We start from the raw sequence: 44,774 nt of genomic DNA on the forward strand, positions 1-44,774 counted from the left end.
GGGGGGGCGGCGGGGGGGCGCCGGGGGGGGGGGGGGGCGGGGCGGGCGCCCGGCCGGGCCCGGCTGCGCCGGGCCGGGGGTAGGCGAGCGGCGGGGGCGATTCGCCTGCGGCGAATCCGGCTTTCCCGGGACGGCCTCTGACGGGGCCTCAACTCGGTGGGTGTCGGGCGTCGAATGCGACACGGGCCTGCGGCCCGCCATCGGCCCGTTCCGGCCTGCGGCCGGGAGCGTTAACGATGTGGCGTGAATCGCCGGTAGAGAGGCCGCCCCTGACGGGGCGCCCGACCGGGCGTTGACGATATCGCGCGAATTGCCGGTAGGAGAGCCATCCCTGACGGGATGGCGGAATCTGGGGGCTTTTCGTTAACGATATCCCGTGAATTGCCGGTAGCAGCCCATCCCCCGATATCGGGCCCCGGGCGCAGCCGGGGCGCAGGGGGCCCTGCCGCCCCTGTGACTGCTCTGTCGATCGGCCTGCGGCCTTCGAGGAAGAGAGGCGAGCCCTGGCGGGATCCACAGCGTGCCCTGGACGGCAGTGGGGGAACGGGGCGACGGGAGAGCAGGGCTGCTGCCCCGGGCCGGCAGGGGCGCAGCAGGTGGTGGCTGGGTGCCGGTGCGCGTCGGGCGCAGGCCGGCGCCGGTGCATTGCAGCACCGGCCGAGGCGGCGGGCCACATGAAGAAAGCACTGTTCGATGCCCTGGCGGACTCCCTAGACTCACGCACAGCCCTGCGTCGACCGGCGCCCACACCCCTAAGAAGTCATCTCATTTGGGCGAGTGAGTAGACTTCGGATGTGCTGATCGTGGAGCGGCTGGTGCCGGATGAGTTGTGGGAGCTGTTCCAGTTGGTCGTGCCGGATGCACCGACGCGCCCTCAGGGCGGTGGTCGGCGTCGGCACGGGGATCGTGAGGTGTTGGCGGCGATCATGTTCGTCGCCACCTCCGGGTGCACGTGGGCCCAACTGCCGCCGTGTTTCGGACCGTCGGGGCCAACCGCCCATCGGCGCTTCACCGAGTGGAGCAAGGCCAGGGTATGGGCCAAGCTCCATCGCGTTGTCCTGGACGAGCTCGGGGCGCGGGGAGAGCTGGACTGGTCGAGATGCGCGGTCGACTCGGTGAACATGAGGGCCCTGAAAAGGGGGAACTGACGGGTCCGAATCCTGTCGATCGGGGCAAGTACGGGTCGAAGATCCACCTGCTTACCGAACGTACCGGTTTACCCCTGTCGCTCGCGATCTCCGGCGCCAACGTCCACGACAGCCAGGCCCTGATCCCTCTGACCGACGCGATCCCGCCGATCCGCTCGCGGCGCGGACCCCGACGTCGCAGGCCCGGCAAGCTTCACGGCGACAAGGCCTACGACCACCGCTTCATCTGCGCTTACCTGCGACGACGTCAGATCCCGGCTCGCATCGCCCGCCGAGGCATCGAATCCTCTGCCCGCCTCGGCCGGCACCGCTGGGTGATTGAGCGCACCGTCGCCTGGCTCGGCGGCTTCCGCCGACTCCACCGCCGCTACGAACGCAAGGCCGACCACTTCGCCGCCTTCGCCAGCATCGCCGCAGCCATCATCTGTCACCGCCGACTCTCCAAATGAGATGACTTCAAGCGCCGGTCCGTTGTGGAGGGGACCAGCCGTGTTCGAGCCGGGCCAGGGCGGGGACGAACCAGCAGCACAGCACCACAGCAAGAGCCCACACCTGCCGACCTCGGCAGTGCCGTGACGGGCTTCCGCTCGGCCTCGGCCGGGGCCCAGCGGAAGCCTCCGTCCCGAGCCGGGAAACGGCACCGGGCAGGTGCGGCACGGCCACGGACACAGCGCCGGGAACACAAGAGCAGCGCTCACGCGGTAGCCGTCCAGGCCTCGCCCGAGAGCACCACAGGCACTCCCGGACACGGGCCCGAAGCCATCGGCGAAGCCCACGCCGCCACCCCCTCCACGAACCGCACCCGCAGCCCTCCCACCTCGGCGAACGAAGATGCTAGAGGTGTCGACGACCCCGGAGTGCCGAGATGCAAGAGTTGTTGCGCACCTCGCCCCCACACCGACCGCCCGGACCCGGAACCGCACCGACGGCCAGGGCCCGGGTGCGAGATGCAAGAGCTGTCCCTCACTCCACCCCCGCCGCTCGGGCGCCGAGGTGGCAACCGCACCACCCCGGTCAAGGACAAGAGCCCTCACCACCCGGAGCCCGACCCCGGAAGCGGCACCAGCCCGACCCGGGACAGGATGCTCCCCACCGACGCGGGCCAAGGTCCTCCCGCCGATCCGGGGCGCAGCACGGGGAAGCACCACCCGGTCCAGAGGTCAGGTCCCCTCCAAGGCACGGGGCGCAGCGCGGGGAGCGCCATCCCGTCCTCCAGGCCCTCCCGGTCCCCTCGTGCGGGCGGCCTGCGGCCGCGGGGGGGTGCCGGCCTGGCGGCCGGGCCGGGGGTGGCTGGGGGTGCGGGCCTGGCGGCCCGGCACAGGGGCGGGGTGCGGGGGCCGGGCCTGCCGGCACCGGCCGGTGGTGGCGGGCGGGTGGTGGTGGCCTGCGGCCCCCAGGAGCAGCCGAAGCGAGACCGGGGGCGGGGCGGGGCGGGGGCAGGGCGGGGTGGTGGCCGGAGGCGGGGGCCGGGACGGGACGGGTGGCCTGCAGCCCCCAGGGAGCAGCGGCACACCGGGAGGCGGTGAGACGCGGGCGGGACCGGGAGCGGCAGGAGCGGGGGCGCGCGGGTGCCGGACACGGGCTGGCAGAGGGCTGGCGGTCGCCGCCCGGGGCAGGGTGACAGGAGAACTCAGCGACCGGTACGACGGCGAATCCGGGCGGTGTCGGGAAGGCGCCGGGCAGGGGAAAACGGCATCGCTCCGGAGGTGAAAGCGTCGGTGATCCCCGCGTCGAATCCCGGCAGTCGGGGTGCTTCGGTGACCGTTGCAGGAGACCGTTAATTGGATTCCCCGCCGGGGCTATCGAGCGCGCCGCAATAGATGCTTCCCCGACCGGGATCTTCCTCTATTCCGCTGGCCCTCTTCATGACGTCGATCTCCATCGTGCCACCAGGAATCATGAAGCCGTTGAAGTGCCTCATGTCGTCTGTCGCCAGGCGGCAGACACCGTTCTTCACGCAGATCAGGGTTGCTTCACGGTCCACGCAAATATAGGCAGTGCACACGGTCGAATACGTCTCGTGGTATCCGGAGCTGCCACTGCCGTACATGCCGACATCGCCTCGGACGTATTCCCCCTGACGGATTTCCACGTGCTCGTACGAGAGGATCTCCCACAGGTCCGGTCCCCGCTCGTACTCCACCGGAGGCACCGGAGGGCGGCGCTGCCACCACCGGCGCGGCTCGGGAGCGGGACGGGGCAGCGCCCTGCGCGGGCTCCAGAGGCCAGCCCTGCCGGCGGGGAAGGTCGGCGCGATCCCGGCCTCGAGATAGCGCCCGAGCGCCCAACTCCCCAACGCCTTCATCAGCTCGTGCCTCGCCTCCTCCGCGGTCAGCGGAACCACCGGCTCCGGCTCCGGCCCCCGCGCCTCGGCCTCCCTGCGCTGCGCCCGCACCCTCTCGAACAGGCCGTCGAAGTCCGACACCACCACACCCCTCCCCACACCCCGCACCCCTTGGCCACCCAACTACAGGCCTGACGACACCACTCCCACCCCACCCACAGCCCAAACCACCAACCCCCGCACCAACCTCGGTGCGGCCCCGACCGCGCAACGGCGAGCCGGCCAGCAACCCCGGGCGGCGACCAGGCCGGCGACCGGGGCGAGACGGGATGGCGCAGCGGCAGGCCGGCGACCCAGGGCGGCGAGCAGGCCGGACCGGGAGCAGCCGGGCCGGGAGCAGCAGCGGGGCGGGCCGGGAGCAGCCGGGCACCACCACCTGGTCCTCCAACTCCTCTTCCTCCTGGTCCTCTTGGTCGCGGGCGGCCCCGGGGGCCCCGGGGGGCCGCGTGGGGTGCCGGCCTGGCGGCCGCACGGTGGGTGGCCGGGGGCCGGGGCCTGACGGCCCGGCAGCGGGCCGGTGACCGGCACGGTGGCCGGGGCGGTGACGGTGGCCTGCGGCCCCCGGGGACGGCAGCGGGCGGCGGGCGGTGCCGGAGCGGTGGTGGCAGAGCGGTGACAGGGCGCTGGCGCACCCATTGGCAGGCCCGTGGCAAGGGCGAAGGGCAGGGGCGGCAGGCGGAGGCCTGCTGCCCCCGGGCGGCGAACAGCGACCCCCGGGGCGGTGACGGGGCCGGGCGGGGCCTGACGGCCCGCCAGCGAGCAGCACACCAGAGCGGCCTGACAGACCGGCAGCACGGGTACGCCCAGCCCGACCTGACGGACCGGCAGCCACCCGGCACCGGGCGGCGGCGGAATGTCCTCTGACAGGCGACCTTGACCGGCCTGGAAGCGTCGGTCCCTGGCCAGACCGCGCAGGTTGCCTGCCAGGGGCGCGGGCGCCATCATCGCCGGATGGCTGAGGAGACGACGGTGGAGAAGACCTGGCGGCTGATGCTGGCGGACGACCCCACCGTGCGGCGGGGGATCCGGCGGTGATGGAGGCGGCCTACGCCGAACCGCGCCTGCGGGTCCTGTTCCCGTTCCCGAGCCACGGGTGCCTCACCTTCCACCGCAACTCGCTCTTCCCGTGGAGCACGACCTGCCGTTCATCGCGGGCAGCGGCACGTCGTGCTCGGTGTACGGGCCGCTGTACTCATCGACCCTGGGCAAGGGCCTCACACCGAAGGAGGCGGCCGCGTTGGTGGTCGCCAACCTGCCCGCCGACTGCGGGCCCGCCTACGAGGGCCCCTGGCCCCCGCCGGACAGCCTCACGGCCTGAGCCCCCAGGCCATCTCCCAGAAGCCGGAACCGGTCAAGGTCACTTGGCAATCGGTCAAGATCACCTGTCAAAGGACAAAAGCGCTGCTGTCCCGTCCCGTCGAAGTTTGACGCGTCTCGAATTTTGACCGCGCTGCACGGCTGCCCCGCCCCGCCGGTGGAACACGATGATCAATAGGCTCTCTCACATGAAGCAACCGTCTGAGATGAGCGAGCGCGAGTTCTTCGCCTTCATGGGTCGGCGCCCCGGCCTTGTCGTGGGCAAGCCCTCGTTCGACAAGGTCACCGTCTTCCTCGCCGGCTACGCAACACACGCCGACCGCCACGGCGGCCCAGATCCCCTCGGCGGCTTCCACGAGTGGCTGGTCGCCCGCCGAGGCCGAAACTGCAACCACGGCTGGCCGGGCCAGGTCCTGCACATCGCTCTTCCCCACGGATGGGAGAACATCCAGGACCTGCCGCCCGAGGACGAACTGCGGGCCATCGAGGTCCTGTTCGAGCTCCTTGACGCCTTCCTCGCCGAACGCGAGGCGACAGCGAACGCCCAGGCACCAGCTTGACCACGCCGCCAACGCTGGCGGCGATCAAACTCCGATGAGACAAGCTCTCGCGGTCAAACTTCCTTGAGATTCGTCAAACTTCGATGAGACGGGTCAGCTGCGAGGCCGTGTCCCAGGCCCGTCCCAGGCCAGAGCCGAAAACGCTCCCACCAGGGCAAACAGCCTGGGACCGTCCCAGCAAAACGGACATCGCGGGCCTGCTGAGACACCGGTGGGACACCAGCTGGGACACCCCCGGGCGGCACCGTCCCAACCCCGGGAGGAAGCCGACCTCCGCACCCAGGACGACGACCAGGCGCAGCAGCACCCCCACGGCTGCCTTCCCCCGACCCCGCACAGCCCCGCCGGCAGGCGGGCCCGACCAGGAGCAGCACAGCACCTGGGGCGGCAGGCGGGAGCAGCAGGAACATGAGCTGCGCGGGTCGACCAGGGGTCGGAAGCAGCCGGGTTGGGCCGGGTCGCTCGAGGGCCGGGCGTCAGCTCCCTGCCGGCGTGCCGGTCAGCTCGACGAACAGCGAGCCCAGCCGCTCCGCCTCCGCGCGCACCGCCAGGTCGGCGGGAGCGTCCACGAACGCCAGCAAGGCCTCGTGCAGGGAGGCCAGCAGCGCGAACGCCTCCGTGCCGGTGCGGCCCTTCTGGCGGTACTGCGCCAGCAAGCGCTCCACCGACCCCGCGAACGCGCCCGCCTGAGCGACCTCCTCGGCGAGCTGGCCAACAGGAAACTGACCGGCGGGGAACTGACGGACGGTCATGCGGGGCCTCCAGAAGCGCTGCCCGTGCCACACCAGCCTCCCCCACACCCACCCTCCCCCCGACCCCGCTGCTGCCCAGGCCAGAGCCGGGGGAGCAGCACGGGCCGGAGAGCGGCACGGCGGGAGCGGAACCGGCCCGGGCGGGCGCACCGCGGCGTCGGGCATCGGGGCCTGACGCCCCGGCAGCGGGCAGCGGGTGGAGCCGGGCGGGACGGGGCGAGCCGGGAGCCGGGAGCCTGGTGCGTTCAGGTACCGCTCGACCGGCCGATACGGCGGTAGTCGCGGTAGTGGTAGCCGGTGTCCGGGCCACCGGTGAAGACCACCGCGTCCTCGTCCAGGCCAAGGGCCTCCAGCAGCACCCGCAGCGCCGCCTCGTCGTCCTCGTGGGAGCGGTGCAGCCACACCCAGGTCTCGTCCTGGCCGTAGGTCGTGAGGCTGAGCGCGAAGCTGCGCCGGTCGATCGTGAACACCGCCGCGTCCACTCCGCCGAGCTCCTCCCAGCTGCGCTCCACCGTCAGGCGCAGCCGTGCGGCCAGGGCGTCCAGCGGGGGCTTCAGGCCGGCGATCAACCGGAAGCCGCTCGCGGCGGCCTCCCACAGGCTCGACTGTGCGGCCGGGTTCCCCCGACGTGGTACGGCGGGACGGTGGCCGGCTGCCAGTCGGGATCCGGTCCGGGTACGGCGATCTCCGCCATGTTCTCCCCCACGGTGCGTCTGTGCATGGACACGGCGCAGCGTAACCCGCACCCGAAGACGCGCCGAAGCCCCCGGACGGCCTCGGCGCCCGGGAGCAGCTGGCCGGGCCGCCGAGCAGCGGGCGAGCGGACCGGGGCTGGCTACTCCTGGCGGGGCAAGACGCCCGACGGCAGCACGGCGACCAGGACGACGCCCAGGCGCAGTCCGGCCGGACGGCACGGAGCCCGAGCCCGGCACCACTCGACGGGCCGGGCGGAGGGCGGAGGCCTGCGGCCCCCGAGAAGTCGGCGAGGGCTGACGGCCCGCCAACGAGCAGCGCACCAACCCGGCCTGACAGGGTGCTAGTGCACTTGACCACCGCTCTACTTCCTGCGCGCCCTTGTCACCACGAACGCCACTCCAACGATGACGACCAGCACAATGGCAACAATCCAGAAAGGCGGGGAGCCCTGACCCGCCCCCTTGGCCAAGAACTGCATGTACGACATGTCGACTCCATCCCATCCGTGAAAGCTGATCGCGACTGCACTTCCGGATGCCCCACCCACACGCACCTACCCGCTCGACCTGTTCAGCTTCCAAGGCCAGCGGCCCAAGCCCACCACCATCGGACAGAGACAACCCCTGGCCCGAGGCAGGGCAGGACCGCCCGGGGCCCGGGGCCCGGGCTGAGCAGCAGCGCGGGCCGGGCCAGAGCTGGGGAGCAGCGCGGGCCGGGGCGGGCCAACCGGACCTCCTGGTCCTCCTGCCCCGGACCCGCGCCACACCCTCAACACGGAGCACCCGAAGGGGCCGCGTGGGTGCCGGCCTGGCGGCCGGGCGGTGGGTGGCCGGGGGCCGGGCCTGACGGCCCGACAGCGGGCCGGGAGCGGACCGGGAGCGGCGGGGCGGGCGAGCAGGTGGGGGCGGGCGGTGGCAGCCCTGTGGCGGGGCGAGTGCGGGGCCGGGCGCTGACGGAAGCCTGCGGCCCCCGAGCAGTCGGCGAGGCCTGACGGCCCGCCAGCGAGCAGCGCACCAGCCCCGCCTGACAGACCAGCAGCCAGGCCGGCGGGGTTGACGGCCCCGGGATGCTCGGAGCATGAGGACCGACCCGCACCTGATGGCCGCGGTCCGCTGGAGCGTCAACGTCGGCGCGGTCCTCACCGCGCCCCTGCTGCTCGCCGCCGGCGGATTCGCCTACGACGCCCTGCGCGACCACCTCTACGGCGAGAGCGGCCCCGGAGGACTCGACAAGCGGGCCGGATGGGTCCACCCCGGCTACCTCGTCCTGACCAACCCCCTCGTCCGCGCCCTCACCCGGCCCACCCGCCAAGGCGGCCCCATCCGCACATGGCCCTACCAGAAACACGACCACAGAAACCCGTGACACTCCCGGGCTCCCATTTCCGGTGACCGATTCCAGCAGCCTTTCCGGCAGGCTTTCCAGCAAGCCCTGCGGCGGCCTTTCCAGCGACCGGCCCGGCAGCCCATTCCGACAGACCGTCAATTCGCGAAGACACCCCGAGGAACCCCCGCCGCCCCGACCCGCAACCCGGCCCCCGGCCGGACCGGCCCAACCGGCCTGGCGGCCACCACCAGTCACCAGAGCCCACCCACCCCGCCGGACTTCGGACCGACCGGTCGAGGCCCGGACACCCCGCCGAATTGGTCTACCAGATCGCGATTCAAGCGCTCGAAACACAACGAGGTCACAGGCCGGAACCGGGCCCGTAGCCCGCCCCCAGTTCCGTCACACACCAGGTGTGACGCAACCACCCGGCCAAGCACCCGACCAACCCACCATCAGAACCACGCCGACACCGGCCGGGGCCGACGCCACTGCCACGGCGGCATCGGGCCCGGCCGGGCACCACGGCCCCCAGCACCAAGGGGAGGCGATCCGGTGCCAGCGCCAAGGCGAGCCGGACCAGGGTGCCGAGCACCCGCAGCCCACCTCGCTCCGGCCTCGGGCGGTGGCAGGGCCGGAGTGGATGCACTGGCCGACGGCGACGGCGACGGCGACAGGGGCCGAAGTGGCGCCTTGGGAAGCCGGCGGCGGGCTCGTGGCGGAAGGGCGGCGGGGCCGCCGGCGGAGGTGCACTCGGCGGCGAGAGTACCGAAAGCGCCTGGCGTGGTCGGACCGCCTTGGTGGTCAGCTTGACCCAGGTGTTCCAGCCGACGGACCAGGGGGCTCCACAGCGTCATGCCCGCCGAGGGGTTGTACGTCAAACGCATGGCCATACGCATACCTGTAGGCATACTCAAGCGCATACCCATCCGAGCGCCTGGAGGCGTTCGGATGTGGTGGTGGGTCAGGTGTGGTGGATGCCCGCCTCGTTGAGGTAGCGCAGGCGTCGGATGCAGGCCCGGGCGCCGTGGCAGTCGAAGTAGAGGTTGAGTTCCCCGTCCGGGCCGGAGGCCACCCAGAGGTCGGTGTGGCGGTCCCAGACCGCCCACGGCCGGCGGCCCAGGTCGTCGTTGGGCAGTTGCACCGCGATCCACCGCACCGCGCCCTGCTCCCCTGATCCCACAGGGTCGACCCTACGCGCGTCGCCGGGCGCGCACGCCGACAACTCGCAGATGGCCGCAGAGCCCTGTGTCAGCCCGCCGCAGGCGCCGCGACCGATCCGCTGCCCCACCGACCGCCATCACGGCACGCATGACGACCGTACCGGCGCCCCGATTCTCGATGGCCGCCGCAACCGGCCGACGTCTACCGCTCCGGCGACACGACAGGCTCGGGCAGGTCGAGGACCCGGGCGAGAGCGGCGGTGACGGGAGCCCGGTGGCCGGGCGGCAGGTGCTGGTGGGTCCAGTCGGTGGCCAGCGTGAGGAAGCTGGCCAGGTCGCGTTCGGCGCCGGCGAGCAGACGGCGCAGTTCGGTGACGGGCAGTTCGATCACGGGGCTGCCGCTCTGCTCGGCGTCGACCGTGAGGCGGACGGTGTCGCCGGAGCGCTCCGCAACCGGTGACACGGGGTCGTGGCCGAAGCAGAGCACACCGTCCTTGTCGACGAGTTGGTGCCAGGCGCGCCAGTCCTCCAGGCCGTCGCAACAACCCGGCACGAACGTGATCCCGGTGGAATCGTCGGTGATCCTCAGGCCGCCGGCTGCGAAGGGGGTGTCGAAGGTCAACAGTCCATGGAGGAAGGAGCCCAGCTGGTCGGCAGGCCGCGGCGGGCGGTCGTTGTCAGGATCGTCCTCGGGGTCGATGTCGTTGCAGCTGGCGATGCGCATCAGGGCTGTCCCGACCTCGGCTGGCGAAAGCCCGCCGCTGAGGGGCAGGAAGGCGGCTGGCCCGTCATCAGCGACGGGCCAGAGGTCGAAGCCGTCGGGGGTGCGGGTCTCTAGGACGGGCTGCATCACGATCACCCGGCGAAGTGCGCCGCATCGCCCGCCTGTGACGCCTCCCGATTACGCCGGGCCGCCTCGCATCTGGTGAGCCTGGATCAGCACGGGAGCTGAGCCCTTTCGGCTGTACAACCCTGAGAGCCTGTGTCTGAAGTTGTTGTTCCTGGTCAGAGCCTTCTGGCGAACCGAGGTCAGAGCGTGGCGTTCGCTTCGTCGTCACGGTGACGGCCCGACGAACGGGTCTGCGGCGCCAGGGCGTGCAGGAGGGGCAGTTTCTGGGTTTTAGACCCTGGACCAGGGCAAGTACGTAGGGTCGGTTCTTGATCACTAACCATGGTCTGCGGCCGCTCTAGGCCGCACCCTGCGACTCGCAGGGGAGACCGGACTCAACTGGACCGGGGCGCTGCCGGCCGGGCGGAAGGCGGCGTTGGACGAGATCGACCCCGCCTGGTGCCCCACCTGGTCGGTCGAGTGGCAGCGGTGCTTCGCCCTGGCGTGGCGGCACGTGAAGGCCGGCGGATCGCTCGCGGGTGACCCAGGGGCCGTGGTGGTCCAGGGTGAGGACCTGACCGGGTGGGCGCGGGCGCAGCGGGTCGGGTGGGCCAAGCTCGGCCCGGCGCAGCAGTGGCTGGTCGAGCACGTGCTCGGTCTGGAGCCGCTGGCGGCGGAGGAGCTGCCGCCGGTGAAGGTGTCGCACGCGGAGAAGGAACGACGCAACCTCGCCGCGGCCGCGCAATACCGCGAACGGACCGGGAACCTGAACGTCGGCCGGGGCCACAAGGAACCGCTCGTCCTGGACGACGGCACCACCGTCCAGATCAGCCTCGGCCTGTTCATCGCCAACAGCCGCCTACGACACGCCACCATCCCGGCCGAGCGGACCGCCCGGCTGACCGAGCTCGGCATGCGCTGGGAGAAGTAGACCGACCAGCGGCGGCGGGCCCGGGCCTCACACGGGGGTTGGCAGGTATCCGCGCAGACCACCAGGAACGACAGCACCCGAAGCGACAGGGGGCGCGACAACCCCCGCGACAGAGGTGGTGCGGCCACTCAGCGGCAACGGACCACCTGCTAGGTTGCGACGGCCCATCAGTTCGAGGAAACGGCAACACACTTATGCGTATACGCAAGACCGTCACCGCGCTCGCCCTCGCCGCAGCCGTCGGAGGCACCACCCTCGCCGCCGCACCGGCCGCGCAGGCCGGCGCCTACGGCTGCACCCGGGACGGGGTGACGGCAACCCTGGTCTACACGAAGTCCGTCCCGACCATCAGCGGCGGCACCGGCGGCGAACTGCGCACCTACTGGGACGGATACGCGAACTGCTCCGTCTTCGTGAAGTCGGCCTACGCGGGCACCAAGACCTGGACGTACCTGTTCATCACCGACTACAACGGCGACGGTGGTGGCAGCACCAACGCCGGGGACTTCGCCACCTACGCCGGCCCGGTGTGGGTGCGCGCCGTCAACGAGTGCATCAGGGAACGCATCGTCATGCACAACCCGAGCGGCAGCACCATCGTCGACTACACCACCCCCTGGCACTCCTGCGGCTGACCCAGGGCAAGCGGCCGGCCCGGCAATCCGGGCCGGCCGGCCCTCTCCCACCCCACCCCGCAGGGAAACACGACAGCCCCCACGACAAGGGCCGGCGGGGCCGCTCACGCCTGCGCCCGGCACTGGCACCAGCCCGGGCGGCGCTGGCCGGGTCAGGGAGCGCCGCTGGCGGACCTTCCCACCCTGCTGGTCATCCTGACCGGCACCCCGGCGGGCACCGTCGGCACGGCAGTGGAGGACCTGCGCCTAGCCGCCGAGGAGAACTCGGCCACCACCGAGCTGCTGGCCGCCGTCCCGGCCGGAGCGGCCCGCCTCGAGGACCTGGTGCAGCACGGACCCGCCGCACCGCCGTGGCACCCGCTCCCCGCCGGCGTGCCGGCCGCCCGCTGGCTGGCTGGCTGGATGGGTCTGTAGACCGGACGGGCCGTGCTGCCCGCGTCACCGGCCGGACGGCCCGAGGGACGATGCCGCTGGTGGCGGGACCGGGTGGTGCCGGCCGGGCCCGATGCCGCTGTCACGGCGGCATCGGGCCCGGCCGGCCGGGGTGAGGCGGAGCCGGCAGGGAGCGCCTGCGCGAAGCCGTCGAACGGGATCACCAGGCAGCGCTCCGCCCCGGCCGGGGTGCCGTCCACCCGACGGCCCGCCGAGGTCGCCAGCGACTTCGGCTGCAGGGCTGTCCGAACGCTACCGTCCGGCCGGCGTGCGACCGGCCGCCGCTCGCACCTCGACGCCGGCAGCCGATCACGATCCACCCGGACGGAACGCACCGCTCCTTACACCGAATCACCACACTGCCCTCACAGGCCGTGGGCGCCCGTCGGCTCGTTCGCCTGCGCCGTTGCCACCAACCGGCCGATGATGTTGTGCATCCGGCCACGAACTGGTCCGGCCCAGGGCAGGAAAGAAGGAGCCGCTCGTGGAGTGCGTCGGCGGGCCAGGCCTCGACGGGCGGCCCTGGCCCGAGCTGCTGGCCGACCACCGCCCCGCCCTGGTCCTGCCGGCCGATCCGGGCCGCCTGGTGATCCCCAAGGACGGCTGGAGCGCGGATCCCGCGCTGGCCGCCACCGTGAATCCGGCCTGGTCGGCGGTCCTGACCGCCGGCCGGCTGACCATCCACCAGCCCGGCGGCCCCGGCTGGTTCGACGGCGAGATCGGCGCCACCCGCCAGTGGTGGGGCGCGGCACGCGCCCCAAGGCACCCTGGTGCTGGTCACCGGACCCTTCACCAACGCCTTCGACTTCTGGCCCGCCGCCGAGGCCGACCTGCTCCTACTCCTCGCCGTCGCGATCCGGCTCGGCATCAGCCCCTGAACCGACCGATCAGCGATCAGCGATCAGCGATCAGCGATCAGCGCCGGGATGGTCCGGCACCGTGGTCGATGCCACCACGCAGTCGATCGACCGGTCCCTCAGCTCCCGCAGCAGCACAGTGATGGCCCGCAGCGCCCGGCTTCGAGATCCCGGTCTGGGGACTGCCGTGGGCCGGTGACACCTGCTCAGAACGCTTTGAGGTCGAGGGAGTTCACATCGGTGAGCGGGGTGACGGGGCCCAGCGGGGTGCACTCGTCCGGGCCGGGCAGTCGCGCGGCACACAGTTCGGCCTTGCTGAGGTCGGCGTCCACGGGGACGGCCTTCCAGATGTAGGTGAAGTAGAAGGTGTTGGCGGCGAGGGTCTCCCCCAGGGTCACTGCCGCTGCCCCGCCGGTGACGCCGGACCGGACGGCCGACTCCGGCAGGAAGCGCGACTCACCATCGGCGCCCACGCAGGCGCTGCCCGAGGTGCAGCCGGGGTAGGTGATCGACCACTCCTCCTTCGGCGGCGCGAGCATGGTGTGGTCCACAGGGTCCGAGGTGACCCTGAGGCGCACGAGGACCATCGTCTTGCCGGCCGGGGTCGGCACCTTGGGCAGCGCCGTGCTGGTGCCGACGCTGACGATCTGGGCCGCGAACCGGACCTTGTCGTTCACGGCGCCGTGGATCACCGGGCCGGTGGGCGTCGGAACGGGGGAGACCGTGGGGGAGCCGGCGGCCAGTGCTCCCGGGAGCGGGAACCCCGGGGCCGTCGCACCTTGCCCGGGCGTGGCCGCCTGGCCGCCGTCGCTGCCGCAGCCGGCCAGGACCAGTGCCGCCGCCATCGCCGTCGCCGAAGCCACGAACCGCTGACGAAACATATCTCCCCCAAGACACAACTGCGCGGTGGACCGAGCCGGGACCGGCGGGCGCCGAACCGGTCGTACGATCATCGGAATCCTGGCACAACGCCCCCGGCCGGGAGCACCGTATCGGCAGAATGATCACAGCGATCGAACGGAGCTGGTGCGCACCCGCCCGCCGTTCGCTTCACAGGATGGGGCCGGCCGGGCGCAGCGCGGCCGCGGAGCCGTCGCCAGGCTCGACCAAGCCGCCGGGCCGCGAGCGCCGCACACCCTCGGGCCGCCCGCGCCGTGCCAGGGCAAGCCGACCGTCATGGCACAGCAGCACCGCTCCCGGCCCGCACCGCATCGGTGGCCGGCCCGGTGGTCACCGAGCGGACCGGGCGGGCTGGGCGAGCTCGTGTCCGAGAGCGCGGACGACGGCCCCTCCAGGGGTGCGGCGCTCGCTCGTCCAGGTCCGGCAGCACCCGGCGGCCATGCGCCAACGGGCAGGCGGGCAGGCGGGCAGGCGGGCAGGCGGGCAGGCGGGCAGGCGGGCAGGCGGGCAGGCGGGCGCACGATCCAGGCCGCAAGTGGCGGAAGTCGAGACGGCCAGGGTGTATCCGCTCGCTCACTGCCAGGTGGCCAGATGCCGGGCGAGAGCCGGCCAGAGCTGGGGAGCGAAGCCCGGGCCTGGGCCGGGGCGAAGTGCCAGGCGACATGGATATGCCATCGGTCGGCCGACACGTGAGGTGTCAGTGACTCTGGATCGCCGGGCGGTCTGGTCTCATCCCTGGTGAGCGAATTTGTCGATGGCTTTGAGTACATGCGCGCGGGTCGTGTCGCTGCCCAGATGGCCTGCGTCGCCGACGACGGTCAGCTCGGCATCGGGCCAGGCGCGGGCGAGTTCCCATGCGGTATCGAGTGGGCCAGCCAGGTCGAGCCTGCCGTGGACCAGCACGCCCGGGATCCCGGCCAGGCGGTGCGCATCGCGTAGGAGAGCGCCTTCCTCCAGCCACGCTCCGTGAGCGAAGTAGTGGGAGCAGATGCGGACGAGGGCGAGTTGCGCGACTGGCGGGCGGTCACCGTATGGGTTGGAGGTGCCGTTCGTTTCCCCGGACAGGACCGCGTCCTCCCATGCGCACCAGTCGGCCGTGGCCTTCTCCCGTACCGCGGGGTCCGGATGTTCCATCAGGTGTGCGTAGGCCGCGACGATGTCACCGTCTCGTGGGGTGCCGCCCGCTCCTTCAAGGAAGCGTTCCCACTGTTCGGGGAAGAACCGGCCGGCACCTCGGTAGAGCCAGTCGATCTCGGAGCGCCGGGTGGTCGTGACAGCGGCGATCACGATCTCCGACACCCGCTCCGGGTAGGTCTCGGCGTAGGCCAGGATCAGCGTGGAGCCCCACGAGCCTCCGTAGAGCAGCCAGCGGTCGATACCCAGATGCTCACGCAACCGCTCCATGTCGGCGATCAGGTGCCGGGTGGTGTTGTGGCGCATGTCGGTCGTGGGTTCGCTTGCGTGGGGGGTGCTGCGGCCGCAGCCGCGTTGGTCGAACAGGACGACTCGGTAGAGGTCCGGATCGAAGTACTGGCGTGCCCCGGTCCCGCATCCTGATCCCGGCCCGCCGTGGACGACGAGTGCCGGCTTGCCGTCCGGGTTTCCGCAGACCTCCCAGTACACGAGGTTGCCGTCGCCGACGTCGAGCATCCCCTTCTCGTACGGCTCGACTGGCGGGTGCAGCTCGCCCATTATCCCGACCTCCTGGCAACCAAATGAGACACGAACAAGGCTTTGTAGTAGACAACATGGCTGAGGTGACACCGTCGCCGACTCCGGGGCCTGCCCGACGGCGGAATCGACCCCAGCGACGCAGCCCAACTCCCGGGGCCATCGCAAACCTCGCCGCCGCCGAGATGGTCATCCGCGGCCACATCATCGACGTCCTCAACGACAACGACAACGTCGCGTACAGCCTCCGGATGCTCTCCGAGCCGTCACCGCCTACGGACACAGCTCATATCGCGACCACTGACATCTCGTGTCGCGAGCCACTGACGTTATGACGTCGTCCGACACGAAGCAGGCCAGGCCAGGCCGGGGCGGAGCGCGGGCAGGGCCAGCCGGTCCTCCTGGCCGTCCCACCCCCAGGCCCACGCAACGTCCCCAACACGGACCACCCAGAGGCCGCCACCCCAAACCCGACAGCACACCGCATGTGCAAACCCGAACGACCAACCGACCAAGGTCGGCGGAGAGGAGGCGCAGCCTCTTAGGCCCAATACCCCCTGGCGCGCCGTAGCCGCCCCCAGAATCCGGCGGTCACCCGGCCGGTGCGGTGGGGCGGCTTGTGTCACCCGCCGGGTTCCGTCACGGTGGGATCGTGACGGATCACCAGCCAACGGCCCGGGTGTGCGCCGGGCCCCACTGCGGACGCCCCCTTCCAGCGGCTGCCCCCACGGGTCGGCCCGGCCTCTACTGCGGGCAGGCGTGCCGCCAGGCCGCCCTGCGCGGCCGCCGCCTCGAGGAACAGGCCCCGCAGCTGCGCGAAGAGGCCCGAGGGCTACTGGAGGCCATCGGCCCGGAGGTGGCCGGCGACGTGCTGGAGGAGATGGACGGTGAGCAGCTCGCCCTGGTCGTCCGGCACGCCCGGGCCGTGACCGAGCACCGGGCGGCCCTCTGCGGGGCGCTGGGCGTGCCGCCGGACCAGATGGGCCGGCCTGTCGCGGGTGGTGAGGTACCCGCTCCCGGCTCGCGTCCGGGTGGGCGCGGGCCCCGTCCAGGGCCCGGTCAGCAGCCCGTGCCCGCCGACCTGCTCGGCCTCTTCCTCGAACCCCACACCCGCCCTGTGGACGCTGGTGGCCCCTCCGGGGCGTGACAGGATCGGACCGCCCCTCCCGCATCCCATTGCCCGCGGGCGGAGCACCGCCCTGGCCGACCACCACCTGCTTGCACCAGGCCCCGGGGCCGGCTGGGACGCACAGCGGCGCGGGGGCCCGCCCCGGCGGGGGGGGGGCCCCCCCGCGCCCCGCCGGCGGGGTTTAGCCACGGCCGCGGGGGGGCGCCGGGGGCCGGCCGCGGCCGGGGGGGGGCCCCCCCGCCGGGCCCCCCCCGCCGCGGGCGCCCCCGGGCCCGGGGGGGGGGGGGGCCCCCCCGGGGGGGGGGCCCCCCCGGGGGGGGGGGGGCCCCCGCGCCGTCGCCTGTCCGGAGTGATTCCGCAGCGGCCGAGGGTCAGCGCGGGTCGCGGCGTACGACGGGCCGGCCCGGCCGATCCTGGCCGCCGGCCAGGGCGAGGGCGGTGGCGCGGGTGCGCTCCAGCCAGCTCGCGACCTGCCGCAGGGTCGCCGGGTCGAGGTGGCGGGTGAGGTCGCGCACCGCCTGGTGGTCGTCCTCGGTCAGAGTGTGAAGCCCGGCGCGGGCCAGCGCGATGTACAGCGGGTCGGCCGCCGCTCCGGCGAGCTGACGGTGCGCGGCGTCGATCCGCAGTCCGGCCTCGTGGGCGGCCTCAGCAGCGCGGTCGGCGACGTCGCGCCGGTGCCGGGCGGCGGTCTCAGCGCGGCGCAGGCCGGCATCGTGGTGCTGCTCGTAGGTCCCGCCTTGGGTGGCGGCCTCGTCGCGGATGCGCTGCCACTCCTCAACGGCCGCGGCGGTGGCCGTGACGGCCTGGTCGTCTCCGGCGTCGGCGTACCGGTCGGCGACCCGCAGGTCGAGGTGGGCGTCGGCGAGGGCCTGGTCGATGGCGTCCAGGGTGAGGCCGGCCGCTTTGCGGCGGATCCGGGTACGGGTCTCTCCGAGCAGGCCGTCCTCCTGGTCGTCGCTCTCGTCCTCGGCCGCGCTCTGGCCGTCGGGGTGGGCGGGGTGCTGGGCCAGGGCGGAGTACAGGGTCACCCCGGCCTCCCACGACTCGGCATGCAGCACCGGCTGGGCACGGCCGTCGTCGTCGCGCGCGGCAACGAGCCGCCCCTCCACCAGCGCCACCCAACCCTGGTGGCCGTCGATGTCCCTCTCCACCCAGCCGCGCGCCGGTTCCGGAACCGGCTGCACCGGCTGATCCGGCGGCGGTTACTCAGCCGTAAGTGTCGCTGCCTGCTGCTGGTTACCGGTACGGTCGATGTCGACTGAGGGGAGGTGACTTTGCCTGACATGCCGTCAGATTCCGACGCCAGCAACACTCCTGGTGGCTCTGACAACTTCTACCGCCCTGACTCGGCGGCGGTAGAGCAGCCCAACGAGCAACCGTCGAGGCCCCCGTCGATCATTCGCCCTACTTCTCTGTTGATTCTGGCGATTTGCTTGCTTCTCGTCGGATTGGGGATCCTCCTAGCCAATACTAAGTACCTTGCTATCTCGCTGCTTCTGGTGCTCGTGGCGACGGCGTGTGGAGTGGTTGGTGTAATCAGGGGTTTCCATGAGATCGCTATCGCTGAGGACCACCGCCGCACGAAGCGGGCCCGGGAGCGAGAGCGAGCGGCTGTAGGAGCGGCAGTGGCGGCCGAGCGGCAGCGTTGGCTCGCTGCAAGAGACTTCAAGCTGCTGGACGGCATCGACTTCACAGCGTCTGAGATCGCCGATCATGATCCGCTCTATGTCCCGACTCTTCCCGTTGGACCTGAGGCAGAAGCAGCAGCCAGGAGCATGAACGAAGTTTTGGGAGCGTTGTTCACCCGCCTCGGACCGCCCCCGGACTCTACGTCAGGCGAGGGAAATCGAGGGCCCGACGGGCTGCCGCCGGGGGCTTCACCGGATGTGCCGACGTCCAACAATGATCGCGAGAGGGTCAGCCGGTGATGCAGGGCGAGGGGCAGCAAGCGGCGGTCAGCCCGATGGAGATTGCCCGCCAGTGGGCCGAGTTGCCACCCGCTCACCTAAAGACCGTGATGGCGGCCATGGAACGGCAGTTGGAGCGGGAGCACACCCAGCGTATGCGCGAGCTGGATCTTGAGGACTCGGTGGCTCAAAACCGATCGAAGCGAGAGATGGCGGGGCTGAAGATCGGTGGACTGCTGGCGATTGGCTTCCTGGTGTTGACGGGCTGGCTTGCCACGAGCCAGCCAATCGTCGCGGGGATCACCGGTGCGGGTGGCGCCGTGACACTTGTGCTACTGGTAAAGATGTTCGTGTTGCAACAGGCGCCATCCGACGCGGACATGAAAGCACTGGTCATGCAGCAGAAGCAGATGGTAGCGCTCGCGGGACAGCCGCCAGCGCCGGCCACGGCACCTGGTCCGGCTGCGGATCCGGCGCCGATCACCCAGCCGTAGAGGCTGCTGGCAGGTTCCTGCAGCAGGACTGCTGTGGAGGACGGCGACGTCTTCGTAGCCGAGCGCGACCAGGCCGAAGCGGCGGTCGGGCTAGCCTTCGTCACAGCGGTCGAGGGGCCGGTGGCGACCAGATGGCACCGCCGAGCTGAGATCCCGGTCGGCGGGATGCGGGCGGGGAGCAGCTCTAGCGGGACGGGCACGGCGGGGCGGGGGCAGCTGAGGGGCGGTCAGTTGCGGTGCGGCCAGGCCTGTGATCATGTCGTCCAGCAGCGCGGCGGGCAAAAGACCCTCTCAGGCCGTGGCCAGGAAAACACGCTTGTAGGTGAGTAGGTGGGCGAGGATGAGGCTCTCGGGCTGGCGAGCCGGGCCGTAGTGGGGAACGGCTGGCCGCGCAGGTCGTCCGCGGGGATTCCCTTCGCGCGGGTGGTCGTCGGTCAGGACTGGAGGGCGTCCAAGAGGGCGGTCTGGTGGGCCGTCAGTTTGCCGTCGGTGCGGGCCTTGTCCTGCTTGCGCAGCCACGCCCCGGGCCGGAAGGTGGGGTCGGTGTCGCCGCCGGTGCGGTTGGCCGGGCCGTCCAGGGTGCCGCCGCCGGCGAGGTAGGCGAGAAGGCGCCGGTAGGAACGGTTCCAGTCCGGCTCGATCCGCCACATCGCGTCCAACGCGGTCAGCTTGGCGTCCTGAGCCGCCGTCAGCTTCGCGTTCTTGCGCTGGCGTCCGACCCAGGCGCCGACCGCGTGGCCGTCCAGCTTCTCCGCCGCGGGGATGGCGAGGTTGCCGTGCGTCTGGGCCCAGGCGCGGGCGTGGGCGTAGCCGCGGTCCCAGGAGCGGGCGTGCTTGTCCCAGATCATGCCGAGCTGGTCCAGCTCGTTGATCCGCACCGGGGCCAGCAGGCCCGCGCCGCGCAAGTAGCGCTGCCGGTCCAGCCAGGAGACCAGCGCGCCGTCGCGGGTCTTGTCGGTGGGGTCGAGGTGGTGGTGCCCGGCCTGGAAACCCGCGGCCAGGTCGAACATCCGCTGCCACTCCGAAGCGCGGGGGTTGAAGGCGCGCAGCTTCACGGTGCGGAGGATCTGGGCGGCGTGGCGGCGGGCGTTGATCCGCAGCCAGTCCACCGGCTGCTCCTCCGGGGCCGACTGCCCGTCGGCCCCGGCCTCGGTGGCGGTGTCCTCGCCCGGCTCCGAGACGACGGTGTGGTCCTTCTCCCCGGCGCGCTTGGTGCGCAGTTCGGTGATCCGGCCAACGACGCGGGCGTCGTGGGCGGCGAGGGCGCGCAGGACGCGCCAGATGGTGCGGAACGAGGAGGCCTCGATCTCGTCGTCGGCCTCGGCCTTCACGGCGCCGCTGGCGTCGGTGATCTCGGCCGGGTCGGCGGCCATCGTGTCGTCGCCGATGGCGGGGGTGGGGAGGTAGACGGGGATGATGACCCAGGAGACCTTGCCCTGCCGGTAGGCCTGGCGCAGGGCCCGGCCGACGGCCTGGACCACGTCGATGACGGAGCTCTTGGGGTCAGCGAAGACGATGGCGTCCACGGCGGCCACGTCGATCCCCTCGGACAGCAGTCGAGAGTTGCAGATGATGCAGCACTCCTCCCCCTCCTCCCCCGGCCGCTCCCCGGTGGAAGCGGTGAAGGTCGCGAACGCCGCCCGCCGGTCCTTCAACTTGTCGGAGCCCGCGACCGCCAGGGCGGTGACCCGCTCGGGGCGGTCGCTGTCGGGCAGCAGGTCGGCGGTGGCGGGCATGGTGGCGGCGAACTCCCGCGCGGCATGCACGCGGGAGTGGAACGTGATGACGCGACGGAGGTTCAGGTCGGCGACCGCGCGCAGCACCGCGATCTGCAACGCCAGGCGCAGGAGCTCCTCGTTGGAGCGCTGGGAGCGCAGGTCGGCGACGGCGGGGAGGTTGAGGAGCTCCCGCAGGTCCTCGTCGGTGACGACGGGGACCAGGACGCGGTAGTCCGCCAGGAATCCGTGCTCGATGCCTTGGCCGAGCGTCCAGGTGAACACCGTCTCGCCGTAGATCGCCGTGTCGTTCATGGAGCAGAGGACGGGCAGCGCCTGACCTTCGGTCAGGTCGGCCAGGCCGGCCTTGGCCTTCGTGTCGTCGGCGATCTTCGGGGTGGCGGTGAAGTACAGCCGCCGCAGCGCCGGGACCTTGTCGTCGGAGTGGATCGCCGCCCACGCCTTCCCTTCGGAACCTGCCGTGCGGTGCGCCTCGTCGATGACCACCAGGTCCCAGACCGGGAGCCCGTAGTCCTTGTGCGCCTTCACGATCCGCTCCAAGGAGGCGTAGGTGGCGTAGACGGTCACCGGGTCACCGGGCTTCACCTTGGCGACCAGGTCGGCAATCCGGGTGGCCTGGGTGGTCACCTCCGCGTCGACACGGCCGCCGGCCTCCGCGCTCTCCAACGCCTCCGCCCGCGAACACGCCGCCACCGCCAGGCCCCGGCGGCCGCCCTTCAACGACCAGGCGGTGGCGGTCTGCTCCAGCAACTCGATCGTCGGCACCAGCACCAGCACCCGGCCCTTCGCCGCCAGGCGGCGCGCGCACCCGGCTGCGATCAGCGTCTTGCCCGAGCCGGTCGCCGCGACGACAGTGGCGCGGCCACCCATCTTCACGGCCTTCACCGCGGCGGCCACCGCGTCCTTCTGGAACCAGTGCAGCGGCAGCGGGTTCACAGCAGCGGCCGCGTCGGCGGTCGGCTGCTGCGGCAGCACCGGCACGGCGGTGCTGGTGGGCTCGGCCGGGACGTCCTGCTCGGTGTCAGCGGTGGTGGTCGTGGTGTCCACGGCGGCGTTGCTCTCCTTCATCTGCCCGGACGGGCTGGGGCCGCGCTGGGGGCCTGCGGGGCGTGGGTCAGTCGGGGTAGGCGTACTGGTGGAGGCCCTCGATCAGATCGCCGGACGCGTTCGTCACCCACTCGGCGTCGAAGCCCTCGGCGACGAGGATGTCGGCAAGGACGTCAACGAGCCGCTGGGCCTCCTCCTCACCAGGCGGGGAGAGCGGGTCCAGGTTCACGGCGGCTTCGGCCGCGGCCCGGGCCAGCAGGAGCAGTGCGGCCTTGGGGCCGGTGAACCAGCCGGGGCGCTCCGCCCCGTCGGGCGCGGCCGGTGGGCCGGGGCGGTCGGCCTCGGCGAGGAGCCGGTGGGCGGTGTTCGGTGAGATGCGCAGGTTCCAGGCGATCTGGATGGGGTTGTGGCCGCTGTCCCTCAGCTGGACGGCCATGGCCCGCAGCTCGTTGCGGTCAGGGCGAGCCGGATCGGCGGGCCGCGGCGTCTTCTTCGAGTTCATGAGTTCTCGCCTGGTACCCAGGCGCGGACTTCGAGGTAGGCGATGTCGGCGTCTTCGACGGCGCGGCCGGTCTCCACCAGCCAGGCCTTCATGGCCTCGGTGACGTCGCCGTGGTGCTCGGCGACGCGCTGGGACCACTCGGCCGCGTCGAACCCGCCGCTGCTGGCGGAGCCGTAGGTGCGCTCCTCGGTGCCGTCCGAGCGGGGGATGAAGCCGCGGCGCACCCCTCCGGAGTCCTTCTCGGACCCGGCGGAGTGGACGTACTGGTCGCCCTTCATCCGCACGGTGAAGGCGAGCTTCCCTCCGGCCTGGCCGGTCTCGTGGACGACCGGGGCGAGGTGGGCGGCGCCGGAGCGGATGGCCTGCTTCCCGGCCCGGCCGGCCATGCTGCCGCCCGGGGTGCCGATGGTGTCCTTGCCGCGGACCCGGGCCTTCTGCCCGCCCTTGGTGCGGCGGCGGGTGGTGTTGGCCCCGGCGACCGCGGCCAGCGCCTCCTCGTCCCGCTCGCCGCCGCGCACCGCCCGCACCAGCTGGCGCAGCGCGTTGACCATGCTGGCGCCCTTGCCCTTGGAGAAGAACTGGGAGACGAGGGAGGCGTCGCGGCCGAGCATCTTGGCGACCTGGCGCTTGGTGTAGCCCTGGTCGATGAGCTGCTGGGTGAGGCGCGCGGCCTCGTTGGGGTTGGTCGGGTCGGCGGGGCTCAACTCTGCTCAGCTCCCTTCGCGGCAAGTTCGGCGCGGCCCTGGCCGCGCAGCGTCAGGTAGTGCTCCTGGCTGACCGGGTGCGGGACGGGTCCGGTGAGGTGGCCCTTGAGGAGGTAGTCACCGGGCTCGCCCCGGTAGGGCCAGGGCTGACGCTCGGTCAGGGCGATGGCGTCGGTGCCGAAGTAGACGACCGTGCCCGGCTTCGCGTGCAGGGCCCCGGCGGTCGCGACGACCTCCTTGCCGTCGCGGTACTTCATGTCCAGCAGCGCCGCCCGGGCACCGGACCACACGTAGGCGGACCACTCGGGGTGGGCGCTGGGGTCGCGGGAGAAGCCGGCCTGCCGCTGCCAGGTCACCACCTGCTCGTCCTGCCCCAGGATCTCCACCCCCGCCGGGAGCGCCTCGCCGTGCGCGGTGGTGCCGGTGACCAGGCGGGGGCGCTGGGCGAAGCCGCCCAGGCCGAACAGCAGCACGGAGCGGACCGCCCGGGAGGCGAGGTAGGCGGCGGTGCGCTGGCGCTCGTCGCCGTGGATCCGGGAGAGGTTGGTCAGGTCCGCCCAGGCGGCCTTCAACTTCTTCCCCCACTCGTCCAGCGGCTTCCCGTCCTCGAAGACCAGGCCGTCCAGCACCTCGACCTTCCAGGGGGCGATGTGGTTGGACAGGGCGAGGTGGACCTCGGCGCCGCCCGCCCAGGTGGTGAAGGTGGCGCCGGGGTCGGAAGGGTAGATCCAGGCGCGCTCACCGGTCACCGGGGCTGGCAGCAGCCCGACGTGGTTCCACCCGGCCGGGACGGTGACGCGCACGTTCCAGTGGGAGCAGGACATCAGCGCCTTCGCCTGCTCGGCCTGCGTCATCGCCGCGAACGCGGCGGCGGTGATGCGGGTCGGGGTGCCGACCGGGGACTTCCACAGGTGCTTGGCGTAGGCGAAGGTGCGGTCGTACTCCACCAGCGCGGGCAGCTGCTCCGGGACCCGGGGCGGGAGGATCAGCTCGGTGCGGCCCTGGCCGCCGGTGGCGTGCAGCAGGCCGCGCAGTTCCTCCGACAGCACCGGGTAGCCCCCGGCCCACTTGCCCTTCGTGGGGATGGTGCGGGTCCACAGGTCCCGGCCGGTCTGCGAGGGGGAGCCCATCAGCACCGCGTCGTCCCAGTGCCGGCGCAGCGCCTGCCACAGCAGGGTGAACGCCATGCGGCACGTCGCGACGTCGGCGCCGTCCGGGTCGAACCACTCCCCCATGGACCGGATCTCCGTCACCGGACCCTCCGGTGAGGCAGCGGAGGCGTAGCGGCCGACGGGCTGGCGCTGGTGGACGAAGTGCCCGGCGAGCTTGTCCCGGCCCGAACCCACGGCGGTGGTCCACCGGTCGGACGGGGTGTTGAGCCAGGCGGCGACCGCGTCCTTGAGGGTGGAGTACCGCTCGGAGCCGTCGTGCCACGGGGCCCCGGCGGTCACGTAGATCCGCTCCGTACCCGGCGCGGTGGCCAGCACGGCGTCCAGGATCTCCCCCGGCGACTTCGCCCCGAGCGTGAGCCGGAGGACCTGGTCGCGCACGGCCAGCTCACCGGTCGCCGCGTCCAGGAACACCGTGGCCCGGGCCTGCTGCGTGAAGTTCGGGCGCTTGGAGACCAGGTTGGCGGTCGCCGCCTCGAAGCGGGCACCCGCCGGGCCCTCCGGGATGGTCGGCAGCTCGCGCGGGCCGGACTCGACCGCCGGGCGGGCCGGGGCAGCGACCGAAGCGACCGGCGCAGCGGGGACCTCGACCGACACCTCGGCGACGACGGCCTGGTCCTCGACCTCACTCGGCACCGCAGCCGACACAACGGCCGGGGCCGGCTGCTCAACGCCGGGGGCGGGGCGGGTGAGTACCGGGGCGACCGCACCGGCCGGCTGCGGCACGGGCTCGGCCACCGGGGCCGCTGCCTGCACCGGCGCAGCCGGAGCGGCGGCCGGGGCAACGGCGACGGCCTGGTCCTCGGACTTGGCCGCGCGGACGGCGGCCGGGGTCGGGTCCAGCAGCGGCGCGATCCGCACCACGTCCGCCAGCGTCAGCCCGGACGCCTTGGCGACGGTGGCCGCATCGGCCTTCTCGTACCCCGCGAGCCCGGCGACCTTGCGCGCGCGCTGGGCGGCGAGCTTGTCCAGCTCCTTCTGCGCGGCCGCGAGGATCTTCTCGGCCTGGCCGATCCCGGTGCGCAGCTCGCGCAGGCCGGCGAGCTCGGCGGTGTACGTCTGACGGTCCATCAGGATCTCACTCCCCTTCCGAGGTCTCGGTGGTGCTGTCGGTGGCGGTCGCGTCGAGGGGGCGGGCCTGGCGGGCCACAGCCAGCCAGCCGTCCGGGCCCTGGGTGCCGTGGATGTCGGCCAGCCCGGCGAGCAGGAACGCGTACGCGCCGCGCTTGGGGGCCCTCGGCTGGGCGGTGCCCGCCTCCCAGCGGGCGAAGGTCTCCCGCCGGGTGAGCAGCGCTTCCGCCATCTCGATCTGGGTCAGGCCGGCCACCTTGCGCAGCCGCTCCCGCTCCGCGGGCTCCGGCAGGTCCCCGCCGTCCCGCGCCTTGGCCAGCAGCGCTTCCACCGCCGCGTAAATCTCACTCATCACACACCTCCACACGAGAAAGGTAGCAGGGATCACCGCATTTACGGAGCATTATTAGTCTCATATATGCCTCATTATGGCCACACTCGGAGCGAGTACCCCTTCGCGGGCCTGGCGTCGCCGTCGGGCCCGGCCACTACCAAGCAGCGGCCGGGCCCGATGGCTTCACGGCCTACCCGGCGTCGGCCGCCGGGCGGTCCAGGCCCACCTCGCACAGGCCGGGGCGACCGGCGCCTGGCGGTGGCGCGGCCGGCGGATCACGGCGTGCGTGTTCGCCGCGCCCGACGCGGCGGAGCCGACGTTGCGGATGGCACGGCCGACAGCGGCGGCCTGCGGGTCAAACGGATCGGCGGCGCCCCCGCTGGAACGGCAAGGCCGCCGAGTACGTCCTGGAACAGCCGAGGAACGGCGTCGTGCACCGGGACATCACCCACCTCGGCTGACAGCCCCGCCCACGGCAGGCTCGCCGAGCGGGTGCCCGGCAACCGCGCATCCGCTCAGCCGGGGCCCGTTGCCCGCTCGCCTGCGGGCGGGTCGGTGTCAGTGCGGCGGGCCGAGCGGGCGCGTAGGGCCTTCCGGGTCTTGGCGGCGCCCGCGGTGATCGCGGTGGAGACGAGTGTTGCGAGCACGCCTGCGGCGCACTGGGCGAGCAGGTCGACGACGGTCATGGTTCCCCCTCGGCTGGTGGCGCACCGGCCGGCGGTCCCGGCGGGTGCTGGTTCCACTGCACACCGGAGGCCGGGCCCGGCTGCCCCAACCTGGTCCCGATCGGCCCGAAGTTGGAAAACGCACTGGCCAACGGCCCCAACTTCCCTATCGTGTAGGGTGTTTGGCGATGACAGATGGGGGTGGCCGGTGGCCGGGACCGACGATCTGGTGCGTGTGAAGGACGAGGCTGGCTTCACCGCGCTGCTGGCAGGGCTGGTCTCTGGCCATCTCGCCGGCGGGGGCTCGCTGGCCGGGCTCGCCCGGCGCGCCGGCGTCTCGGAGAATTCGCTCGCGAACTGGCGCACCAGCGTCATCCCCCGCGAGGAGCAGTTGGCGCTGCTGCTGGAGGCGTGCGGGCGGGGAGGCGAGGTGCGGGCGTGGACGGAGGCGCGGCGCCGCGCGCTGCAGGCACGAACCGCCCGGCAGGCCGCCCAGCACGAAGGCCGGCGCTTCGGGCAGGCACAGGAGGAGCTGTCCCTGCTGCACAGCCGCCTCGAGCAGGCACACGCGGCGCAGGCCGAGGCCGAGCGCAGGTGCGGGGAGCTGCGGGCCGAGGTGGAGAGACAGCAGGCGGCGAAGGCCGTGTTCGTGGAGGAGGCGGAGCGTCTTCGGCGGCTGGTGGAGAGCGGGCAGGCCGAAGCCGACCGGTTGCGGGCCGGCGTGGCGGCAGCGGCCGCACGGCAGACACAACTGGAGGAATGGGCCAGGACGTGGCCGCCGTTCCCTTTCGGGTTCTGGGTCCCCGAGCCCCGCACCGCGCATGGCCCCGGGCCGGCGCAGATCCTGACACCCGGCACCCGCTACATCGCCACCGCGACCTGGAACCGCACCGACCTCTACCTGAAACTCCCCTGGGCGGGCAAGAAACGCGAATACCACCTGAGGGACATCACCGGCATCACCACCGACCGAACCCCACCGAACCCCACCACCTGAAACGGCGGCTCGGACACCCGCTGCACCGCCGGGGAGGACCCGCTGAACCGAGCGCCCCAGGGATCCACAACGCGAGTCCTCGGTCGGCTGCGAGGGCGCAGGCGAGGTCTTACGCAGCCGCACGCCCTGGTCGGGGCGCTCGGTCTGGTAAACGAGCTGGCCCTGGTGGGCAACGGCCCTGGGGCTGACCGGCAGTTAGGGAACCAGGCGCAGCAGAGCGGTGGTCATGGCGATCAGCACCTCTACCTCGGCCCGGGTGTAGGTGAAGGTCTTGGTGAGTTTGTCCTTGTGGAGTGCGCCGCTGGTCTGGTCGGCGAGGGCGGAGCGGATCCAGGCCCAGCGCTCGTCCTGGGTGCGCTGCTCCTTGATCTTGCTCTGCCCGGGCCAGTGCCAGCCGCTGTTCTCCTCGATGTACTCGAGGGCGCGTCGGGCGTCGAGGATCGCGCCGTCGATGTCGTTGCCGCCCAGGCGGCGCTGAGCGGAGCGCAGGTGATCAACGGCCTCTTGGCGGGGCCCGTCGCCAGCGGGGAAGGGGATGGACTGCTCGAAGGCGAGCGCAGGGCCGAGGTTCTCCAACTGCTGGCGCCAGCGGCTCTCAGCGACGTCGTTGTGAACGCTGGCCTGGGTGCCGCCCGGGTGTCCGGTGGCCTGCGGCAGGACCGCGCGGATCTGGATCTCCAGTCGGAGGTCGCCACGGCGCTCTGCCTCCAGGGCCAGGATCTGGGCGCTGGTCAGTAGGAAACGCAGGATCGGCCGCTCCAGGCCGCCGGGGGTGAAGGCCAGGTTGTGGGTGGCCGAGCCGAGCCACGCCGTCGGCTTCGGTCCCTGGGGTGCGAACAGGTCTGTCTCCAGCACGATCAGACGCCCGGCCTGGTCCGTCGGCGGGGTGTGGACCGCCAGCTGGAGCTGGAGGCAGTGGGTTCCCGCTGCCTTGAGGATCATCAGGCAGTTCTCGGCGACGTCCACCGCGACCGATCCGATGTCCCCGTCGAACGGCAACTCGTCCATTCCGCGCTGTCCTTTCGCCGTGCTGCTCGTGCAGTGATTCTGGCGGGGGCCGGCCGTCCGCGAGGGGAGTTTCGGGCGCCCGGACCGAGAAGGGCCGGGGTGGTTGGCCTTACTGGGTGTTTCGTTGCTGGATGAGGCGGTTGCTCCCCTTTCAGGGGGCCTGCCTGTGGTGTTACCTGTGGCGGGTCAGGGGCCGGTGCGATGGGAGTGGAGCGGGTGCACGAGAGTCCGCCCGGATAGCCCTCTTCGTCCTGTCTCATCCCAGGACGCCGGGCTGCACCGGTTTTGCCCGCCGGCGGCCGCGGCCCCTGGGCAGGGGCCAGGTTCCGCAGTATGCCGTCATCATGACGGACCGTCGGCCGTATCCGAGTGACCTGTCCGATGCCCGCTGGGCCCTGGTCGAGCCCACCCTGACCGCCTGGCGCCAGGCCCGCACCGAACGCGCCCTGGCATTCGGCCGCCCACCCGAGCACGACCTGCGCCATCTGCTGGACGCGATCCTCTACGTCGACCGCACCGGCATCCCCTGGCGCTACCTCCCGCACGACTACCCACCCCAGCAGACCGTCTACGCCTACTTCGCCCGCTGGCAGAAAGAAGGCTTGTTCGAGCAGCCAGGCGGCCTGCTTCGGCGCCTGGTCCGCGCTGCGGAGGGCCGAGCCCCGGAGCCGACGGCCTGCATCCTCGACTCACAGAGCGTCAAGACCTCCACGAACGTCCCCGCCGCCGACCAGGGCATCGACGCCGCGAAGAAGACCGTGGGAAGGAAACGCAGCATCGTCACCGACACGATCGGCCTGCCGCTCGCAGTCCTGGTCACCGCCGCGAGCGTCCAGGACAGCATCGCCGGACAGCAGTTGCTGACCCACGTCTCGGCCGAGCACCCCGGCATCCGCAAGGCCTGGGCCGACATGGGCCACAAGAACGCCGTCATCGAACACGCCGCCACCCTCGGCATCGACGTCGACATCGTCCGCCGCGACCCCGCCACCAGGGGATTCGCCGTCCAACCCCGCCGCTGGGTCGTCGAACGAACCCTCGGCCGGCTCATGAACAACCGGCGCCTCGCCCGCGACTACGAAGCCCTGCCGGCCCGTTCCGAGGCCATGGTCCACGTCGCGATGATCAGCCTCATGACCCGCCGACTCACCGGCGAGACCACCCCAATCTGGCGCGGAACATGTACCTCCGGACCAGGGACGAAACGCCCAGTCAGAGCGACTATCCGCCAAAGGTCAACATGCTCATGAGCAACACCACTACAGCTCAATGGGCATACCAATGGGCAGCTTTAAGCTTGTTGGCTACCTCAAGCACACCTGATCAGAGCGGCATCAGTGTTGCAACTAGAGAGAAGACTGACACCCAAGCTGGTCGCCGCGAAGGCGGCGGCCGACGCGAAGCCGAAGGTCTCCCGGACGGATCGGTTCGCGCTCGGGGTGGCGGCGCTGGCCGCGTTCGTGGCCGAGCACGGGCATGTGCAGGTGCCCCGCCCACACCGCCAGGCGGTCACGGTCGTGGAAGCCGGGCACGATGGCGGTGAGGGCCAGGCCGTTGTCCAAGAAGTGGCACTGGGCGCGTTCTTGAGCAACGCCAAGGCCCGCGGCGCGAAGTTGACGACCGGTCAGCTCGCGCAGCTCGCCGAGCACGGTGTCGAGTGGGCGCAGACATAGCCAGTGGGGTGCCCGGACACTCCCACGGTTCCACCTGTTCACAAGGTTGGCGGGCAAGGACAGGTCGCCCCTCCGTCGGGTACGGAGGGGCGACCGGGAGCGGGAGACCGTCGGCGAGCCGAGCTTTCCGCCGCACTCACGAAATCAGTGGGTCGGTGCGTGTCCCAGCTTCACTGAAGAGCCCGGGACTCGCAGGGGGTTAGGACCAGGTGCCGCCGTTGCCGTAGGTGAAGACGGAGTCGGCGGTGCCCGCGTAGGCGTTGCTCAGGGCGAAGGTGGCGGTGCCCGGGCGGTAGACGCCGTAGGTGGTGCGGCCCTTGCTGCTCCAGTCGCCGACGACCGGAAGGTCGCCCTTGACGCCGTAGGCGGCGGTGGTGACGGATCCGTCGTCGTGACGAAGGATGAACGTGTTCTGGCTGCCGGCGTTGGTGCCCGGGCGGAAGACACCCATCTGGGTGTGGCCGACACCGTCCCAGTCACCGACGATCGGGGTGTCACCGGCCTGGCCGAGAGCCGCGGTGGAGACGGATCCGTCGTCGTGACGGACGACGAACGTGCCGGTACTCGGACGGTAGAGGGCCATCTGGGCGTGACCGTTGTGGTCCCACATGCCCGGCACCGGGATGTCACCCGCCTGACCGAAGGCGAGCGAAGTGGCACTGCCGTCGTCGTGCCTCACCACGAAAGTACCGATGGAAGGCCGGAAGACACCCAACTGATCGTGCCCGACACCATCGAAGTCACCAGTCATCGGAAGGTCCCCCGCCTGACCGAAACCGACAGCGGTCGTCGCACCGTTCGCACCCCGCAGCGCCCACGTCCCGTTGCGGAACACACCGACCGTCGTCGCCGAACCGACACCCCAACGCCCCGACACCGGCACGTCACCGCTGTACACCGACGGCACCGCCGGGTCGTCGACGATCTTGTTGTAGCGGTACGCCTTGTAGTCGCCGTTGGGGTGGTCGTCGAACTTGGCGGCGTTGATGGAGATGCTGGTGTAGTGCTTCACCGGGGTGGAGCCGAACGAGTAGTACGAGAAGGTGGTCTTCGCGGTGTCGTCCCACTTCTCGAACAGGATGACGTGGTCTTCGAAGCTGTTGAGGATGTCGCCGGGCTTGAGCTGGCTTCGGGGGATCTCGGTGGCGACGCCGGGCAGGGTCCGGGTGCTGTAGCTGGTCCCCGTGTGCCAGGCCATCGAGACGTAGCCGGAGCAGTCGGTGCGGTAGGAGCGGCCGCTGGAGTCCTGGTACGAGCCTCCCTGGTCATACGGGATGTTGGCCCGCTTCTGGTACCAGTAGTCGGCCCGGGCCAGGACCTCGGAGCGGGTGATCGAACCGTCCACCGAGGACGCGGCCTGGGCGACCGTGGCGGTGGCCGTGGCGAGGGCGGTGGTGGCGACCGCGCCGGAGAGGGCGACGGCCGCGGCGAGGGCGACGCGGGTGAGCTTCGAGGTGCGAGAAGGCATGGCTGTGCTCCAGGAGGGGGTGCGGGTGAGGTGGTGGGGTGCCGGGCAGGCGCTCTCGGCGGGTGTCGGCGGACGGCTGTCCTGCAGGAACAGCGGTCGGCGCGGGTGACACCGTGTGGTGGAGAGGCTCAGTGGCCGGGCGGGTGGGGCGGCAGGAAGCGCCGGGAGAGCAGGGGTGAGGCTTGGTGGACCCGGGCGATCAGGGTCCGGGTCTGGGCCACCGCCGGGCACGGGTCGGTGTCGGCGGGCCGGGCCAGCAGGTAGAGCAGCAGGTCGACGCGGTCGTCCTCGCACCGTGCGGAGGCGTGCTGGAGCCCGTCGGCGGGTTGTGCGTGGGCCCACAGGGCTGCGAGGACCTCGGCCTTCTCTCCCGGCGGGACGAGGCCGGGCTGCCGGCGGTACAGGCTGGCGTAGACGATGTCCACGCTCGGGTCAGCCGCCCCAGCTGAGGCTGTAGGCGGTCACCGGCGCGCCCTGGGGCGCGGCGCTGGTGGTGTCGGTGTTCGCGGCGGCGGTGGCGGCGAGGGCGGTGAGGGCGCCGATGGCGATGGCGATGGCCGCGGCGGCGTGGGCGATACGGGTGCGGATCATGGCGGGTCCTCAGATGAATGGGTCGGTGGTGGATGTGGAGGAGTCCCGCGGTTGACGCCTCCCGGCTGCCGTTCGGGGTGTTTCCCTGGCGGCGATCAATAGCTTCGCGGCTGGTGAGGCGGGCCGGAAGGGGTTCGGGGTGTCGCCAATCGGCCTGTCCGACGTCGGACATGGCGTCATGCACCCGTCAAGCGGCGGCGGGGGTGCCCAACGAGGCCGGACAACATTCCACGCCTATGCCCCCATCGGCGGCGAATGCCGCGAATCGATCTTGAAGTGGGGTAGGTCGTACTGGAAGGATGCCGACGGCGCCGATGGGGCGGCATTCGAGCGTTCTGATCGTGGGGGAGTTCCGTGCTGGATGTCCTGGGCCTGTCGGTCCACGCTGCCGCCGTCTACCGGGCCATGCTCGACCATCCCGCCGAGGGGGTGGAGCAGCTCGCCGAGCGTTGCCTGCTGACCTCCGGTCAGGTCCACGACGGACTCGACGAGCTCGGCGAGCTCATGCTCGTGCGCGCCTCCGCCGACCGTCCGGGGCGGCTGCGGGCGATCGATCCCGCCGTGGGGCTCGCCGACATGGTCGCCCGTCAGGAGGCGGACCTCGCCGCCCGGCAGGCCGCCCTCGCCGCTTCCCGGGAGGCGGTCACCCGCATGGTCGCCGACCGCGCCGAGCAGCGGGCCGCCTACGGGGAGCGGCTGCTCGGCATGGACGCCATCCTGGGCAGGCTCGAACGCATGGGGCGTGAGGCGCGGACCGAGGTGTTCAGCAGCCAGCCCGGCAACCAGCGGCCCGAGGACCTGGAGGCGGCCCGCGCCGGCGACGCCGAGGTCTTGGCCCGCGGTGTGACCATGCGCACCCTCTACCAGGACGTCATCCGCCGCCAGCCCCACGCCAGCGTGTACGCCCATTGGCTCATGGTCCAGGGCAGCGAGGTGCGCACCGCCCCCTCCATCCCCCAGCGCATCGTCATCGTGGACCGGGCCCAGGCCCTCGTGCCCATCGACCCCGCCGACAACCGCAAGGGAGCCCTCCACGTCACGGAGCCCGGCCTGCTGGCGGCCCTCCTCGACTTCCTCGAGCAGGCCTGGAGCACCGCCGTCCCGCTCGGCGCGACCGGGCCCGAGGACCCCGAGTCCGGCCTCACACCCACCGAGACCGAACTCCTGCGACTGCTCGGCTCCGGCATCACCGACGACACCGCCGGCCAGCGCCTGGGCATATCCGCCCGCACCGTCGGCCGCCACATGGCCTCCATCATGGAACGCCTCAACGCCACCAGCCGCTTCGAAGCAGGCATCAAAGCCGCGCAGCACGGCTGGATCTGACACACCGACTGCGGGAGCATCCCAGCCGTGAGGCAGACGGCCAGGCCGCCTCGGCCGGCTCGGTGAGGCCTCGGCCGAACCCACCGACACCCTGCCCGCCGCTGAACGCCCAGCGGGCGAGGTACGGGCAGTGCAAGAGGCGGCGGCGGACACCTACCGCGGCACCGACGACGAGAAGGCCACCGAGGTGCTCGCTCAGCCCGACGAGTGGACATCCCAGCTCTGCCCCCTCGGGAAGGGCCCGCCCAGCCTGGGTGCCGTGCCGACACGGGCCTCGGGCGGCGCGGGTACGGAGCCTGGCCGCCGGCCTGCGGGCCCCCGCCGACGTCCCGGGCCAAGACCCGGAGGGCGCTCACCGGCGGTCCGTGGCCGGGTCGAGAGCAACGTGCTGCACCCGCAGCTCCCACCACGGATCGGACGGGGTGGCGACCCGGGCGGCCAACGTGTCGCGCAGGCCAGGCAGCGGCAGACCAGCAGGCCGGGCTTCTCGTCCCTGCAGGTCTTCTCGCAGTCCGGGCACTCCAACCGGTTCGGGCCGGCCACCTCCGCACCCGGTTCGACGCGCAGCTCCACCTCCCAGCCGTAGGGCCTGCCTAGCGGCCAGTCCCGGACCGCACGAGGCGCGGCAGGCGGTCGATCAGCAGGCGGCCATCCACAGAGCCGCCTGCAGCGGGATCGCCGGGTTGCGGTCGGCGTCCCCGGGCCGGGCTGCCGACACCCGCTGTGGGTGGGCCCGCCGTCTCCCCGATCGGTGATGGACCGCGACGGGGGCCGTCCTCCGGGCAATGCCGGAGGACGGCCCCCGTCGAGTTGAGGTCGCGTCAGGTGGCGAGGTGGAAGCCGGCGCCGACGCCGCCCTGGGCGTTCATGGCGGCCAGGATGTACTGGATGCGGGTGTGGTGGAAGGCGCCCCAGGCGTTGCCGATCAGGGTGTTGCCGACGACGGTGGGGGAGCCGGAGTCGCCTCCCCAGGTCCAGATCAGGCTGGTGAACCACATCTGGTCGCTGCCGGAGAGGACGCCGCAGGTCAGACCGGTGCGCCAGCCCTGCTTGCACAGCCGGGTGCCCTGCGCGGGGAGGTCGCCGATCGAGGTGATCGTGACGCCGCCGACGGTGTCGGTGAGGGTGACGTTGGCCGGGTCGAGCAGGATCACCGCGTAGTCCGGACCGGCCGGACCGCCGGCGGCGAGGTTGTTCGGCTCGCTGACGTACGTCACGGTGCCGATCGGCCCGGCCGCGAGGTCGGCGAGTGCCCGCTCGGCCGTGGGCAGGGGGGCGGCGTTCAGACCCTGGCCGGCCGGCGCGGAGGTCTTGTAGACCTTGCTGCCGACCAGTTTGGTGCCGTTTGCGTCGATGACGCAGTGGGCGTTGGTCAGGGCCACCATGTTGCCCGCCGCGTCGCGGCCCACGGCCGTCACCGTGCAGAGCTCGATGGTGATGGAGTTCGGGCCGCTCGGCTGGTTCACCTGAACCATGATCCCGGTGCCGCCCCCGACGGTCAGCGGGGCAACGGCGGCCGCGTGCGCGGGCGGGACGGTCGCGGTGAGGGTGCCGGCGACGAGCGCCGTGAGACCGAGGGCGTGCCTGATACGTCGAAACATCGAACCACTCTCATCAGGTCGGGGTCGGTGATCGGCCGTCAGGGAGGCGCCTCCCGACGGCCGGCAGCCGGACGCCCGTGGCTGCGAAGGACGCTCGGGCCCACCGGCCTCGACCGGGTGAGCGGGAGCTCCTCAACGGTCCTCCGGGAGTCAGGCTGACGGATCCGGACCCGGTCCGCGGACCGGGCGAGGACCATCTGACCCCAGCGCGCGAGCCGGGCGCCAGACCGCACCCTGGCCCACCTGGGCCATTGGCGCATACAGGCCAAGTCCGGGATACCCTGGGCAGATTGCCACGACCGGACGCACACGATGGGAACACCGTGCCCGACGCGCTCGACCCTGACTCCGACGGCGGACGGGTGTACCGGGCACTGGTCCACCACCCCCGCTCGGCCGTCGACGCCCTGGCCGCCCGCGCCGGCCTGAGCTGGCCCGCCACCCGCGCCGCACTGGAGCGACTCGCCGCCGAGGGAACCGCCGTGATGGTCGATCAGGCCGACCGGACCTGGGAAGCCCTGCCACCCATGCAGGTCGTCGACGCGCTCCTGCACCGCGACGCGGTCCGGCACGCCGACCTGCGCCGCGCCGGAGCCGAGCTGGAACGGCAGTACCACACCGCCAGGACGGACGGCGGCCACTACGGCACCCTCGAAGTCCTGGACGACAGTGCCCGGTTCCTCGCCGCCGCCCGGCAGTTGCAGCGTGCCGCCCGCCGGCAGGTCCGCGTGATCGACATGCCGCCGTACGCCGGGTCCCCCGGCCACCACCGGGACCAGGAGGTGCTGCAGCGCGAGCGGATGGCCGCCGGGGTCGCGTACCGAACCCTCTACTACGAAGCCGCCTTCGACGACCCCGTCGCGGGCCCCAACATGGCACGCATGATCGAAGCGGGCGAACAGGCCCGCACCCTGGGCGAGTTACCCATGAAGCTCGTCATCGGCGACGACGACCTGGCGATCGTGATTCTCGACGCCGACGACCGTCCCGGCATCGTCGCCCTGCTGGTCCGTCCGTCCAGCCTGCTCCAGGCACTCTCCAATGTCTTCGAGATCCTCTGGAAGCTCGCCGTCCCGGTCTCGGCATCCGGCGCCACCACCGGGATCGACGACCGCGACCGGCGCATCCTCTCCCTGATGGCCAGCGGCGCCACCGACGACGCCATCGCGCGCCGCCTCGGCCTCGGCCGCCGTACCGTGGTCCGCCGCGTCTCCGCCCTCCAGGCCCGTCTCGGCGCCACCACCCGCTTTCAGGCCGGTGTCCAGGCAGCCCGCCGCAACTGGCTCTGAGGGTGGCTCAGGCCCGCCCGAACAGGGCGGGTTCGGGCTGGTCGGCGGCGGGGAGAGGAAGCTCGCAGGAAGGCAGGTCGGATGCCTTGTCGGCGGCGACGCTGCCGGGTTTCTTGCGGGGTCTGCCCGGCCCAAGGCGGGGGACACGGATCTTCTCCAGGACCGGCTCGAACTGAGGGCTGTCGGCTTGCTGGCCCGCAGTGATGAGCCGGGACAGCGGTCGGCAGCGCCCGTCGGCGCTCAGGTGGATCTTGCTGGTGAAGCCTCCCCGCGAGCGACCCGATCCCTCACCTCGTGCACCACCTCCGCCATGCGGGCGACCAGGCTCTGCCATGGCGGCTCGGCCTGGCGTTCCGCCGCTTCGCCCGCCTGAGGCAGACAGCGCGGGTGACGGTTCGTGCCGGGCGGCGTACGACGGGCCGGATCAGCCGCACCGGGGCGCCCGCCAGGGCGAGTGCGCCGCCGCGGGTGCGCTCCAGCCAGCCGCGCGCGAGGGCGCCGTCGTGGTGGAGAGTGCGGATGCCGTCGTGGCCGGACCAGCGCAGCCCGATCGCGCCGCGCACCGACGGGCCCCCCAGGATCGCCCCGCCCAGGTCCCGGTCGGCGGACTACGGCCGACCGCAGGTGGAAAGCAGTTCCAGCGGGACGAGCGGGGTACCGGGACCGGGGACAGGTCGGATGGTGTCGTCGGCCGTCGCGAGTCGGGCCTTCCGGGTCAGGGCGAAGTGGTAGGTCGGACACATGTCCTGACGGCCGGTCAGCGACGGTACGGCCGGGCCCGGATCGTGTCGTCCATGAGGGCGTCGGGTGATCCGGGCTTCCTTGTCCCGGCCGAATCCATGCGTTGTCGATCAGCCGGCCGGGAAGGTGAGGTGCTCGCCGAACCGGGCCAGCAGTCGCCAGCACTCCGGTCGCTTCCGGCTCGTGGGCAGGACCTCGATGCCGATCCCGTGTTCCAGAGTGATCAGGAGATCGCCGACGGGCCGCTGCTCCACCGTGAGGACCCGGGTGACAACCCTTTCCAGGTATGCCTGGAGGGTCGAGGCGCCGATGTCGTAGGCCAGGCGCTCGGTCTGCTCGTCGCCAGGTGCGACCGACATCAGCAGGTCATCGGAGCCCAGCAGGATCCGCTCCTGCTGGAGGATCCGAAACGGGCACTGGACGTGCACCGCGAACCTGCTGCCGACGGTGTCCGGCTGGTTCGGCGGCAGAGGCCAGGACACTTGCGAGCCGAAGCCGATCACGCCCATCGAGCCGAATCGGCCGATGCTCACCAAGGGCTCTCCGACCAGACGCTGGATCAGCGGTTTCTCGTCTCCGGCAGTCGTGCCCATTCGCATGGGAAAGCCTTCGTCAGTCGGGGGCGGGGCCAGGTCGGGGTGACCACCCGGGAGCCAGGCGGGGCCAGGCGTGACCTCCTCGACTTCGTCACCACCGACGCCGTCGCCTCCTTGGGCCTCGCAGCCCGCACCGGGAGCCTAGCCCCCGCAAGGACGCCGACATCATCCTGCTGCGCACCGGCGATCTGACGATCTGCCCCACCACCGACCCGGCGGGCAGCATCGTCAGCCGCGGCCTCCTCGGCCCGGTGGACACCGTCATCGCCGCCGGACACGTCGTCGAGCGCGACGGCGCCCTCCTCGGCTTCGACCTGTCCGCCCTACGCGAGCGCCTGCTCGCGTCCCGCGCCCGCATCGCCGCCGACGCCCGCGTGCCCCTGGACGGCACCTGGCAGCCCAGCGCCTGACACCCCGAAACCATCCGGGAACGGGCATGGGTGAGTCACGGCCGGCACCGTGACCCACCCTCACTTCCCCGTCCCCTCTCCACCGGAGGGACAGCCGGCACAGACCCCCACGGGACCACGGAGCACCCACCCGCCCACCCGGACGAGCACACCACCGGCCCGCCCGGGTCTCACGCCGACTCGCGCACCACCAACTCGGTGGGGACCACCAACGGCTCGTCCACCAGCGCAGCACCGCCCAAACCGGCGAGCAGGAGCGAGGCCGCAGCCCGGCCCATCGCCCGCATCGGCTGACGCACCGTCGTCAGCGCCGGATCCGTGTGCCGGGCCATCGGCAGGTCGTCGAAGCCCACCACCGCCACATCGCCCGGCACGGTGCGCCCGCCGGCCCGCAGCGCCCTCAGCGCTCCGGCCGCGATCTGGTCGTTGTGGGCGAAGATCGAGTCCACCTCGATACCGGCGGCCAGCGCCCGGGTGACCGCGTCCACGCCCGCCTGCTCGGTGAACTCGCCCTCGGCCACCAGCACCGGCTCCAGCACCGAGGCGAAGCCCCTGAGACGTTGGCGCACGCAGCCGAACCGGCCCGGTCCCGTCACCACCAGCGGACGCCCCCGGCCGGCGGTGGCCAGGTGCGTCGCGGCCTGGACGCCGCCTTCGAAGTTGGTGGTGGCCACCGACGGCAGCTGCGGCCGCCGGTGCCCGTGGTCGTCGATCAGCACCACCGGCATCCCGCGCCGCCGCATCTCCGCCACGGCGGGCAGGCTGCGCTCCGGCACGATCACCGCCAGCCCGTCGAAGGCCCGGGCCGACACCTGCGCGGTGAAATGCGCCACCGATGCCGGGCCGCCGCCGGAGGTGAACAGCATCAGCCCGTACCCGGCCTCCTCGACCGTGTCCGCGACGCCCTGGAGCACCTCTCCCATCCACGGCCAGGTCACCGACGGGGTGAACATCGCGATGGTACGGCTGGCCCCGCGGGCGAGTTGGACCGCGCCCGAGCGCGGCACATAGCCCAGCTGCGAGATCACTTCCCGAACGCGGGCGGCCGTCGCCGGATCGACCTCCGGGCCGGCGTTGAGCACCCGCGACACCGTGGTCTTGCTGACCTGGGCCTGACGTGCGACATCGGAGATCGTGACCGGCACGAAGCACGTCCTTCCCAGTGGCGCGACACCACCGCCGGAACCGGTTCCGGCACGGCGTCTCCGAGTGAACCGCCCCGCCCCGCAGCCGTCAAGACTTCACGGCAAACCTGAGAGATGGTCAAAGGTCGGGCCCTTGAAGCCACTTGGACGTTCAAGAAGCGAACGCACGAGGTCTTGACGTGAATGCTTCAGACCCCTAGGTTCCCGGCTCAGACGAGCACTGCGGCGCACCCCCACCCGCCATCAGAGCCCGACGGCGTCCCCACCCGACCGCCGCCGTCCACCCGTACCGGCTCCACCCGCGTGCCCGCCCCGACGGCCTCCGGGCAACCCGCTGCATCCGAACCCGCCCGCAGCATCGGCCGTCCCCCACCCCCGCGACACACCCAAGCGCTCTCGCACGGCCGGCCCGCCCCCACCGAAGGAGTAGCCCCATGCCGCGCCACCCCGCCTCCCGGCGGCTCCCCCAGGCCGTCCTGACCCTGCTCGGCCTCCTGCTCGCCGCCCTCGCCCCGACCGCCCCGACCGCCCAGGCGGCCCCGCTGGCACCCGACTTCAAGGTGATCGCGTTCTACAGCGGCACCTGGGACGCGGCCCACATCGACTTCGTCAAGGAAGCCAACGACTGGTTCCCGAAGACCGCCGCGGCCAACAACTTCACCTACACCGCCACCACCAACTGGGACCTGCTCGCCAACGGCGGCGTCGACGCCTACGACGTCGTCCTGTTCCTCGACGACGCCCCGCAGAGCGTCGCCCAGCGCGCCGGCTTCGAGCGCTACATGCGCGGCGGCGGCGCCTGGCTCGGCTTCCACGTCTCCGCGTTCACCACCAACGCCTCCGCCTGGGACTGGTACTACAACCGGTTCCTCGGCAGCGGCAACTTCCGCTCCAACACCTGGGGCCCCACCACCGCCGTCCTGCGCACCGAGAACGCCGCCCACCCCGCCGCCGCCTCCCTGCCCGCCACCTGGACCTCCGCCGTCAGCGAGTGGTACGCCTGGTCGAACAACCTGCGAGCCAACCCGAACGTCAAGGTCCTGGCCTCGGTCGACGCCTCCAGCTTCCCGCTCGGCACCGACCCCAACCAGTCCTGGTACAGCGGCGACTACCCCATCGTGTGGACCAACACCCAGTACCGGATGCTGTACGCCAACTTCGGCCACAACGCCATGAACTACTCCACCAACACCCGCACGTCCTCCACCTTCGCCTCGGCCGCCCAGAACCGCCTGCTGATCGACGCGCTCAAGTGGCTCGGCAAGGCCCCCGTCACCACCGCCCCCTGGTACAGCGTCACCTCCCAGGCCAACGGCCTGTGCGTGGACGCCCGTTCCGCCGCGACCGCCAACGGCACCGCGATCCAGCAGTACACCTGCAACAGCACCACCGCACAGGACTTCCGCCTCACCGCCACCGACAGCGGATACGTGCGCCTGGCGGCGCGCAACAACCCCGACCAGGTCGTCGACGTCACCGGGGTCTCCACCGCCGACAACGCGCCCCTCCAGCTCTGGGCCTACGGCGGTGGCGCCAACCAGCAGTGGCGGCCCGTCGCCGAGGCCGGCGGCGCCCAGCACTTCGTGGCCCGCCACAGCGGCAAGTGCCTCACCGTCGCCACCACCGCCGCGACCGACTCCGTCCAACTCGTCCAGCGCACCTGCGACAACTCCCCCGCCCAGAGCTTCCGCCTCGCCGCCCGGCCCTGACCGGCACCTCACCGCCCCGGGGCCGGGTGCGCACCCCCACGCCCGGCCCCGCTCCACCGGCCGACCGGGCATCCCGCCACCGACACGGTGAGTCGCCCACCGCCCCGGGCGCCCGGCCGGCCACCCGAGTCGCTCCCCCACACCAAGGAGACCCAGATGGGTGTCACCCGACGTTCCTTCCTGCACGCCGCCACCGCCGCAGGTGTCGCCGGGGCCGTCGGCCTCGGCCAGAGCACGATCGCCACCCCCGCCACCGCGGCCAGCGCACCCGGCGACGTCGTCGGCAAGGTCACCGTCGGCTACCAGGGCTGGTTCGCCTGCGCCGGGGACGGCGCCCCCATCGGCGGCTGGTGGCACTGGTCCCAGAACTGGGGCCAAGCCCCCTCCGGCACCAACAGGAACATCGTCGCCTGGCCCGACGTACGCGAGTACCCCACGACCTACCCGACCGCCTTCGCCAACCTCGGCAACGGCCAGGGCGCGCGCGTCTTCTCCTCCTACGACCAGTCCACCGTCGACCTGCACTTCCGCTGGATGAAGCAGTACGGCATCGACACCGCCGCCCTCCAGCGCTTCAACCCCACCGGCGGCGAAGGCCCCACCCGCGACCTCATGACCGGTAAGGTCCGCTCCGCCGCCGAGTCCCAGGGCGTCAAGTTCTACCTCATGTACGACGTCTCCGACTGGACCACGATGCAGGCCGACATCAAGGCCGACTGGCTGAACAAGATGCGCGCCCACACCGCCTCCCCGGCCTACGCACGCCAGAACGGCAAGCCGGTGGTGTGCATCTGGGGCTTCGGCTTCAACGACCCCCAGCGCCCGTTCGGCCCCGAAGCCTGCCTCGACGTCGTCAACTGGTTCAAGGCCCAAGGCTGTTACGTGATCGGGGGCGTGCCCACCTGGTGGCGCACCGGCGACCGCGACTCCCGCCCCGGCTTCACCAACGTCTACCGCGCCTTCGACATGCTCTCCCCCTGGCTGGTCGGCCGGATCGGCAACGCGTCCGACGCGGACAACTTCCACAACGTCGCCACCGTCCCCGACCTCGCCGACTGCAACGCCCGCGGCGTCGACTACCAGCCCTGCGTCCTGCCCGGCGGCGTCGGCGACCGCCAGCGCGCCCACGGCGACTTCATGTGGCGCCAGTTCTACAACATGGCCCGCGCCGGCGTCCCGTCCGTCTACATCTCCATGTTCGACGAGTACAACGAGGGCAACCAGATCGCCAAGACCGCCGAATCCCAGGCCTGGATCCCGGCCGGCTCCGGCTTCCTCGCCCTCGACGAGGACGGCACCGCCTGCTCCTCCGACTACTACCTGCGCCTGACCGGCGACGGCGGCCGGATGCTCAAGGGCCAACTCCCCCTGACCGCCGCCCGTCCGACCCCGCCGGTCACCGGCGGCGACACCGCACCGCCCACCGCCCCGGGCAGCCTGCGCACCACCGCCGTCACCGACACCACCATCGCCCTGGCCTGGAACACCTCGACCGACAACGTCGGCGTCACCGGCTACCGCGTCCGCCGCATCACGGGCGGCACCGCCACCCCCATCGCCACCATCGCGGGCACCACCACCGCCTACACCGTCACCGCGCTCACCGCCGCCACCACCCACACCTTCGACGTCCAGGCACTCGACGCCGCAGGCAACATCTCCCAACCCTCCGCACCCATCACCGCCACCACCACCTCCACCCCCAACGTCAACCTCGCCCTCGGCCGCCCCACCGCCGAGAGCAGCCACACCCAGAACTACAGCTCCGCCAACACGGTCGACGGCAACCCCAACACCTACTGGGAGAGCGCCAACAACGCGTTCCCCCAATGGCTCCAGGTCGACCTCGGCACAGCCACCACCATCCGCCGCATCGTCCTCACCCTCCCGCCCGCCACCGCCTGGGCCACCCGCAACCAGACCATCACCGTCCACGGCAGCACCGACGGCACCACCTTCACCCAACTCCTCGCAACCGCCGGCTACACCTTCGACCCCGCCACCGGCAACACCACCACACTGACCCTCCCCACGGGCGCGACCGCCCGCCACCTCCGACTCACCTTCACCGCCAACACCGGCTGGCCCGCAGCCCAGATCTCCGAGCTCCAGATCTACGCCGGCTGACGCTCACCAGGCGATGCGCACCGCCGCACGCGGTGAAGGCAAGCGGGCAGACGGGCCATGCCGACCAGCTGCCGTACCGCGCACACCGCGCGAGCCCGGAGCGAGTCTTCGGGAAGCAGCGGTACCTCACCCTGCCGCCGCCTCCGCCCGGGTTCCACGTTCGGTAGTCCAGCCGGAGGGTAGCCGCGCCTCGAGCGACGCGAGTGCCAGGGCACCGGTACCGAAACGACGGAGGCTTCCATGGACAACCCCACCCCGCACACCGCACCTCAGCAGGCCGGGCTGAACGTGGCGGCGCAACGCCTGCACCGGCGATTCGACGCGCTTACCGGGCCTTCGGCCGTCGAGGCGGCCCTGACCGAGGCCCGGGCCCACTTCGACGGCAGTGCGGTGCGCACCTTCATCCCGATCCTGGCGGAGCGGCGAGCGGCCGGCTCCCTGGTGCGGATCGGAGCGCACAAGAGCGGCGAAGCACGTCCCGCGAGCGCGTAGCCGCTGCTGCTCCCGCCGGGGTGGCCACCCCGGCGGGAGCAGCAGCGGGGCCCGCGAGGAGAGGGCCCGCTGCCTGCCCTGCTGCGGGGACGTGCGGTCAGGGTGTGAGGTGCTCCAGGGTGAACTCGGGCAGGGCGTAGGGACCGGCCTGGGGTGCGTCGGGATCGGACGGGAGGCCGGCTCCCGGGATGTCCCGGGCGTGGAGTTCGGCGTCGTCGACCGGGACGTAGGCGAGCACCGCAGGGTCGGGGAGCTCCCAGAAGCGGCGCGTGTTGGCGGAGACGGCGTACGCCGTGGCGAAGCGGGTGGACGGCGCGGCGGTGAGCGCGGCGCGGACGTAGCCGATGGCGTCGCGCGGGCTCAGCCAGGTCGCCAGGTGGCGGACCTCCGTGGGCACGCGTTCGAAGCTGCCGATGCGCAGGCAGATCACCGACAGGCCGAACTTGTCCGCGTACAGCTGCCCGAGGGCCTCGACGGCCACCTTGCTCACCCCGTACAGGCCGTCGGGGCGCACGGGTTCGTGCGGTCCCGTGCGGTGGCCGACCGGGTAGAAGCCGGTCACCCGGTTGCTGCCGGCCAGCACGACCCGCGCGATTCCCGTGCGGCGGGCCGCTTCCAGGACATGGTGCGTGCCGAGCACGTTGGCCTGGAGGAGGTCCGGGAGAGGTGCTTCGTCCGGCAAACCGCCCAGGTGGAGCACGCGGTCCGCTCCCGCGAGCGCCACCTCCACGGCCGGCAGGTCCCGGAGATCGACGGTGTGGATCTCCTCGTTCTCGGCCTCGCGCCGCAGCGGCACGCGGTCGAGCAGGATCAAGCGCCTCGCCTCCCGCCCCAGCGCCTCGCGCACCGCCGAACCGATGGTCCCCGCCGCGCCCGTCACCGCCACCGTACCCAGACCCACTGAGCCCCCCTCGCCGTTCGGCACCCTCACACCCGTGGAACCGATGACTGTACCGGTGCGCGGACGGCTTAACGGGTCGGACCGTCGGAGGAGAAGGCCGGCGCAGGGCCGGGCAGGATCGGCCCGGCCGTGGCGTGGGCGGGACGGCGCTCGGAGGTCGCGCTGGTTCAGGGCGCAGGGAGTGCGCCGGCCCGCCCACGCCACGTTTCTGCCCGCGATCGCGCGGTTCATGTCGCCACGGAAGGCAGGTGGGAGCGGGCATGCCGGAGCGGGGGGGGGGGCCGGGGGGGGGCCCCCCCCCCGCCCGCCCGCGGCCCCCGGGGGGGGGGGGGCGGGGGGGACCACCCCGCCCCCCCCCCCCCCCCCCCCCCCCCCCCCCAC

At 72.2% G+C, this 44,774-nt stretch carries 39 protein-coding genes and 2 pseudogenes; 17 read left to right on the top strand and 24 right to left on the bottom strand.

Features of this window, described 5'->3' with window-relative positions; translation table 11 throughout:
- Positions 1-800: 800 nt before the first annotated feature.
- Positions 801-1,597 (top strand): IS5 family transposase gene (locus ACIRBX_RS00005; RefSeq protein WP_402293864.1). Its coding sequence is split into 2 segments (ribosomal slippage): positions 801-1,146 and positions 1,146-1,597, totalling 798 coding nucleotides; the frame shifts between segments, so codons are not numbered across the junction.
- A 1,328-nt stretch (positions 1,598-2,925) separates the two neighbouring features.
- On the opposite strand, the gene ACIRBX_RS00010 is transcribed toward ACIRBX_RS00005, so the two are convergent.
- Positions 2,926-3,573: a hypothetical protein gene (locus tag ACIRBX_RS00010; protein WP_402292764.1), complete on the bottom strand. Its 648-nt coding sequence runs from the start codon at positions 3,571-3,573 to the stop codon at positions 2,926-2,928.
- A 953-nt stretch (positions 3,574-4,526) separates the two neighbouring features.
- Between ACIRBX_RS00010 and ACIRBX_RS00015 the strand changes: the two are divergent.
- Both ACIRBX_RS00015 and ACIRBX_RS00020 read left to right on the top strand, forming a co-directional pair.
- Positions 4,527-4,810: pseudogene (locus ACIRBX_RS00015) on the top strand (DUF6193 family natural product biosynthesis protein).
- 187 nt (positions 4,811-4,997) lie between these two features.
- Positions 4,998-5,369 (top strand): hypothetical protein, encoded by a 372-nt coding sequence (locus ACIRBX_RS00020; RefSeq protein ID WP_402292765.1) that lies wholly within the window; start codon positions 4,998-5,000, stop codon positions 5,367-5,369.
- 476 nt (positions 5,370-5,845) lie between these two features.
- Here ACIRBX_RS00020 and ACIRBX_RS00025 read toward each other — a convergent pair whose 3' ends face one another.
- Both ACIRBX_RS00025 and ACIRBX_RS00030 read right to left on the bottom strand, forming a co-directional pair.
- Positions 5,846-6,121 carry a hypothetical protein gene (locus tag ACIRBX_RS00025; protein ID WP_402292766.1) on the bottom strand — a complete coding sequence of 92 codons (276 nt, stop codon included), beginning with the start codon at positions 6,119-6,121 and terminating at the stop codon, positions 5,846-5,848.
- Between the two features lie 245 nt (positions 6,122-6,366).
- Positions 6,367-6,690, bottom strand: a complete 324-nt coding sequence (locus ACIRBX_RS00030; protein WP_402292767.1) for a hypothetical protein — start codon at positions 6,688-6,690, stop codon at positions 6,367-6,369.
- Positions 6,691-7,894: 1,204 nt separating this feature from the next.
- Between ACIRBX_RS00030 and ACIRBX_RS00035 the strand changes: the two genes are divergently transcribed.
- Positions 7,895-8,182, top strand: a complete 288-nt coding sequence (locus ACIRBX_RS00035; protein ID WP_402292768.1) for a hypothetical protein — start codon at positions 7,895-7,897, stop codon at positions 8,180-8,182.
- Positions 8,183-9,107: 925 nt separating this feature from the next.
- Here the strand turns inward: ACIRBX_RS00035 and ACIRBX_RS00040 are convergent.
- Both ACIRBX_RS00040 and ACIRBX_RS00045 read right to left on the bottom strand, forming a co-directional pair.
- A complete protein-coding gene (locus tag ACIRBX_RS00040; RefSeq protein ID WP_402292769.1) occupies positions 9,108-9,326 on the bottom strand; it encodes a hypothetical protein in 219 nt (72 codons plus the stop codon).
- Between the two features lie 182 nt (positions 9,327-9,508).
- Positions 9,509-10,156 carry a hypothetical protein gene (locus ACIRBX_RS00045; RefSeq protein WP_402293865.1) on the bottom strand — a complete coding sequence of 216 codons (648 nt, stop codon included), beginning with the start codon at positions 10,154-10,156 and terminating at the stop codon, positions 9,509-9,511.
- A gap of 415 nt (positions 10,157-10,571) precedes the next feature.
- On the opposite strand from ACIRBX_RS00045, the gene ACIRBX_RS00050 reads away from it, so the two are divergent.
- The 3 genes from ACIRBX_RS00050 to ACIRBX_RS00060 all read left to right on the top strand — a co-directional run bounded on the left by ACIRBX_RS00050 (position 10,572) and on the right by ACIRBX_RS00060 (position 12,115).
- Positions 10,572-11,066: a helicase associated domain-containing protein gene (locus ACIRBX_RS00050; protein ID WP_402292770.1), complete on the top strand. Its 495-nt coding sequence runs from the start codon at positions 10,572-10,574 to the stop codon at positions 11,064-11,066.
- 194 nt (positions 11,067-11,260) lie between these two features.
- On the top strand, positions 11,261-11,701 hold the full coding sequence (locus ACIRBX_RS00055) for a hypothetical protein (protein WP_402292771.1): 441 nt from the start codon (positions 11,261-11,263) through the stop codon (positions 11,699-11,701).
- A gap of 231 nt (positions 11,702-11,932) precedes the next feature.
- Positions 11,933-12,115, top strand: coding sequence for a hypothetical protein (locus tag ACIRBX_RS00060; RefSeq protein ID WP_402292772.1), 183 nt, complete (start codon positions 11,933-11,935; stop codon positions 12,113-12,115).
- A gap of 1,081 nt (positions 12,116-13,196) precedes the next feature.
- Here ACIRBX_RS00060 and ACIRBX_RS00065 read toward each other — a convergent pair.
- The 4 genes from ACIRBX_RS00065 to ACIRBX_RS00080 form a co-directional block, all read right to left on the bottom strand.
- A complete protein-coding gene (locus tag ACIRBX_RS00065) occupies positions 13,197-13,853 on the bottom strand; it encodes a hypothetical protein (protein ID WP_402292773.1) in 657 nt (218 codons plus the stop codon).
- A 766-nt stretch (positions 13,854-14,619) separates the two neighbouring features.
- On the bottom strand, positions 14,620-15,582 hold the full coding sequence (gene pip, locus ACIRBX_RS00070; protein WP_402292774.1) for a prolyl aminopeptidase: 963 nt from the start codon (positions 15,580-15,582) through the stop codon (positions 14,620-14,622).
- 811 nt (positions 15,583-16,393) lie between these two features.
- Complete coding sequence (locus tag ACIRBX_RS00075; RefSeq protein WP_402292775.1) at positions 16,394-16,669, bottom strand: hypothetical protein; 276 nt, start codon at positions 16,667-16,669, stop codon at positions 16,394-16,396.
- Positions 16,670-17,061: 392 nt separating this feature from the next.
- Positions 17,062-17,841, bottom strand: a complete 780-nt coding sequence (locus tag ACIRBX_RS00080) for a hypothetical protein (RefSeq protein ID WP_402292776.1) — start codon at positions 17,839-17,841, stop codon at positions 17,062-17,064.
- A 773-nt stretch (positions 17,842-18,614) separates the two neighbouring features.
- Between ACIRBX_RS00080 and ACIRBX_RS00085 the strand changes: the two genes are divergently transcribed.
- Entirely contained in the window at positions 18,615-19,091 is a 477-nt protein-coding gene (locus ACIRBX_RS00085) for a hypothetical protein (RefSeq protein WP_402292777.1), read from the top strand.
- 434 nt (positions 19,092-19,525) lie between these two features.
- On the opposite strand, the gene ACIRBX_RS00090 is transcribed toward ACIRBX_RS00085, so the two are convergent.
- From ACIRBX_RS00090 to ACIRBX_RS00115, 6 genes are all read right to left on the bottom strand, one after another.
- Positions 19,526-21,895 (bottom strand): Helicase associated domain protein, encoded by a 2,370-nt coding sequence (locus ACIRBX_RS00090; RefSeq protein ID WP_402292778.1) that lies wholly within the window; start codon positions 21,893-21,895, stop codon positions 19,526-19,528.
- A 46-nt stretch (positions 21,896-21,941) separates the two neighbouring features.
- Positions 21,942-22,376 carry a helix-turn-helix domain-containing protein gene (locus ACIRBX_RS00095; protein WP_402292780.1) on the bottom strand — a complete coding sequence of 145 codons (435 nt, stop codon included), beginning with the start codon at positions 22,374-22,376 and terminating at the stop codon, positions 21,942-21,944.
- Positions 22,373-23,080, bottom strand: coding sequence for a helix-turn-helix domain containing protein (locus ACIRBX_RS00100; protein WP_402292781.1), 708 nt, complete (start codon positions 23,078-23,080; stop codon positions 22,373-22,375). Before ACIRBX_RS00100 ends, ACIRBX_RS00095 begins: the two co-directional genes overlap by 4 nt.
- Positions 23,077-25,320: a hypothetical protein gene (locus ACIRBX_RS00105; RefSeq protein ID WP_402292782.1), complete on the bottom strand. Its 2,244-nt coding sequence runs from the start codon at positions 25,318-25,320 to the stop codon at positions 23,077-23,079. The genes ACIRBX_RS00100 and ACIRBX_RS00105 overlap by 4 nt, the downstream gene beginning before the upstream one ends.
- A gap of 7 nt (positions 25,321-25,327) precedes the next feature.
- Positions 25,328-25,672, bottom strand: a complete 345-nt coding sequence (locus tag ACIRBX_RS00110) for a hypothetical protein (RefSeq protein ID WP_402292783.1) — start codon at positions 25,670-25,672, stop codon at positions 25,328-25,330.
- Between the two features lie 497 nt (positions 25,673-26,169).
- Entirely contained in the window at positions 26,170-26,340 is a 171-nt protein-coding gene (locus ACIRBX_RS00115; protein WP_402292784.1) for a hypothetical protein, read from the bottom strand.
- Between the two features lie 187 nt (positions 26,341-26,527).
- On the opposite strand from ACIRBX_RS00115, the gene ACIRBX_RS00120 reads away from it, so the two are divergent.
- A complete protein-coding gene (locus ACIRBX_RS00120; protein WP_402292786.1) occupies positions 26,528-27,316 on the top strand; it encodes a hypothetical protein in 789 nt (262 codons plus the stop codon).
- A gap of 195 nt (positions 27,317-27,511) precedes the next feature.
- Here the strand turns inward: ACIRBX_RS00120 and ACIRBX_RS00125 are convergent, their stop codons facing one another.
- Positions 27,512-28,324, bottom strand: a complete 813-nt coding sequence (locus tag ACIRBX_RS00125) for a hypothetical protein (RefSeq protein WP_402292787.1) — start codon at positions 28,322-28,324, stop codon at positions 27,512-27,514.
- Between the two features lie 344 nt (positions 28,325-28,668).
- Between ACIRBX_RS00125 and ACIRBX_RS00130 the strand changes: the two genes are divergently transcribed.
- Both ACIRBX_RS00130 and ACIRBX_RS00135 read left to right on the top strand, forming a co-directional pair.
- Entirely contained in the window at positions 28,669-29,574 is a 906-nt protein-coding gene (locus ACIRBX_RS00130) for an IS5 family transposase (RefSeq protein WP_402292788.1), read from the top strand.
- 87 nt (positions 29,575-29,661) lie between these two features.
- A complete protein-coding gene (locus ACIRBX_RS00135) occupies positions 29,662-29,997 on the top strand; it encodes a helicase associated domain-containing protein (RefSeq protein ID WP_402292789.1) in 336 nt (111 codons plus the stop codon).
- Positions 29,998-30,196: 199 nt separating this feature from the next.
- Here ACIRBX_RS00135 and ACIRBX_RS00140 read toward each other — a convergent pair whose 3' ends face one another.
- The 3 genes from ACIRBX_RS00140 to ACIRBX_RS00150 form a co-directional block, all read right to left on the bottom strand.
- Positions 30,197-31,465 (bottom strand): VCBS repeat-containing protein, encoded by a 1,269-nt coding sequence (locus ACIRBX_RS00140; RefSeq protein WP_402292790.1) that lies wholly within the window; start codon positions 31,463-31,465, stop codon positions 30,197-30,199.
- Between the two features lie 128 nt (positions 31,466-31,593).
- Positions 31,594-31,890: a hypothetical protein gene (locus tag ACIRBX_RS00145; RefSeq protein ID WP_402292791.1), complete on the bottom strand. Its 297-nt coding sequence runs from the start codon at positions 31,888-31,890 to the stop codon at positions 31,594-31,596.
- A 7-nt stretch (positions 31,891-31,897) separates the two neighbouring features.
- Positions 31,898-32,056, bottom strand: coding sequence for a hypothetical protein (locus ACIRBX_RS00150; RefSeq protein ID WP_402292792.1), 159 nt, complete (start codon positions 32,054-32,056; stop codon positions 31,898-31,900).
- A 354-nt stretch (positions 32,057-32,410) separates the two neighbouring features.
- Between ACIRBX_RS00150 and ACIRBX_RS00155 the strand changes: the two genes are divergently transcribed.
- Positions 32,411-33,382: a LuxR C-terminal-related transcriptional regulator gene (locus ACIRBX_RS00155; RefSeq protein WP_402292793.1), complete on the top strand. Its 972-nt coding sequence runs from the start codon at positions 32,411-32,413 to the stop codon at positions 33,380-33,382.
- Between the two features lie 821 nt (positions 33,383-34,203).
- On the opposite strand, the gene ACIRBX_RS00160 is transcribed toward ACIRBX_RS00155, so the two are convergent.
- Positions 34,204-34,983, bottom strand: coding sequence for a peptidase S1 (locus ACIRBX_RS00160; protein ID WP_402292794.1), 780 nt, complete (start codon positions 34,981-34,983; stop codon positions 34,204-34,206).
- A gap of 323 nt (positions 34,984-35,306) precedes the next feature.
- Between ACIRBX_RS00160 and ACIRBX_RS00165 the strand changes: the two genes are divergently transcribed.
- A complete protein-coding gene (locus tag ACIRBX_RS00165) occupies positions 35,307-36,272 on the top strand; it encodes a LuxR C-terminal-related transcriptional regulator (RefSeq protein WP_402292795.1) in 966 nt (321 codons plus the stop codon).
- Positions 36,273-36,354: 82 nt separating this feature from the next.
- On the opposite strand, the pseudogene ACIRBX_RS00170 reads toward ACIRBX_RS00165, so the two are convergent.
- Both ACIRBX_RS00170 and ACIRBX_RS00175 read right to left on the bottom strand, forming a co-directional pair.
- A pseudogene (locus tag ACIRBX_RS00170) lies at positions 36,355-36,552 on the bottom strand (IS5/IS1182 family transposase); the annotation flags it as partial.
- A 571-nt stretch (positions 36,553-37,123) separates the two neighbouring features.
- Complete coding sequence (locus ACIRBX_RS00175; RefSeq protein ID WP_402292796.1) at positions 37,124-37,606, bottom strand: hypothetical protein; 483 nt, start codon at positions 37,604-37,606, stop codon at positions 37,124-37,126.
- 254 nt (positions 37,607-37,860) lie between these two features.
- On the opposite strand from ACIRBX_RS00175, the gene ACIRBX_RS00180 reads away from it, so the two are divergent.
- Positions 37,861-38,019: a hypothetical protein gene (locus ACIRBX_RS00180; protein ID WP_402292797.1), complete on the top strand. Its 159-nt coding sequence runs from the start codon at positions 37,861-37,863 to the stop codon at positions 38,017-38,019.
- A gap of 170 nt (positions 38,020-38,189) precedes the next feature.
- Here ACIRBX_RS00180 and ACIRBX_RS00185 read toward each other — a convergent pair whose 3' ends face one another.
- On the bottom strand, positions 38,190-39,164 hold the full coding sequence (locus ACIRBX_RS00185) for a LacI family DNA-binding transcriptional regulator (RefSeq protein ID WP_402292798.1): 975 nt from the start codon (positions 39,162-39,164) through the stop codon (positions 38,190-38,192).
- A gap of 434 nt (positions 39,165-39,598) precedes the next feature.
- On the opposite strand from ACIRBX_RS00185, the gene ACIRBX_RS00190 reads away from it, so the two are divergent.
- The 3 genes from ACIRBX_RS00190 (at position 39,599) to ACIRBX_RS00200 (ending at position 43,492) form a co-directional block, all read left to right on the top strand.
- The gene (locus ACIRBX_RS00190; RefSeq protein WP_402292799.1) at positions 39,599-40,873 is read left to right on the top strand and encodes a ThuA domain-containing protein; all 1,275 of its coding nucleotides are present in this window, start codon (positions 39,599-39,601) and stop codon (positions 40,871-40,873) included.
- Between the two features lie 156 nt (positions 40,874-41,029).
- Positions 41,030-43,000, top strand: coding sequence for a discoidin domain-containing protein (locus ACIRBX_RS00195; RefSeq protein WP_402292800.1), 1,971 nt, complete (start codon positions 41,030-41,032; stop codon positions 42,998-43,000).
- A gap of 240 nt (positions 43,001-43,240) precedes the next feature.
- Entirely contained in the window at positions 43,241-43,492 is a 252-nt protein-coding gene (locus ACIRBX_RS00200) for a three-helix bundle dimerization domain-containing protein (protein WP_402292801.1), read from the top strand.
- 97 nt (positions 43,493-43,589) lie between these two features.
- Here the strand turns inward: ACIRBX_RS00200 and ACIRBX_RS00205 are convergent, their stop codons facing one another.
- Positions 43,590-44,393: an NAD-dependent epimerase/dehydratase family protein gene (locus tag ACIRBX_RS00205; RefSeq protein ID WP_402292802.1), complete on the bottom strand. Its 804-nt coding sequence runs from the start codon at positions 44,391-44,393 to the stop codon at positions 43,590-43,592.
- Positions 44,394-44,774 lie beyond the last annotated feature (381 nt).

The organism is Kitasatospora sp. NPDC096147 (assembly GCF_044763225.1).
Classification (GTDB): Bacteria; Actinomycetota; Actinomycetes; order Streptomycetales; family Streptomycetaceae; genus Kitasatospora.

Bases quoted from the DNA above. Each gene is read 5' to 3' on its own strand.
- ACIRBX_RS00090 (WP_402292778.1), bottom strand. From the start codon at position 21,895: ATGAAGGAGAGCAACGCCGCCGTGGACACCACGACCACCACCGCTGAC.
- ACIRBX_RS00095 (WP_402292780.1), bottom strand. From the start codon at position 22,376: ATGAACTCGAAGAAGACGCCGCGGCCCGCCGATCCGGCTCGCCCTGAC.
- ACIRBX_RS00115 (WP_402292784.1), bottom strand. From the start codon at position 26,340: ATGACCGTCGTCGACCTGCTCGCCCAGTGCGCCGCAGGCGTGCTCGCA.
- ACIRBX_RS00130 (WP_402292788.1), top strand. From the start codon at position 28,669: ATGACGGACCGTCGGCCGTATCCGAGTGACCTGTCCGATGCCCGCTGG.
- ACIRBX_RS00200 (WP_402292801.1), top strand. From the start codon at position 43,241: ATGGACAACCCCACCCCGCACACCGCACCTCAGCAGGCCGGGCTGAAC.
- ACIRBX_RS00150 (WP_402292792.1), bottom strand. From the start codon at position 32,056: ATGATCCGCACCCGTATCGCCCACGCCGCCGCGGCCATCGCCATCGCC.
- ACIRBX_RS00045 (WP_402293865.1), bottom strand. From the start codon at position 10,156: ATGCAGCCCGTCCTAGAGACCCGCACCCCCGACGGCTTCGACCTCTGG.
- ACIRBX_RS00175 (WP_402292796.1), bottom strand. From the start codon at position 37,606: ATGGGCACGACTGCCGGAGACGAGAAACCGCTGATCCAGCGTCTGGTC.
- ACIRBX_RS00105 (WP_402292782.1), bottom strand. From the start codon at position 25,320: ATGGACCGTCAGACGTACACCGCCGAGCTCGCCGGCCTGCGCGAGCTG.
- ACIRBX_RS00110 (WP_402292783.1), bottom strand. From the start codon at position 25,672: ATGAGTGAGATTTACGCGGCGGTGGAAGCGCTGCTGGCCAAGGCGCGG.
- ACIRBX_RS00055 (WP_402292771.1), top strand. From the start codon at position 11,261: ATGCGTATACGCAAGACCGTCACCGCGCTCGCCCTCGCCGCAGCCGTC.
- ACIRBX_RS00140 (WP_402292790.1), bottom strand. From the start codon at position 31,465: ATGCCTTCTCGCACCTCGAAGCTCACCCGCGTCGCCCTCGCCGCGGCC.
- ACIRBX_RS00025 (WP_402292766.1), bottom strand. From the start codon at position 6,121: ATGACCGTCCGTCAGTTCCCCGCCGGTCAGTTTCCTGTTGGCCAGCTC.
- ACIRBX_RS00020 (WP_402292765.1), top strand. From the start codon at position 4,998: ATGAAGCAACCGTCTGAGATGAGCGAGCGCGAGTTCTTCGCCTTCATG.
- ACIRBX_RS00195 (WP_402292800.1), top strand. From the start codon at position 41,030: ATGGGTGTCACCCGACGTTCCTTCCTGCACGCCGCCACCGCCGCAGGT.
- pip (WP_402292774.1), bottom strand. From the start codon at position 15,582: ATGGGCGAGCTGCACCCGCCAGTCGAGCCGTACGAGAAGGGGATGCTC.
- ACIRBX_RS00035 (WP_402292768.1), top strand. From the start codon at position 7,895: ATGAGGACCGACCCGCACCTGATGGCCGCGGTCCGCTGGAGCGTCAAC.
- ACIRBX_RS00190 (WP_402292799.1), top strand. From the start codon at position 39,599: ATGCCGCGCCACCCCGCCTCCCGGCGGCTCCCCCAGGCCGTCCTGACC.
- ACIRBX_RS00160 (WP_402292794.1), bottom strand. From the start codon at position 34,983: ATGTTTCGACGTATCAGGCACGCCCTCGGTCTCACGGCGCTCGTCGCC.
- ACIRBX_RS00125 (WP_402292787.1), bottom strand. From the start codon at position 28,324: ATGGACGAGTTGCCGTTCGACGGGGACATCGGATCGGTCGCGGTGGAC.